The organism is Photobacterium rosenbergii (genome assembly GCF_033022775.1).
Taxonomy (GTDB): Bacteria; Pseudomonadota; Gammaproteobacteria; order Enterobacterales; family Vibrionaceae; genus Photobacterium; species Photobacterium rosenbergii_A.
Window position 1 is genome coordinate 601,501 of record NZ_JAWJZI010000003.1, and the last position, 57,671, is coordinate 659,171.

The window sequence follows — 57,671 nt, forward strand, 5'->3', positions numbered from 1 at the left end:
GATAGGCGATAGGCGATAGGCGATAGGCGATAGGCGATAGGCGATAGGCGATAGGCGATAGGCGATAGGCGATAGGCGATTAGATTTTTACAGAAGCTGCCTTCAGGTCCAATAATTATTGAAGCCCCAGTCTATGCTTTTCCACTAGTCGTGCTTCTTCGCTCTTCCAATAGCCAATGGCCGCTTTAGCCCATAGCCGTTGATTAGAAAACAAAAAACCGCCTTTCGGCGGTTTTTCTTTATTTCTCAGCTTTCTCTTTCTTTGGCTTTTTGCGCTTGTCGGTAATTTCCCACTTACCGTCAATGTAAAGCCCAGTCCAGCCTGATGGTTTACCCTCGATTTCCGAACGAACATAGTTCTCTTTGGTCTTACGGCTAAAGCGAACCACTGTCGGACGACCATCCGGGTCTTCTGTCGGTGCCTCGGTCAGGTACATGAACTTCGGCGACAGGCGATCTTTAAAGCGAACAAGCTCTTCGACCAACGGCGCACGGGTTTCGCGCGATTTCGGGAAGGTGCTTGCCGCCATAAACAGGCCTGAAGCGCCATCACGCAGTACGAAGTAGGCATCTGGATCTTGAGTACAAGGCAGCTCAGGTAGATGAACCGGATCTTCCTTCGGTGGTGCAATTTCACCGTTCTTCAAAATCTTACGAGTATTCTTACACGTCTCGTTGGTACAACCCATGTACTTACCGAAGCGACCGTTCTTGAGCTCCATATCCGAGCCACACTTGTCACATTCGATAACCGGACCGTCATAGCCTTTTAGCTTGAACTCGCCTTTCTCGACCACGTAACCGTCACAGCTTGGGTTATTACCACAAACGTGCAGTTTACGCTCCGCATCGATCAGGTAAGCGTCCATTGCGGTGCTACATTTCGGACAACGCTTCTTGGCACGCAGGGCCGCGGTTTCAACATCTTCTTCCAAGACATTGACGATACCTTCCTCGTCACCCAAGTTGATCGTTGTCTTACAGCGCTCCTTCGGTGGCAGGGCATAGCCAGAACAACCAAGGAATACACCAGTCGAAGCGGTACGGATCCCCATTGGACGACCACAAGTCGGACATTCGATATCGGTCAGCACGATCTTGTTCGGCTCCATGCCGCCTTCGCCTTCGTCCAGCTCGGCCTTCTCGAGCTCAGTGGTAAAATCACTGAAGAACTTGTCCAGTACCGATTTCCAGCTCGCCTCGCCTTCGGCGATTTTATCGAGGTTGCCTTCCATGCGGGCGGTAAAATCGTAGTCCATCAGATCGGCAAAGCTCTGGTCAAGACGGTCCGAGACAATCTCACCCATCTTCTCAGCATAGAAACGACGCTGGTCAACACGCACATAGCCACGATCCTGAATGGTCGAAATGATCGATGCGTATGTTGAAGGACGACCGATACCTCGTTTTTCCAGCTCTTTAACCAATGCCGCTTCGGTAAAGCGTGCAGGAGGCTTGGTAAAGTGCTGTTTCGGCTCCAACGATTCCAGCTTGAGCGTGTCGCCCACATGAACCATAGGCAACGTGGTATCTTCGTTCTTGCCCGATGGGCGCTGAACCTGGGTCCAACCGGCAAAGCGCAAGGTACGGCCTTTCGCTTTCAGGGTGAACTCACCCGCTTCAACAGTAATCGTGGTTGAATCGTACTTAGCCGGTACCATTTGACAAGCAACGAACTGACGCCAGATCAAGTCATAGAGCTTGATGGCATCCTGCTCCATGCCTTCTAGGTTTTCCGCTTTGACGTCAACACTGGAAGGACGAATCGCTTCGTGCGCTTCCTGGGCATTGCCCTTGCTACCGTAGACATTTGGCGAAGACGGTAGGTAGTTATCGCCATACTCACCGGCAATAAACTCACGCGCCGCTTCAACCGCTTCCTTCGACAGGTTGGTCGAGTCGGTACGCATATAGGTAATGTAACCCGCCTCATACAAGCGCTGCGCCAAACCCATGGTGCGCTTTACACCGTAGCCTAGGCGAGTACTTGCCGCCTGCTGAAGCGTCGAAGTAATGTACGGAGCCGAAGGCTTGCTGCTGGTCGGACGGTCTTCACGGTCTTTGACCTGGAAAGCCGCCTTTTCCAATAGCGCTTTCGCCGCCATAGTGTCAGCTTCGTTTTCCGGACGGAATGTCTTGCCGGCTTGCTGTGCCACCATCAAACGCAGGGCATCGCTGCCAGCGGTTTGAGTATTGGCATGCATGTCCCAGTACTCTTCTGGGTCGAATGCTTTGATTTCGCGTTCACGCTCAACAATCAGCTTAACCGCAACCGACTGTACACGGCCCGCAGAAAGGCCACGTGCGACTTTCTTCCACAATAGAGGGGAAACCATAAAGCCAACCACGCGGTCGAGAAAACGGCGTGCCTGCTGCGCATTCACACCATCCATGTTCAGCTCACCCGGCTGCTCGAAAGCCTGCTGGATAGCATTCTTGGTGATCTCGTTGAAAACTACTCGCTTGTAGCGCTCATCATCGCCGCCGATGATCTCACGAAGGTGCCACGCAATAGCCTCCCCTTCGCGGTCCAAATCGGTTGCGAGATAAACATAGTCAGCATCTTCAGCCAGCTTTTGCAGCTCGTTGACCACTTTTTCTTTGCCAGGAAGCACTTCGTATTGGGCAGCCCAGTCATTGTATGGGTCGACACCCATTTTGTTGATCAGCGCTTTGCGTTCTTTTTCTTTTTTGATGCGCGCTTTCTCTTCGGCGCTCAAGCCCTTGGTTGAAGTAGGCGTCGCCTTCTTTCCGGTGCTACGTGCACCCGTCGGCAAATCACGAACGTGACCGACGCTTGACTTAACAACGAAGTCCTTACCCAAGTACTTATTGATCGTCTTCGCCTTGGCTGGGGACTCCACAATAACGAGTGATTTACCCATAATAATTCTATTACGTCCTCGTGCTCACAAAACTTAAAATTAAAACAACTAGTTGCACGCTAAAAAACTAGAGCTAGCACGGCAACGCTGGTACGCCAAACTGATTAAGTAACTATTTACATCGCGAAATCCAACCGGTTGAGGACAGCTCCGGATAACTAGTTACGTAATGTGATTGGTATTTACATATTGGGCTACAATCGGAGAAGGTCAACTGCTTTTTAACAAATCGAGACCGTTTGGTTGTCCCTTCCCCACTTGTTAACAGCTAGTTACGCTAACCAATGCACAGGAAAAATGTATACCGACAGAGCAAGTGGCAACGCGATTTTCCTCTCTTTTATTTCGTAAAACTGAAAACAACTCCCACAATGGGCGCTAATCATTACCACCTCAGCAACGCTTTGACTATAAAAAACCACTATTTTTTGCCATCGCTCACAGATTTTCGACAATTCAAAGGGTTAATGCCTATTCTTTATACCCTGATGTTTTGACCTTTGGGTGACAAAATACCGACTTGTTAAAACGCGCCTTTTTTCAAGATATAACCAGTTCCCAATAAAAATCAACAACGCCAAGAAAATGACTCAATCCGGTTTGGTGCAAAATTTGTCATCGCCCACCAACTCAAATACACTAGTCGGCCTCTGCCGGAGAACTTCCCGGCAATCTGCTGTGAGATGAGAGAGATACCATGAGCACCAAAGAAACCATTTCAACTGATGACCTGCTAATGATTGCCAACCAGCAAATTCAAGATCATGAAGCCTACATCGACGGGATGCGTGCCACCTCCGTAGAAGAGCGTGGCGGGGTACTGATTTTCAAAGGCGAGTTCTTCCTTGATGACAAGGGCCTGCCAACCGAAAAAACCACGGCAGTGTTCAACATGTTCAAATACCTGGCCCACCAGCTATCGCCGAAGTTTACCCTAGGCAAATAAGCTTCCTTTATCGGGTCATACAGAACAAAAACAGCCCCGCTTTTTGCGGGGCTGATTTATTTCAAGGCGACATTTTACAAGGCTATGATCTTCTTGGGCTAATGCCCTAAGGCCATGTCGATATAGTTACATATCGATAGTCATTGTGTCTTTGCCATTATCCTTAGGCTCGCTGTTTGGCGAAGTTCCTGGCGCTGAAGGCGGCGCACCGCGCCCCTTAGGATCGGCACCGAACTGGTTCGGCCCCGGTGTACCATCCAAGATCCCCAGTTCGACGATCACGAAGATCGGACCAATCAATGGCAAGAAGGTCAGGATGATCCACCACGCACTTTTGTTGCGGTCGTGCAGGCGTTTGACATTCAGCGCTGCCGAGGCCCAGAACACAAACAGCAAGACCACAATCGACAGGATATTGAGCATTGGGTTGCCCGCATTCTCCGGTGTGGTATAGAGGAATACCGGCAGCGATACCAATAATACAGGTATGCTGTATAGCCAGTAATCCCGGCGGCGCATCCGCCCTTGAAATGAGAACAAGGCCCACTTTTGATCCATCGTAACCTCTCTATACTAATGGACGTTTAGACAATCGGACGCTGGCCGCGGCTGATCCATTTGAGCAGCAAATTATCGGCCGCATCGCCCGTCGCGCCAGCCAGTTTTTCAGCCAGCTTCTTGCGCTGGACATAACGCACCTGAAGCACTTCGCGATCTTTGCACGATGTGCTGATGTAATCATCGCTGGTGCCAATTTCGTCAACCAAGCCAAGTTCCAGCGCCTGCTTACCAAACCAGTGCTCACCGGTCGCTACTTTGGCCAAGTCCAACTCAGGGCGGTGCTCAGACACGAAAGCCTTGAACAAACCGTGGGTTTCTTCAATTTCACTCTGGAATTTCTCGCGTGCCTTGTCAGTGTTTTCGCCGAACATCGTCAGGGTACGCTTGAATTCACCTGCAGTAATTTGCTCAAACTCAATATCGTTTTTCTTCAGTACCTTATTGAAATTTGGCAGCTGGGCAATCACGCCGATAGAACCAACAACCGCAAACGGTGCCGAGATGATCTTGTCACCGACACAGGCCATCATGTAGCCACCGCTGGCCGCGACTTTGTCAACAGAAATGGTTAGCTTGATACCGGCAGCTTTCAAGCGGTCAAGTTGTGAAGACGCCAGGCCGTAGCCATGCACCATACCGCCGCCGGTTTCGAGGCGCAGCAGTACTTCATCGCCTTCCATTGCCACAGCCAGGATCGCCGTCACCTCTTCACGCAGCGAGGTCACTTCACGGGCATCGAGACTGCCATGAAAGTCCAACACAAACAGGCGAGGCTCGCGCGAATGGGACAAGTCACCTTCTTTGGCCGCTTTTTTCACTTCGTTTTGTCGTGCCTTGTGCTTTTCCTTGTCTGCTTTTTTTTCAGCCTTGTCGCGCGCTTTGAGCAATGGCTTATCAAACAAGTGAGACTCCAATTGATGCACGGTGTGCTTGTACTGCTCAGTCAGGTCAGTGACTTCCAGCTCACCTTTCTGGCTGCCATGATGGCCTTTCACACTTTTCGCCACCACCAGAATCGCGATGAAGGCAATAACCACCGTGGCAATCTTGGCTAGGAACAATCCATAATCAAACAAAAAATCCAATGTCGAGTCCTCATTTTTTGACATTCAGTCATTGTAACCAAGTTGTCACCCATACCGCTATCGCAATACAATAGGAAAACGAAAAAACCAATAAGGAAGTACGCAGTGGATTATCAAATCGCTGAAAACTCACTGAAAGATAGAGTTATTCTGGTAACCGGAGCGGGTGATGGAATTGGCCGCCAGGCAGCCATTAGCTATGCCGCCCACGGCGCGACCGTTATCTTGCTCGGCCGTACGGTTGCCAAGCTAGAAGCCGTTTATGACCAGATTGAGTCCCTTGGCTACCCACAGCCAGCGATTATCCCAATGGATATGATGGGCGCAACCAAGCAAAACTACCTGGATATGGTCGAAACCATCGAAGGCCAGTTCGGCCGCTTGGACGGGGTACTGCACAACGCTTCGCTACTGGGTGTGCTCAGCCCGTTCGACCAGCTGGGTGAAGATACCTATGACGATGTCATGCAGGTCAATGTCAAAGCCCAATTCCTGCTGACCCAGGCAATTATGCCATTGGTCAAGAAAGCCGAAGACGGCCGCATTGTGTTTACCTCTTCGACGGTTGGCCACCAAGGTCGCTCGTTCTGGGGCGCTTATTCGATATCGAAGTTTGCGACCGAGGGCATGATGCAGATCCTGGCCGATGAAATGGCCAACACCAATGTCCGCGTCAACGCCATCAATCCAGGCGGTACCCGTACCGGTATGCGTGCCAAGGCCTTCCCGGCAGAAGACCCGTCACTGCTGAAAACGCCGGAAGAGATCATGCCATTGTATCTTTACCTGATGGGTCCGGAGAGCAAAGACGTCAACGGCCAATGCATTGACGCCCAGCCAAAGCGTAAGCCTGGCACGGCTAGCTAAGCGGCTTTCCCGCCCCAGATAACAAAAAAGCAGCCATTGGCTGCTTTTTTCATTCTTGATCCCAAGCGGGCTTCATTTCGTGCACGTGCTATTTGCGAGTACGCGCTATTTACGGGTACGAGGTTTGGCCGGCTTGTTCTTCAGTGGGTTACGACGGTTCGCAGCGTTGCCTGACGGCTTGCGACGAGAAGCGTTGTTACCCTCTTCACCTTGGTTACGGCGGTTCGAGGTGTTACCTGCAGGCTTACGACGCGGCGCTTGGTTGCTGTCTTCGCCTTGGTTGCGGCTCGATGAACGACGCTGATCCTGACGACCACGGCGACCACGGCCGGTATCTTCGTTCAGGCGCTCTTCGTGACGGCGCACGGCTCGGCGGATCTGACGAACACCGCGCTTACGCTTCTGGCCTTCAACCGTCAGCATAGTTTCGGTTTCAGCTGGCAGCTCAACTTTCTCACGTAGGTAGTTCACCTCGTTAAGTTCAAGCTCCATCCAACCACCACGAGGTAGATCTTTGGTCAGGAAGATATCACCGTAGCGAACACGCTTCAGGCGGCTTACCGTTACGCCCTGTGAATCCCACAAACGACGAACCTCACGGTTACGGCCTTCGGTGATCACCACGTAGAAGGTATGGTTCATACCTTCACCACCGGCGTAAACCACGTCTTCGAAACGTGCCATGCCGTCTTCCAGCTCAACACCCTTAACCAGGTTGCGAACCATGTCTTCGGTCACTTCACCGAATACACGCACCATGTACTCACGCTCAACGCAGCGGCTTGGGTGCATTAGGCGGTTCGCCAGCTCACCATCGGTGGTGAACAGCAGCAGACCCGCGGTGTTGGCGTCAAGACGACCAACCGATACCCAGCGACCACCGTTCAGGCGAGGCAGACGATCGAATACCGTGCGACGACCTTCTGGATCGTGACGGGTACATAGCTCACCTTCAGGTTTGTTGTACGCCAATACTCGGCAAACTTCTTCTGAAGACGACACCAACTGGATTTTGTGGCCATCAATGCGGACAGTGACTGACAAATCATCCAGGCGGTCACCAAGCTTGGCTACCTTACCGTCGATACTAACTCGACCGTTCTGGATCATTAATTCGATTTCTCGGCGAGAACCCTGGCCAGAACGTGCCAGTACCTTCTGTAATTTTTCACTCATTAGACAAACCTTTGTCGCCTTCACAGGCGTCGAAATATCATCATGCTTTAAGCCATCTTAAAGCGATGGCGGATTATGCCAAAAGCTTAGCTTAGATACCACAGAAAACACCTTGTTCGCCCGGTATTTCCTGTGATTTGTTACTCTGGTGAGCTTAATCTACTCACTCGCCAGCTCAGTAATCAACTGGAGGCATATTATTCAAACGGGGACGGATCACCGGCGCCGACGCGGGCGATTTCCATTTCATCATTGCTGAAATCAATCACCGTGGTCGGTTGCTCACCTAAATACCCACCGTTGATGATCAAATCCACTGCATGTTCAAGCTGGTCGCGGATCTCGTCCGGATCAGATTCAGTGGTTTCGTTGCCCGGCAAAATCAAAGAGGTCGACATCATCGGCTCACCCAGTGCTTCGAGCAAGGCCAGCGCAATGGCATTGTCCGGTACACGGATACCAATGGTCTTACGCTTCGGGTTCATCAGGCGGCGCGGTACTTCCTTAGTGCCTTTGAAAATAAAGGTGTAGGCACCCGGCGTATTGTTACGCAGCAGGCGGTATGCCGCATTATCAACACGGGCATACAGCGAAAGCTCAGACAGATCGCGGCACAGCAAGGTGAAATTGTGCTTGTCGTTCAAACGGCGGATCTGGCAGATACGCTCCAATGCCGATTTATTTTCCAACTGACAGCCCAGCGCATAGCCCGAATCGGTTGGGTAGACAATCACCCCACCATTGCGAATAATGGCTACCGCCTGATTAATCAAGCGAACCTGTGGTGTTTCAGGGTGAACATAAAAAAACTGACTCATTCTTCCTCCATAGGAAGTGCAACCTAGTCGTGCACTTCCTCTTCAATGCGTTTCTTCTCAACGCTCCAGTCCTGCCAGACTTCTGTCACGTCCTTGGGCAACCACAAGTTGCGGCCAAGTTCGGTCCATGGCGAGGCATAATGGAAATCAGAGCCCTGCGAAGCGAGTAATTTGTAATTAATTGAATAGTCGCCCAGCAATCGCCTTTCCTGAGGTGACTGCTGCGGTTGTGCCACTTCCATCGCGTCCCCGTCGGCTTCGACAAAAGCAGTCAGTAACCGTTTTTGCCATTTTGCGGTCATATTGTAACGGCCAGGGTGGGCAAGCACTGCTTGGCCGCCGCCTTGGTGTATGGCTTCTACCGCTTCCGCCATCGAGCACCAGTTGGGTGGCACATAGCCAGGGTTGTTGCGGGTCAGGAATTTCTTGAAAACGGCCTGCATGTTCTTGGCATAACCCTGCTCAACAATCCATTGGGCAAAGTGGGCACGGGTAAGCGTCGCCCCATTGGCAATGGCCTTGGCCCCTTCCAGCGCCCCCGGCATCCGGTTCTTATCCAGCCGCTCCCCAATCAAGGCGGCACGCTCGGCACGGCGCTGTGCCTGCGCTTCAATCATGCGGACGATCGCTGGATGCTCGGGATCGATATTCAAACCGACAATGTGAATATCAAAATTTCGCCAAAGTGTCGATATTTCAATGCCTTTGATGAGAGTTAAAGGCAGATTTTCTGCTTCTATCAATTGCTCGGCAGCCGCCAAACCAGCCACCGTATCGTGATCGGTAATCGCCAGCACATCGACTCGGCGCTCGACAGCGCGCAGCACAAGTTCTTCCGGTGACAGCCGCCCGTCTGATGCGGTGGTATGGCTGTGTAAATCAAACAACATAAATTATCTTCTTGACTTTACTCTCGCGAACTAGTTTACTAGTACGCAGTTACCCAGTACTACATTGGTGGTTCAGTGTGTTCACTGAAAGCCTGTATAACACTGAAAGGATAAATACATGGTACAGCAAATTCATCGTCAGCTCTGCGCTTTCTCATCTTGGTGGTGGCACTTCCCAACGCGGGTGGTGTGATTAGCTGTGCCTTAAACAGATTACACAAACCCGCCTCGACGCGGGTTTTTTTATAACCAAATTCAGCCAGACAAAGATTTTACCAGTGCGCCAACGACAAACAGCGCCCTGAAGAGGAAAAGAATATGATCATCGTACTCAAGCCAAATGCAACCGAACAACAAGCCAAAGAAATTCTTGCCCGCATCGAAGAAGCCGGCCTAAAACCCCTCTACATGCCGGGTGTTGAGCGTATTGTCCTGGGTGCGCTGGGCGATGAGCGTGTTCTGCAGCAACTTCATCTTGATGCCTACCCGTGTGTCGAGAACGTCAAACCTATCCTGACCAAGTACAAAATGGTTAGCCGTGAAGTGCAGGCCCACGATACCGTGGTGCGTTTCGGCAACGCCTCTGTCGGCGGTGACAAGTTCGCTGTGATTGCCGGTCCTTGCTCGGTTGAGTCTGAAGAGCAGCTGCTGAGCGTGGCCGAAGTGGTGAAAAAACATGGTGCCGTAGCCCTTCGCGGCGGCGCTTACAAACCACGTACCAGCCCGTATGATTTCCAGGGTATGGGTGTTGAAGGTTTGAAGCTACTGAAAAAAGCCAACCAGCAGCTGGGGATCCCGACGGTCTCGGAAGTGATGGAGGTCAGCCAGATGGATTCAATGTGTGAATACATCGACTGTCTTCAGATTGGCGCCCGCAATATGCAGAACTACGCCCTGCTAAAAGCAGTGGGTGAAAGCAAAAAACCGGTCTTGCTCAAACGCGGACTTTCAGCCACTATCGAGGAGCTGTTACTCGCGGCGGAATATATCTTTGATGCAGGCAACCCAAATATCATCCTGTGTGAGCGAGGGATCCGTACCTACGAGACAGCAACACGTAACACATTGGATTTGAACGCCGTGGCTTACCTTAAGCAACGTACCCACCTACCGGTGGTTGTTGACCCAAGCCATGGTACCGGCGTCCGTGAACTGGTTATCCCACTGTCACGTGCCGCTGCACCAGTTGGTGCCGACGGTATTATCGTCGAATCACACCTTAACCCGTGTGAAGCCTTGTCGGACGGCCACCAGGCACTGACCGGTCCAATGTTTGAACAGTTGATGCAAGAGTTGAAACCGTTTGTAGAAGCGGCAGGGAGAACGCTGTGAATACTACCCCACTAGGCGTCGGTGAGCTGGAACTGCTCAGCCTCGATGTACCCTATGTTGCGGATCCGACGGAGTTGTATTACTCCGTCTGTGGCGACCGCCCACACAACCTACTGCTGGAGTCGGCCGAGATCGACTCCAAGCAAGATCTCAAGAGCCTGATGCTCATCGACGCGGCAGTCCGTATTGTCTGCCGTGGCAAAGTGGTCACCCTCGAGGCCCTCACCGATAACGGCCTCAATGTACTGCAGACCCTGGAAGGCAAGATGCCTACCGATATCACTGCAGTACGCCAAGGACGCCAGCTAGAATTGACGTTCCCATCGGCAGAACGCGCGCTGGATGAAGACAGCCGCCTGCGCCAGACCTCCTCGTTCGATGCATTGCGCATGATCCAGCACGCCTTCAACATTGCTGGTCACCCGCGTGAAGCGCTATTTATTGGCGGCCTGTTCGCCTACGACGTGGTTGACGGTTTCGAGCCGCTGCCGGGCGTCAAACAGGACAACCGCTGCCCGGACTACCTGTTCTACATTGCCGAAACCCTGTTGGTGATTGACCACCAGCGCCGCAAAGGCAAATTGCAAGCGACCCTGTTCGGGGGCGACGAGTACACCTCGAGCTACTTCGAGCTCAGCCGCCGCCTGCAGCACATCAAGGAAGCCTGCTTGGAACCTATGCCGCTGCCAGCCGCCCAGCTGCTTGATGAGTGCGAGCCGGTAGCCAGCGTGAGCGATGAAGACTTCTGCCAGCAGGTGGTCGATCTCAAGCAGCACGTCATCAATGGTGATGTGTTCCAGGTGGTGCCGTCGCGCCAGTTTACCCTGCCGTGCCCGTCTCCGCTCAATGCTTACAAAGAGCTTAAAATCGGCAACCCGAGCCCGTACATGTTCTACCTGCAAGATGCCGACTTCACCCTGTTCGGCGCATCGCCGGAAAGTGCACTTAAATACTGCACCGAGAGCAACCAGATAGAGATCTACCCGATTGCCGGAACACGCCGTCGTGGTAAGAACCCAGACGGCTCAATCAACCTAGACCTTGATGGCCGAATCGAACTTGAACTGCGCTGTGACATGAAGGAAAACGCCGAGCACATGATGCTGGTTGATTTGGCCCGTAACGATGTTGCCCGTATCAGCGAGCCGGGTAGCCGCTATGTCGCAGATTTACTTGCCGTCGACCGCTACAGCCATGTGATGCACCTGGTATCCCGTGTTGTCGGCCAGCTACGCGGCGATCTGGATGCCCTGCACGCTTACCAGGCCTGTATGAACATGGGTACCCTGACTGGCGCGCCGAAAATCCGAGCCATGCAGCTTATCCGTGAGGTCGAGCAGCGCCGCCGAGGCAGTTATGGCGGTGCAGTCGGCTACCTGACTGGCCACGGTGATATGGATACCTGTATCGTGATCCGCTCGGCCTATGTCGAAGATGATGTTGCCAGCGTACAAGCCGGTGCCGGTGTGGTTTACGACTCTGTCCCTCAGGCAGAAGCCGATGAAACCCGCGGTAAGGCGCAAGCGGTGATCACCGCTATCCGCAAGGCACACAGTGCCCCTGAACGTCAATCGCACTAAGGAGCCACTGATGTCCCTACCCCATATTGTATTGCTTGATAACTTTGACTCCTTTACCTACAACTTGGTTGACCAGTTCCGCTCGCTGGGCTGCGAGGTAACGATTTACCGCAACAGCCTGACCGTCGAGCAAATGGAACAAGCACTAGCTGAGAAAAACAATCCGGTACTGGTGCTGTCACCGGGCCCGGGTGCCCCTGCCGATGCGGGCTGTATGCCTGAGCTCATCAAGCAGGTGCGCGGCAAGGTTCCGATGATCGGGATCTGCCTAGGCCACCAGGCTATTGTTGAAGCCTATGGCGGCAAGGTCTCTGGCGCAGGTGAAATCGTCCATGGCAAATCAGCCATGATGACACATACCGGCCATGACGTGTTTGGTGAATTGCCAAGCCCATTATCGATTGCCCGTTACCACTCGCTGGTTGCCGAAACGGTACCAGATAGCCTGAATATCATTGCCGATGTTGACGGCCTGGTCATGGCGGTGACCAATGATGAGGATCGCGTGTGCGGTTACCAGTTCCACCCGGAATCTATCCTCACGACCCAAGGTGCCCAGCTGCTGACCAATACGCTGGCGTGGGTCACGTCGCCAACGACCGACCAATAATGAGCCGAACCAATAATCAGCCGGTATAGACAACAAGGATTTTTATTATGGATGCGACCATCTACACCATTGCCAACAAGCTTTACGACCAGCAGGCACTGAGCCAAGAAGAGAGCCAGACCCTGTTCGACGCCATCATCAAGGGCGAAGTCGAGCCAGTACTGCTGTCTGCGGTACTGACAGCATTGAAAATCAAAGGCGAGACCCCAGCAGAAATCGCCGGTGCCGCCAAAGCCCTGCTGGCCAATGCCAACCCGTTCCCGAGCCCAGAGTACGACTTTGCCGACATCGTCGGCACCGGTGGCGACGGTGCCAACACCATCAATATATCGACCACCGCAGCTTTCGTTGCTGCCGCCTGTGGCGTTAAAGTCGCCAAGCACGGTAACCGCGGCGTCTCAAGCAAGTCAGGCTCTTCAGACTTGCTAGATAAATTCGGTATCAACCTGGCAATGAAGCCGGAAACAGCCCGTGAAGCCCTTGACGATCTAGGTGTCTGCTTCCTGTTTGCTCCGGAATACCACGGCGGCGTGCGCCATGCGATGCCGGTTCGCCAAACCCTGAAAACCCGTACCATCTTCAATGTACTGGGTCCTTTGATTAACCCGGCTCGCCCTAATATCGAGCTAATGGGTGTCTACGATGCTTCGCTGGTTCGCCCAATTGCCGAGACCATGGCAGCGATGGGCATGAAACGTGCGGCAGTTGTCCACGGCAGTGGCCTCGACGAAGTGGCGATCCATGGCGAAACCACGGTGGCTGAAATCATCAATGGTGAAATCACCGAGTACACCTTAACCCCTGCTGACTTTGGTCTTGAAAGCCACCCGCTTGAAGCAATCAAGGGTGGAGAGCCGGAAGAGAACCGTGCCATTATTACCAATATCCTAACGGGCAAAGGTACTGATGCCCAAATGGGTGCCGTCGCCGTCAACGTGGCTCTGCTTCTTCGCCTGTTCGGCCAGGAAGATCTCAAAGCCAATGCCGAGAAGGCCATCAATATCATGAAGTCTGGCAAAGCCTTTGAGCTTGTCGGGCAACTTGCAGCACGAGGTTAAGCATGGAAACAGTTCTAGCCAAAATTGTCGCAGACAAACGTATTTGGGTTGAAGCACGCAAAGCCGAGCAGCCATTGGCATCGTTCAAAGACAGCCTAGTGCCCAGCGATCGCAATTTCTACGAGGCCCTGTCCGGTGATCAGGCAGCCTTTATTCTGGAATGCAAAAAGGCATCGCCATCCAAGGGGCTGATCCGCCAAGATTTCGACCTCGATATGATTGCCCAGGTGTACAACGGCCATGCCAGCGCCATTTCGGTATTGACCGATGAAAAGTACTTCCAGGGTAACTTTGACTTCCTGCCAGTGGTGCGTAACCAAGTTCGCCAACCGGTGCTGTGCAAGGACTTCATGATTGACACCTATCAGGTCTACCTTGCTCGCCACTACAATGCCGATGCCATCTTGCTGATGCTGTCAGTATTGAACGATGACCAATACCGTGAACTGGCCGAGGTTGCCGAGCAGCTTAACCTGGGTATTCTGACCGAAGTCAGCAACGAGGAAGAGCTTGAGCGAGCCATCGCCCTAAAGGCCAGGGTTGTGGGTATCAACAACCGCAACCTGCGCGATCTCAGCATAGATCTGAACCGTACTAAAGAGCTAGCCCCCCGCCTGCCGCAAGACACTATTGTGATTTCCGAATCAGGGTTCTACAACAACCAGCAGGTACGCGACCTATCAGCTTATGCCAACGGCTTTTTGATCGGTAGCTCGCTGATGGCTGAAGACAACCTTGAGCTGGCCGTTCGCCGTGTATTGCTAGGCGACAACAAAGTCTGTGGCCTGACCCATGCTGATGATGCTGCCGCCGCCTACCAGAGCGGCGCGGTGTACGGTGGCCTGATCTTTGTGTCTGGCTCACCACGCCATGTCGACATCGAGCAAGCACGGATGATCATGAGCGGTGCGCCGCTGAAATACGTTGGTGTGTTCCGCAATGCTGACCCACAGGCCGTAGCCAAAGCTGCCGAAGCACTTTCACTCTCAGCGGTTCAGCTTCATGGCGATGAAGACCATGACTATATTGCCGCCCTGAAAGGCCAACTGCCTGCAGAGTGTGAAATTTGGAAAGCCCACGGCGTGACCGATACGGCACCGGAACTTGGCGCATGGCAAGTCGACCGCCACTTGCTCGACAGCAAGGTCGGCAACCTGTCGGGGGGCACAGGTGTTGCCTTTGACTGGAGCCTGATCCCTGACGAGCAAAAGCAAATCACCATGCTGGCCGGCGGCCTTAACCCGGACAATGTCTGTGAAGCAGCGCATCTTGGCTGCCGAGGACTGGATTTGAATTCCGGTGTAGAAAGCGAGCCCGGCAAAAAAGACCCAACAAAATTGAAAGCGGCTTTCGCGGCTATCAGAAAGTATTAAGGAAAATAAACCATGAGTAAAATTAGTGCCTACTTCGGCGAATTCGGCGGTCAGTACGTCCCGCAGATCCTCGTTCCAGCCCTAGACCAGCTTGAAGCGGCTTTTATCGAAGCCCAGCAGGATCCGAGCTTCCAGAAGGAGTTCATCGACCTACTAACAGAATATGCAGGTCGCCCGACTGCGCTGACCTTGTGCCAGAACTTGACCAAGGGCACCAAGACCAAACTTTACCTAAAGCGTGAAGACCTATTGCACGGCGGTGCCCACAAAACCAACCAGGTATTGGGCCAAGCCCTGCTTGCCAAGCGCATGGGCAAAGATGAAATCATCGCCGAAACCGGTGCAGGCCAGCACGGTGTCGCAACAGCATTGGCTTGTGCGCTACTGGGCCTCAAGTGCCGTGTCTACATGGGGGCCAAAGACGTTGAGCGCCAGAGCCCGAACGTATTTCGCATGAAGCTGATGGGCGCCGAAGTGATCCCGGTCCATTCAGGCTCGGCAACACTGAAAGATGCCTGTAATGAAGCCATGCGTGACTGGACGGCAACTTACGACAAAGCACACTACCTACTGGGTACGGCTGCGGGTCCTCACCCATTCCCAACTATCGTGCGTGAATTCCAGCACATCATCGGCGAAGAAACCAAAGCGCAGATCCTTGAAAAAGAAGGCCGTCTGCCAGATGCCGTTATCGCCTGTGTCGGCGGTGGCTCAAATGCCATCGGTATGTTCTCTGACTTCATCGAAGAAGAGAGTGTTGGTCTGATTGGGGTTGAGCCTGCTGGTAAAGGCTTGGATACTGACATGCACGGCGCGCCGCTGAAACACGGTAAGCTGGGTATCTTCTTTGGTATGAAAGCCCCGCTAATGCAAGACGAGCACGGCCAGGTTGAAGAGTCTTACTCGGTTTCTGCTGGCCTGGACTTCCCGTCTGTCGGTCCTCAGCACGCCCACCTTAATGCAATTGGCCGTGCTGAATACGAAGCGGTTACCGATGACGAAGCACTGGAAGCCTTCCAGGAGCTTGCCCGCAACGAAGGTATCATTCCCGCACTGGAGTCAGCCCACGCATTGGCCCACGCCTTGAAGATGATCAAAGCCAACCCAGAAAAAGAACAGCTACTGGTCGTTAACCTATCAGGCCGTGGCGACAAAGATATTTTCACTGTACACGATATTCTAGATGCAAAAGGAGTGCTGTAATGGATCGTTACCAAGCCCAATTTGACCGCCTGGCGGCGAAAAACGAAGGCGCATTTGTTCCTTTTGTTACTATCGGTGATCCGAACCCGGAGCAATCACTGAAGATCATTGAAACCTTGGTGGAAGCCGGTGCTGACGCCCTTGAGCTGGGGATCCCGTTCTCCGATCCGCTAGCGGACGGTCCAACTATCCAAGGTGCAACAATCCGTGCAATGGAATCTGGCACTACCCCAGCTGTCTGCTTTGACCTGCTGAGCCAGATCCGCGCCAAATACCCAGACATGCCAATTGGCCTGCTGATGTACGCCAACTTGGTGTTCACTAATGGTATCGAAAACTTCTACCAGCAGTGCGCCGAAGCCGGTGTTGATTCGGTACTGGTTGCCGATGTACCGCTGAAAGAGTCAGAAGAGTTCCGCGTAGCAGCGGCTAAGCACGGCATCCACCCAATCTTCATCGCACCGCCAAATGCCGATGAAGAAACGCTGAAAACCGTGTCTGAGTTTGGTGGCGGTTATACCTACCTGCTATCGCGTGCCGGTGTAACCGGTACTGAAACCAAAGCAGGTGCACCAATCAACCACCTGCTAGAGAGCCTGAAGACGCACAATGCACCACCAGCATTGCTTGGCTTTGGTATTTCTGAGCCTCAGCAGGTTGCCGAAGCGATTGAAGCCGGTGCTGCGGGTGCCATTTCAGGCTCTGCTGTGGTGAAAGTGATCGAGAACAACCTTGACGATCACGACGCCATGCTCAGCAATATGCATAGCTTTATCAGTAACATGAAGGCTGCAACCCGCAAAGGTTAACCTTTCCTGCGCTAACCTATAAACACAAAAGCCGCCCCAGGTCACTCTGTGGGCGGCTTTTTGCATCTCCCTGATATTTTCTGGTGCAAGATCAAAGATCTCTTCCTTCTTCCCCCATACAGTAACCAACTTGTTAATGCCTGGTGCAAACAAATTGCAAGTTTGAAAGGCAATAACACCAATCAAGTAAAAGAAAGATTGATAAAGATGATATTTCCGTGTAAAAACACACGCGCAAAATATTGGATTAACATTTGGTACAATTACAAAACATATAACCAATGATTTTTAACCAATAGCTTTGCGAACAATATCGAACACAACTGAGGTATCTAACCGTGTTAAAAGAAAAAGGACTGTTTGGCAATATCGGCGTTCAGGTCGTCATTGCCATGTGTGTGGGAACGCTCGTCGGTGCAATGATGGGCCAGTCAGCAAGTATGTTTGCCCCACTAGGCAGCATCTTCATCCACCTAATCAAAATGTTGGTGATCCCTTTGGTCGCCGTCGCCATTATCTCCGGTGCCGCCGGGCTTGGCAGTAGCCAATCTGCCGGTAAAGTCGGCCTATCGACGCTGGGCTTTTTCGGCCTGACATCAGCCGTTGCAGTTGCCTTGGCCCTGTTTATGGGTGTGGTGTTCCAACCGGGTGTCGGCGTCGACATGACAGGCGTCGAAGGTATGTTCTCCAATGCCTATGCCGATAAAGGTGATATGCCGACCTTCTGGGCTACCGTACTCGGCATGATCCCTACCAATGTTTTCCAATCACTGAACGAAGCAAATATCCTTCAAATTTTGGTTTTCTGCCTTTTCTTCGGTATTGCTGTTTCGAAACTGGAAAAAGAGCGCCGCGATCCGCTTATCAACGGTGTGAATGCCATTGTTGATGCCATGGTATGGATGATCAACGTTGTGATGAAGGTTGCGCCTCTGGGCGTATTCGGCCTGATGGCAGATGCCGTCGGCACCTTCGGCTTTGGCGCCCTGATGGTAGTGTTCAAGCTTTTCGTGGTCTACGTGGTTGCTATCTTGATCTACGGCTTCATCTTCTATCCAGCCATGATCAAGGTATTTAGCAAGACTTCGCCGCTGAAGTTCCTATCGGCCATGAAAAAGCCGCAGGCCGTTGCCCTGTCGACCGCCTCTTCGATGGCGACTTTGCCGGTAACCATGGAAGTGTGTGAAGAAGAGCTGGGTGTAAAAAACTCGACCGCTTCGTTCGTATTGCCGCTGGGCGCAACCATCAACATGAGTGGTAATGCCATTTACTACGGCCTGGTCGCTATCTTCTTTGCCCAGATGTTCAATATCGAGCTGGGGATGGGTGCCTATATTGCAATTATCGTGACGTCGACGCTGGGTGCCGTCGGCCAGGCTGGCGTGCCGGGGCCGTCCTTCCTTGTGGTGGCCGTATTGCTGGCCGCGGGTATCCCTATCGAAGGCCTACCGCTGCTGTTTGCCCTGGACCGTATCTTCGACATGATCCGTACCGCACTGAACATCACCGGTGATGCCGCCTGTGCCGTCATTGTCGATAACATGATCAATGATGCGCCGCAGGACACGCCGGAGCCGGAGTCTAGCCACCACGCCTGACACAACGCGTTATTGCTCAAATGAGAAAAAACACTAAAGGCTGCAGGGTTAAACCTGCAGCCTTTTGCTGACTGGTGTACTATGTAGCCAGAAACCCTATGTATTTATGGCGCTTAACATGAAGCAACTGATTGATTTTATTCCCCTGGTCATATTCTTTATTCTCTATAAGACCCACGACATCTATGTCGCGACCGGAGCCTTGATTATCGCCACTGCCATTCAAGTTGCTGTAACTTGGGTGCTGTATAAAAAAGTAGAAAAGATGCAGCTGGTCACCTTCGTGATGGTGGCTGTATTCGGTGGGCTGACGATCTTCCTGCACGATGACAACTTCATCAAATGGAAAGTCACTATTGTCTACGGGATTTTTGCTTCCGGATTGGCCATCAGCCAGTACTTGGGTAAGCCGCTGATAAAAGGCATGTTAGGCAATGAGCTGGACCTTCCGGACGCCGTCTGGAACCGGATCAATGGCGCTTGGGCACTGTTTTTCATTGTATGTGCCGTGGTGAATGTCTATATTGCCTTCCGTTTACCGCTGGATGTGTGGGTTAATTTCAAAGTATTCGGGCTATTGATCCTGACTTTGATCTTTACCCTTGCCACCGGCGGCTATATTTACCACCATATGCCCAAAGAACCCGATTCAGAGTAGTACAGAGTCGTATCATGACATCAGAAAATAATATTCCACGCGGACAATTGCTGCTTCGCACTCTTGCCATGCCAGCCGACACCAATGCCAACGGTGATATCTTCGGCGGTTGGATTATGTCTCAACTTGATCTCGCCGGCGCTATCTTAGCGAAAGAGATCTCAGGTGGCCGCGTTGTTACCGTATCCGTCGATAGCATCGCTTTCAAAGCCCCTGTCAGCGTTGGTGATGTGGTATGTTGCTACGGCGAATGCAAACGCATCGGTAACTCATCAATGAGCGTAGCGCTTGAAGTATGGGTAAAACCTGTGGCAATTGATGCTGTCGGAGAACGCTACCGCGTCTGTGAAGCAACATTTAACTATGTTGCCATTGACAGCAATGGCCGCCCGCGCCCAGTTAAAAAATAGTTTTATCGTGCCAATCTTTATAAGTCATTGAGCTATACCATTTGCGAGGTAAATGGCGCCCGCTGACTTATGCAGACGGGTACAGAACAGTGCAAAAACCCGCAAAAAAGCCCTAACCTGATGCTAGGGCTTTTTTTTTCATTTATGATAGGAAAAATTTGTCACACATTGCTGCCTCATCAAAAAATTTCACCAATATCTATGGAGAGCAGCAGTTACAAGGAGAGAGCTACATGTGGTACGTTATTTTTTCCCAAGATGTCGAAAACAGCCTTGAACGCCGCCTGAGTGTGCGTGAAAAGCACTTGGCTCGACTAAAAGATCTCCAAGAGCAAGGCCGTTTGCTTGTCGCTGGCCCAATGCCTGCAATTGATAGTGACAACCCGGGTCAAGCGGGCTTTACCGGTTCGACCGTGATCGCTGAATTTAACTCTCTTGACGATGCCCAAGCCTGGGCCGATGCCGACCCTTACATTGAAGCCGGCGTCTACGAAAAAGTTATCGTTAAGCCGTTCAAGAAAGTACTCCCGTAACCGATTTTGAGATAACAACGTTATGCTAAAACGCACCCTCGTTTTATTAGGCGCTGCCCTGCTGGTTGGCTGTGCATCAAACGCTGAGCAACAGGCCATCCTGGATTTGGCAAAAGCCCGCGCGATGGCGATTAACAACAAGGCACCTTACGAGAAAATCGACCAATACCAGATAATGAAAGCCCAAGCACGGGAAAACATCGTCGAAATCACTATTTTGTATGGTGGTGGTGGTAACACCCCACCGACGAAAGCGGCTAAAAGTGCTGCGCTCAACTACTGCAACAGTGCCGAGCTAAGCCCAATGGTAAGCGAGGGGGTGAACTACAATATCGTGATCATGGATATGCGTGGCCGCCCGATGGTGACCCAGCCGATCACTGCTGAGGTTTGTAGTCAGTTAGCAAATTGATAATAGGCTATGGGCTATGGGCTATGGGCTATGGGCTATGGGCTATGGGCTATGGGCTATTCTTCCGCCCGCAAATCTCCAAATCAACTCAAACTTCATCCAGATGATTTAAAGCCCTCGAAAAAACGCCAGCATTGCTGGCGTTTTTCTTTTGGAGGTCGGGAATTAGCCGCGCTCAAACAGCAGTACTTTCAGCCCGCCTTCCGGGTCGATATCTTTAAACTCCGGCGGATTTTCCAAACGGTGCTGATAAGCAAGCTCCGGCGCTTCGGCAGCCATTCCCTCAATCAAGAAAGATGATGACACACCAGGGTCATTCACGCAGGCGAGTACTTGGCCATTCTCGGTCAGCAGCTCCGGCAGGCGGCGGAGGATTTTCTGGTAGTCCTTGGTCAAGGCAAAGCTGCCTTTCTGGAACGATGGCGGATCAATGATGATCAGATCATAAGGGCCAAGCTTGCGAACCTTGCCCCACGACTTGAACAACTCATGGCCTAGGAAGCTGACTTTCGACAAATCGTGCTTGTTCAGATGGTGGTTATCCCGGCCACGGCTTAACGCCGCTTTGGCCATATCAAGGTTGACCACATGCTCCGCCCCACCGGCAATTGCTGCAACAGAGAAGCCACAGGTGTAAGCAAATAGATTCAACACACGTTTGCCCTCGGCATGGCTCATGACCCAATCACGGCCGTAGCGCATATCCAGGAACAGGCCGTTATTTTGCTTGCGGCCAAGATCCAGCTTAAACGTAAGGCCATTTTCGACCACATCCTGATACTCACGGCTTTCGCCCCACAGTACTTCCATCGGTGATCCTTGGCGATCACGGTGCTGCAGCAGCAGCGACGTCGCACCGGATTGTTGCCAAACTGGCGTATCGACCAAGTTATCAAGCAAATGGTGCAGCTGGGCCAAAAACTCTTCGGAAGGTTCTTTAAACAATGAAACCAACACCTGGCCACTTAGCCAATCCACAGTCAACTGCTCAAGCCCAGGCCAACAGCGTCCGCGGCCATGGAATAACCGGCGCACTTCCTTTGGCGGTGTCGCCAATTCGGCCATCAGGTGTTGCTCAAGGTTTATTAATGCACTCGGTTCCATAGTTCTACTGCGTTGGGAAATTCAGGGGCGCTAGTATAGCAAACCCGTTTAGAGCAGACACTACAGGAGCAAACACTACAGGAGCAAACACTACAGGTACAAAGATAATATTAAGCCACGAGCTTGAGGCTTTCTTGTTCTGGTTGACGGCAGCTGGCAAGGTGGACATATTCAGCCTGAAGGCGGACTTGGCGATGGCGGCGGGTGCGGTTTTTGACAAGTTTACGTTGTCGACGAAATGACGCCAGCCCCCAAAAACGTGATTGGTTCTTCTTTTTCTTCAATCGCATACGAAGCGATACGGAGCGGGTAAGGCGCATACTGTGTCTCGATCTAGGTAAATCCTAGACCGATATTATAAGTGAAACTTTACTGCAATGTAATTTGCAAAAGGTTAAATTAGCAGCAGTTGGTCGCGAATTAACAATGAAAAACAACTGACTTACACAACTTATTATCATTAAGCCCTATTTTTCTACATAACTTCGAGAATAAGTGGTCATTCTGCAACCAACAGCCTACCAAGCTACTTTTCGCCCATCAAATTACTTTCTCGCGAGTACAGGCCATGCCAACTCCCAAGGCCTAGACCATTCTTTGGCAATAACTTGATGTGTCTCATCAATAGTCCAAAGCTCCCCTTGTTCAGGGGCACACATAAACTGCCACTGCTGCTCCGCATAGGGAAAACGCAACGCATAGGCGTGAAGATAACCACGGTCCGCCTTTTCATTACCATAGATATCGTCACCGGTAATCCCCGAGCCAACGCTTCGCAGTGCCACCCTGATCTGATGGGTCTTACCAGTATGTGGCTTGCACAAAAACAAGCGTCGTCCCTGCCCGGCCGCTGTTGAGAAAAACTGGGTAACCGCAGGGTTCTCGCGGGTCGTCTCTAGTTTCCAGCTGCTACGGCGCGAACGGGTCATATCGCCAATTACCACGCCTTGCTTCTTCTTTGGTTTCTTGGTGCCTATTGCCAAATAGAATTTCTCTACCTCACGCTCGGCAAAAGCCTTTGATAACGCCGACGCCGCCTCACGGTTTCGGCCTAGCAGTAGCAGCCCGGAAGTCATCTTGTCCAAGCGGTGGATAAGGTAAAGCTGCTCATCGCCACTCTGCTTCGCCACTTCCTGCAGCAGCATCACATCGCCATCATCTTTATGAACAGACACACCAGGATGTTTGTTGATAACGAGGAAATCCGGATGGGTATGGAGAATATCGAACATATTGATTGGCTCTTGGCTAAAGGCTATGGCAAGTAAAGAGAGCGAAGTATACCGCTTGTAGGGAGTATTTCCATATGGGCATTCACTGGCACCGAGTCGTAATCAACACGAATCAAAAAGCGGGAGCCACTGGCTCCCGCTTTGATATATCAACTATGTTAACAATGCTTGTTAATTACAGCTTCTTGGAAACCAGGGCACCAAGGCCAATGATGGCAAGACCCATCACCATGATTTCACCTTTACCGCTGTCAAAGCCCGCTTTCACACCAGCGATAGCAACGATTGCGATAGCAAATGGGATCACGTATTTAACTAGGTTGTACCATAGGCCGAACAGCGGGAATTTGATTTCACCGTCGTTGGTGATTTCTTTTTCAAGTTCACTGCGGTTCAAACGCCAGCCTGCAAAGATACATACCAGCATACCGCCAACCGCAAGGAAGATCTTATCAGTTAGCAGGTCGAAGATATCAAATGCACCGGTTTCGAACAGTGTTGGACCCAAGCCGCCAAGCGATAGCGATGCGAACACGCATAGGAACGCCATCAGAGCACTTGCCGAGAACACTGCGGTTGAGCGCTTCATGCCTTTTTCGTCAATCAGGTATGACACAACCACTTCAAGTAGCGATACAGAAGAAGTCAGTGCTGCCACACTCAGGCCGATGAAGAACAGTAGCGCAAGCAATAGACCAACGATGCCACCCATTTCAGCAAACAGCTGAGGTACAACAACGAAGATCAGACCAGGACCCGCTGCTGGCTCCATGCTGAATGCGAACATTGCCGGGAACATTGCCACACCAGCAAGGATTGCAACAGCGGTATCCATCGCCGTTACCATTGCTGTGGTTTGTACTAGGTTCTCTTTCTTCTTCAGGTAACTACCGTATGTGATCATACAGCCCATACCCAAGCTTAGTGAGAAGAATGCCTGACCAAGCGCAGCCAGTACCACTGTGCTGTCTACTTTAGAGAAGTCAGGTTTGAACAGGAACTCAAGACCTGCTGTTGCACCTGGAAGGCTCAGACCTTTAACTGCTACCAGAATAAGGATGGCGAACAGTAGAGGCATCAGGATCTTACCGGCTTTCTCAATACCGCCAGAAATACCCTTGATAACCACCAGAATATTGAACAATAGGTACAGGCCCATCCAGAATAGTGGCTGGATTGGGTTAGAGATGAAGCCACCGAAACTATCACCAATCGCTTCTGGCGTACTCAGTAGACCTGTTGCAATTTTATAGATGTATGCAATTGCCCAGCCACCAACGACCGGGTAGAAGCCCATGATAAGTAGGCCACTGACCACACCGATAACACCGACGAACGACCAACGGCGATCAGTTGATTTGAAAGCACCTACAGCGGAAAGGCCCGTTTTACGGCCCACGGCAAATTCAGTCAGCATGACGCTGAAACCGATAAAGATAACGAACAATAGGTAAATTGCTACGAAAGCACCACCACCACTCTCACCAGCTGTGTATGGGAACTTCCAGATGTTACCAAGACCTACTGCGGATCCTGCCGCGGCCATTACGAAGCCTAATTTTGAACCCCAGCTATCGCGGGGTTGTGTGGTTGTATTACTAGTAGCCACGTTCTCTCCAAGGTTCTGTTGTGTTTGCTAGAGTTTGCTAGTAATAGGCGTCGAAAATATGTTGTGTAAACTTGTGTGCAAACTTATTTGTACACTTATAAGGTTGTCAATGACGCTCTATATATGGCAAGTAAAACAGGTTGCGATTAGAATGTGAAGCCCGCGTTTTTAAATTTTGATCATTTACTGTTTTTTTACATCAATTCTTTGTGTTTTGCTTATATTTTGCACTAACCCTGCGTGCAAATTTCACATTCCTCCTACAATTCAGTGATTTCCTCTTATCAAACATAGCACATAAATCCCAGTAAATTTCGCTGGTATTCCTCTAGTTTCAATGCAAAATAGAGTAATACAACCAACTCATAACAATTTCGAATGGAACAGTTTTATCAAGTTCTTGTCTGGGCTAGCGTCTTCTTCTATTGGCTGATGATTGCTGCCGTCACTATGCGCATCGTTTTCAAACGCAGGGTGGTTGGTGTTTCGCTTGCCTGGCTCATGATCATCTTTATCATCCCCATCGGCGGGGTGATTGCCTACCTGTTGTTCGGCGAGCTCAACCTGGGCAAAAAGCGCGCCCAACGCGCCAAGGAGATGTTCGAACCCTTTGCCGACTGGTTCCAGCGCCTAAATGACTGTCCCGGCCACCAGCCTGAGCTCATGAGCGAGCATGCTCGCCCTATCAGTGACCTGTGTGAAAACCGCCTTGGTATCCCTGCTTTAAGCGGCAATACCCTCTCGCTGCAAGACTCCCCGCAAACCATCCTGCGCTCTCTGATCGAAGACATTCACCAAGCCGAAGCCTCGGTGAATATGGAATTCTATATCTGGCATCCGGGAGGTTTAGCCGATGAGGTGGCAACGGCATTAATCATGGCCGCCAAGCGTGGGGTAAAAGTAAAAGTACTGTTAGATGCTGCAGGCAGTATGCGGTTCTTCCGCTCTCATTGGCCGAAACTCATGCGCCATTCTGGTATTGAGATTGTCGAGGCATTGTCGGTAACCCCGTTCAGGATGTTCCTGCGTAGAATGGACTTACGCCAGCACCGTAAAATCGTGGTTATCGATGAGAAAATTGGCTACACAGGTTCAATGAACTTGGTTGATCCCGCCTACTTCAAAACCGATGCGGGCGTCGGCCAGTGGATCGACGTTATGGTGAGGGTGACCGGCCCTTCTGTTGCCGTACTCAACGGTATTCAGGCCTGGGACTGGGAAGTGGAAACCGGCGATCGCTATTTACCGCAACTGCCGGAGTGCGCGTTGCCGAGCTCGATCGAAGCAACTGATATGGTTCAAGTGATCCCGTCAGGTCCGGGAATGCCAGACGAAATCATCCATCAAGCCTTGCTGCTGAGTATCTATCAAGCCAAAGAAAATGTGGTGATCACCACCCCGTACTTTGTACCAAGTGAAAACTTGCTGCACGCAATGAAAGGGGCAGCCCATCGCGGGGTAACGGTAGATATCATCATCCCGGACAAGAATGACTCTATTATGGTGGAATGGGCGAGCCGCTCTTTCTTCTCAGAGCTTCTGGCTGCCGGGGTACGTATCCACCGCTTCCATGGCGGTTTGCTGCACACCAAATCAGTAGTGATCGACAAGACCCACTGCTTGATTGGTACGGTTAACGTGGATATGCGCAGCCTGGGGCTGAATTTCGAAGTGACACTGGCGGTGGATAACGCCGAGTTCACCCAGCAGCTAAATTGGCTACAGAAAGAGTATATGAGTGATTCCAGCTTGGTCGACAGAGCCAAGTGGGAAGAGCGGCATATTAGCAACAAGCTGATTGAACAGTTCTTTTATATGTTCAGCCCGCTACTTTGATGTAGAAATGTAGCAGGTTGAAATTTCAAAACTTACTCGCCATGGATGGCCCGGGCTGGCGATCCAGAGTCTGAGCTACATGGATGTATATATGCGTTTTTGAAATTTTCAGCCTACTACATTGAATGTAGGGAAAAGCTTTAGATGTTAATGTTTTCCTAAATTACTTACCCACCCGCTTTGCCAGCAACTCCATTACCAAACGGCTGTCTGCATCTCGGATAGTCGGTAGCTGGAATCGTGCCTCACGGGTATCTTTCAAAGAAACTTCTGCGCTAATCAAGGCTTCCTCACCGCCGGCTTCTGCCAAACAATTACCGAAGGCATCCAAAATACGCGAGCCACCCCAGAAACGACTGTTGCCTTCAAGGGCGCAGCTGTTTGCCATCAGCACAGGCACACCGTAGGTCATCGAGATAAAGTCAGTATTGGTTTTCCAACCCTGAGGGTTAGAGAACTCATCAGAGACGATATCTGCCGCCGAGTTAACCGGGGCCAACATCAAGGCTGGCTTGTCCAGCATCGCCAAGTGCGGCAAGGCCGGGTTCCATAAGTCGGCACAGATCAAGGTATGCATTGGCCAGCCAGCAATAGGTTCGCACGGCTCAAGCTCTTGACCTTTGCTGTACCACTTCGCTTCTTCCAAACCGCCGTAGTTCGGCAGGTTCAGCTTGCGGTGGGCATGGACAAGCTGACCATTTTTCACCATCGCCTGGGCATTGTAGAACTCACCCGCGTGATCTTCTTCGATGAAGCCAGCACTCACGACCATGTCGCCTGCTGCCGCAGCCAGTTCACCCAATAGAGGGTGGTTTACCGGCATAGCAACATCCAGCGTCTTTTCACGCAGGCTGTAGCCTGTTAGCGAAAGCTCCGGAAACAGCAGCACCTCAATGCCCTGCTCACGAGCTTGCTCGATATAGTGGAGGTGCTTTTGCAGGTTAGCCTCAACATCACCCAGCACAGGGGCTATCTGGGCAATACCGACATGTAATACTTGTTTTGTCATGATAAAACCTTAAAAGGCCAGCTGACGCTGGCCTTTGAATTAATTTCGGCGCGATAACACTGTACCGTGTAATCACAGCAAGCCGTTTTGCTCCAAGAATTGGCGAGACACACGCTCGATGGACAAACCATCAACATCTACCAGAGCGTTCAAGGTAGACATGGTTTCGTCGTTCATCAATGCAGACAGCTTGTTCAGCTGATTGGCTAGCTCAGGGTTCGCATCCAGTGCGTCGGTACGCACAACCGGCGTCAGGGCGTAGTTCGGGAAGTGCTGACGATCATCTTTCAAGACATAGAAGTCAAACGCCTTCACACGGCCATCGGTGGCAAACACCATGGTGACGTCAACCACTTCCTGAGCCAAAGCCTGGTATACCAAACCTGAGTTCATCTTGCGCAGGTTACGGCGTGGCATCTCAAACTCATAGGCTTCTAGCAGTGACTTCAAGCCATCCGGTCGGGCCGAGAACTCAACGTTACTTGCCATCTGAGCATCTTTGCCATCTTCAGACTGCAGCCAGTCCATCATGTCGGTGATCGACTCGATGCCCTTTTCCTTCGCGAAATCTTTGCGCATTGCCAGCGCATAGGTGTTGTTCGCCTGGGACGGGTTGAGCCAAATCAGGCCGACTTTTTCGTCCAGTGCTTTGACGCGCTGGTAAGTCTGCTCAGGGTTCAGCTTTTCAACCACCTTATTAAAAGTGACCAAGCCGGTACCTGTGTACTCCCAGTAAAGGTCGATCTGACCGTTTAGCTGAGCGGTACGCAGCACCGTTGAACCCATGCCGTCACGCTGGTCGACATCATAGCCAAGACCGGCAAGGTACTGGGCCGTCATCGAAGACATGATCAGCTGCTCGGTATAGCCTTTACCGCCAACCACCAGCTTGCCCGCGGCCTGTGCCGACACCGATAAAGCCATTACCGAGAACACAGTGGCTACGGCAGTCAATAAAGAAATTACGCGTTTCATCTTTGTATTACTCCGAGCCATTACTTACGGTTAGGGTTTACACCCTTGCTCACGATCAGGAAGGTCACCACACCCAGTATCATATCCATGATAAGCGCCAGTACCGCTGTCGGGATCGCCCCTGCCAGCATCATCGGCGTATCATAAAGATCGATACCGGCGAAGATCAGCTCACCCAGACCGGTACCACCAATCTGGAACGCCAGTGGCACGGTACCAATGTTGATAGCAAAAGCAGTGCGGATACCCGCCATGATGACGTACATCGCGTTTGGCAACTCAACCTTCACCAACTGCTGCGTTGGAGTCAGGCCAATACCGGTTGCCGCCTCTTTCAGATGTGCAGGCACCGAAAGCAGGCCGGTATAGGTATTGCGCAGAATTGGCAGTACCGAGGCAAAGGCCAAGGCAAAGATTGCCGGTTTGTCACCGATACCCAAGAAGCTCATCGACAACGCCAATACTGCCAGCGTCGGGACCGTGGTACCGATGTTGAAGATCTGCATCACCAAGTCAGCAGCCTTACGGCAAGCAGGACGGCTCAAGATGATCCCCACCGGCACACCAATTAAAATCGCAATCGAGCCCGAGATCAGGGTCAGCTTAATGTGATGGCCTGACAGGTAGATGATTTCATCCCAGTAATAGATGAACTGCTCGACAAAACCCGACGACTGAGCCCAGATCCCGATGAGGAATACGGTTACCAGCAATAGCGCATTGAAATAAGGGCTTAAGTTAATCGACTTCATCCCTTACCCCTTTTTACGGAAACTGGCTCCCAGGTGGTGTGTAATACCACGCTGTGAAATTTCACCACACAATTGACCCTGCTGGTCGACTACCGCCAACCAACTGATGTCATGGGCAAACATCTTGGAAACTACGGCACGCAAGTCCTGCTCCTGGTTCATCAGGATAGGCAGGCCATCGTAATGATCGCTACACAGGCCGCGCTGGCTCATGGCGACCGATTTGGTGATCATACCGATTGGCTGATTCTGGTTGTTCACCATTACAATCATGCCGTGGCCGTAATCGTTCATGCGCTGCAGGGCAATCTCCAGCGTATCATTCGGTGATACGGTCGGTACCTGGCGTTCCATCACTTCGCCAGCAGTTGATAGCTGCAGGCGCTTCAAGGTACGGTCTGTACCGACGAAATCTGCCACAAAGTCAGTCGCAGGGTGAGCCAGAAGCTGATCTGGGCTTGAGTATTGTTCAAGTTGGCCATCACGGAAGATAGCGACCTTGTCTGCCATCTTCACTGCTTCATCAATGTCGTGTGAGACGAACATGATAGTTTTCTTAAGCTCTTTGTTCATCTTCAGGAACTCTTCCTGAATCACTTCACGGTTGATTGGGTCGATTGCACCAAAAGGTTCATCCATCAAAAGTACCGGTGCATCGGCCGCCAACGCGCGGATCACGCCGACACGCTGCTGCTGGCCACCTGAAAGCTCATTCGGGAAGCGCTTCATGAAAGTGTTCGGATCCAGTGCCACCATATCCAGCAGGTCTTTGGCACGCTGGGTACAACGCTTGGCATCCCAGCCCATCAGTTTCGGGATCAGGCTGATATTCTCTTCGATGGTCATGTTCGGGAACAGACCAATCTGCTGAATGACGTAACCGATGTTACGGCGCAAGGTGACGGTATCGATACCCGTAGTATCTTCACCGTTGATCAGCACACGACCAGAGGTTGGTGTTACCAGGCGGTTGATCATTTTTAGCGTGGTGGTTTTACCACAGCCAGATGGGCCCAGCAGGACACAAATTTCGCCGGTCGGTACTTCCATGTTGATATGATCGGCTGCTGTCACCACACCCTGTGGTGTTTCAAAAACTTTTGTCAGGTTCTCAAGTTGAATCATGAAAACGCCCTCTTATATTCGTAAAACTTAGCCGTGAACGACGACACCTTTCGGTGTGAATCTCTTTTGGATCTTCGCCAATACCGTGTCGGCAAAAATGGCCAACAGGCTCACAGCTACAGCACCAACAATCAGCTGGCGCGGATCAGACTGGCTGATCCCTCGAGCAATAAACGTCCCCAAGCCACCGGCACCGATATAGGTGGCGATCGCCATAACGCCGATGTTCATCACCACGGCGGTACGCACACCAGCCATGATCACCGGGATTGCCAGTGGGATTTCCACCAGGCGCAGGCGCTGCATATTGGTCAGGCCGATACCCCTTGCCGCTTCGCGCAGGGCCGGGTCAACGTTGTTAATTGCGGTGTAGGTATTACGAATAATTGGCAACTGCGAATACAGCAAAACCGCAATCACTGCAGGCAGATAACCAATACCCTGGCCGATAATCGACAGCACAGGGATCATGATCCCGAACAAGGCAATAGAAGGGATCGTAATGATAATGGACGCAACGTATAGCACCACATTGGCGACACGCTGATTCTGGGTAATTGCGATACCAATAGGTACCCCTGTCATCATGGCTAGGCCAACGGCCAGGCTCACCAAAGACAGATGCTCTACAGTACGAGAGACAATCACATCCCAGTTGTCCAGAACGAAATTGAAAATTTCCAATTTGCACTCCTGGATTTACGAGTTGAACACAGATTGTTTTATGAGTGTTTCCGCTAGGCGCCGGAAACATTGATACAACCACAAGGTTGTCAAAACAGGGGCTCCGCCCTGATAGACATGGTTTACACCATCAGCATCGCTTGTCAGGCCACAAGTCTTACAAGCGAAAAAGGAAGGGGGGATTCTAGTGAGTAAGCCTGATTAGCTCAAGTTTTTTCAGGATTTATTTTGATCTCACTACTTAATTACGTTCAAAAAACAACCATAAACACGATAACCACATGATTATTAATGTAGCCTGAAATAAAAAATTACAACGAACTCATTCTATTTTGTTTTGATTTCTTTGCCTCACTTGTAACAGAAGCAGCTACAATTATATCCAAGCCACTTAAGTGTACTCTACCGCAAGAAGCGCTTTGGAGTCGTGGTATTAAGTTAAGGATGAAAATTGGGGGAAGTTCCAATGCAGCTTGCTAGCCCGAAGTTAACAATACTGTGCCTTTTATATTGTTTTGGCCTTTTCACTGCATTTTCGGCATGGAGCCAGAGTGTGCCACTGGTTTTGTCGGGCAAGAAACTATCGGGGGAGGAACTTTCTCTCGTACTCGAGCGCAACCAGCTTGAGAAGCTCCCCCAAACGTCATTCTCAACCAACCTTCCCTGGCTGGAACAGAGTGCCACCTTCGAAGGGGTACGCCTACTAACACTTCTCGAGCATTTTGACCTCTCTGTGTCCAAGCTGAAGCTACTTGCCCTCAATGATTATTCCGTCGAGGTCAGTCATGATTACATCAAGCAATACAACCCTTTGGTCGCCATAAAGCAAGACGGCCGGTATTTGAAAGTACGAGATTACGGCCCGTATTGGGTCATCATTTCCCTCAATGAACACCCTGAAGCTGCTGAAACCAAGCACCTTGCCAACATGGTCTGGCAGCTCACTGTTATCGAAGCCCTGTAAGTGAGCTTCGATATGGGAAACAGCCGTCGCATAACCTCCCTGCTCATTTATATTACGCCATTGCTGATTATCAGTGTTTTGGTTGCTGTCACTGCCCTTAAACGCAATTCAGATATCATTGCCAATAGCCAAAACGAGGCCGCATGGTACGTCCTCCAACTACAAAAGGAGTATGCTGAGTTCCATCTCCAGTTACATCGCTATGCTGTGGGAACCAGTGATCATAACGACATGATGCTGCAGTACGAAATCCTGTGGAGCCGATTCAAAACTATCCTGACCAATACCCATATCAGCCATATTTACCACTTTGACGGGGCTTACCACCAAATCAGCAAGCAGTTCTCCTACATCCAATCGATAGAGCCCCAGCTGCTTGCGCTCAAGCCCGGTGATCCCAATTCGCTGCTGGTCAGGCAGGTAAAAGATAACTATGAAGATCTGACAATCTTCCTGAGCTACAAATTTCGTCTATCGAGCGGTGACCTGCTAAAAAAAGTAAAAGCCACCCAGGCCATGGAGATCCTAATTTACTTCCTGCTGTGTGCCATCACCCTGTTGGGCAGCATTTTGCTGTGGGCGCTATGGCGCGAGTCATCCGCTATGCGAAAATTAGCGATGAGTGATACTTTAACTGGGATCCACAGTCGCTTGTGGCTCAATCAGCATCTCAAGGAGCAGGTCAAGAACAAACAGCCATTTCGCTTCTATCTCGTTGATTTAGATGGTTTCAAAGCAATCAACGATACACTAGGGCATCATGCCGGCGATGAGCTACTTAAAACGGTAGCAGCCCGTTTGGCCGCACTAAGTGGCGAGCACTATCATGTTGCCCGTATGGGTGGAGATGAGTTTGCCGTGATCGAGTCCCTAGCAGTACAGCACGAAATTAACATCAGCCAGAAACTACTCAACAGTTTTCAGCAACCAGTCATTCTGAATGGTAAAAACTACCCTATCTCGGCCAGTATCGGTAGCAGCGAGTATCCACTCAACGCCTCCAACGTCAGTGAAGTGTTACAACAAGCCGATTTTGCGATGTATGAAGTCAAGCTACAGGGTAAAAACGGCGTTGTACATTTCCAAGGCCCAACTGCGCCGAATGTGGCTTTACCCAATGACAGAGCATCGACTGCGGAGCGCTTCACCAACAGCCTATAAATTTTTTTGAAGTACAGAGTTAGCGATCGGAAACAAAAAAGCGCCCACCAAATGGTGGGCGCAAAAAATATCAATCGTGCAGTGGTATTGGCTTACTTACATTGCCGCAGCAAAGATAGCCGAGATTTCTTCGTGGCTGGCTTGTTTCGGGTTAGTGAAACCACACGCATCTTTCAGTGCGTTGTCAGCCAATACCGCAATATCTTCTTCCTTCGCGCCTAGCTCCTGAAGACCTGCTGGAATACCTACATCCTGAGACAGTGCCTGAATTGCTTCCAAGGCTGCTTCTGCGCCCTGCTCTGCCGTCATGCCTTCAACATTGACGCCCATCGCTTTTGCGACATCTTTCAGGCGCTGCGGGCAAACCTGTGCGTTGTAGCGCTGAACGTGCGGCAGCAATACCGCATTACATACACCGTGCGGCAGATCGTAGAAACCACCTAGCTGGTGCGCCATCGCATGAACATAGCCCAGTGACGCATTGTTGAATGCCATACCGGCCATGAACTGCGCATAAGCCATTTGCTCGCGAGCTTCGATGTTCTGCCCGTCTTTCACTGCCGTACGCAAGTGTGCTTGAATAAGCTCGATGGCCTTGATAGCCACCGCATCGGTAATTGGTGTAGCAGCAATAGAAACATAGGCTTCAATTGCGTGTGTCAGGGCATCCATACCTGTCGCGGCAGTCAGAGAAGCAGGCTTGGCCAGCATCAGCTCAGGATCGTTTACCGACATCAGCGGCGTGGTGTTCTTGTCAACGATGGCCATTTTGATGTGGCGCGCTTCATCGGTAATGATACAGAAACGGGTCATCTCACTCGCCGTACCGGCAGTGGTGTTAATCGCCACCAAAGGCAACTGAGGTTTTGCTGACAGATCAACACCTTCATAGTCAGCAATTTTTCCGCCGTTAGAGGCAACAAGGGCAATACCCTTGGCACAGTCGTGCGGTGACCCCCCTCCCAGTGAAATCACGAAGTCACACTCACCGTCTTTAAGTAGCGCAAGGCCTGCTTCTACATTACCAATGGTTGGGTTTGGTTGTGTACCATCGAAAACAACAGAATCAATATCACGCTGTGCCAAAAGGTCCGCAACCTGCTTGACCATACCGATTTGGCTTAGCACTTTATCAGTCACAATCAGGGCTTTTTTAAAGCCGTGGGCCTTCACTGCATCTGCAGCTTCCGTCAAACAACCAGCACCCATCAAGTTTACCGTTGGGATGAAAAATGCGCTACTCATGATAAAATCTCCATAATTATCAAAAACTAATTACCATAAACTGCTATTAGTGAACGTTTTTCACTTCACCTAAACGGGCTATCCGTAATCAGTCTCGTCTCTACGAGTAAAAAGCTACCACCAAAAAAGCGTGCAACAAATTGATCTGGAACAAGTTATAAATCCTCAAGAAAAATTCATACCATGTAGTTTGAGTCAGATCACCAAATCAACAAGTTAAATATTAATATTGTTCACACAGGGAAACACTTATTTTCGTTTTATCACTACGGTTGGAGATATTTTGTGATCTGTAACCCATAAAAAAACGCTGGCTTATGCCAGCGTTTTTACTTCTTTTCAATATGACGATTTATTACTTTCGTCGTTTATTGCTTTATCCAGGCATCCTGCCACGCTGAGCCAAACCCAGGCTCATAGTGGTGCGCTGAATCAATGTTACACCAACCACCTTCAGGGAATGGACGGCACTGGTAGGTGTTACCGTCACGGCTAAGTACTACCGTCTCGCCCGGTACATAACTACCGATGCCATCAGGGTAGGCATAGTCGTAATCACCACCGCCTGAACTATCCTTGATGATAATCGACTTGTTTTCAACAACCTGATGGTCACTGCTGCCCTGCTCGGCTGCGGTTACCACAACACTGAATGAGCCTGTTTCGGTCGTGAGTACCGATAGGTCAATGTTACCGTTATCGACAATATCACTTGCCAGGGCCAACTGGTGTCCTGTGCTGTCCAGCAGCTTCATGTTGATCAGGTATCGACCCTCAGAGCTCACTGTTGCGTCGATGTGGGTTTTACCATCGCTGCCCTGGGTATATTCACTTTCCAGGCCTTGAACAGTTACCGGAGCGGGTTCAATGACATCCCCATCACGCACATCCAGTGCGTAGTTGTAATCAGGGTTAGTGACAAATACTTGATTGGTATACAGATCCGATGGCTGATAAACGATATCACCCGATGCTTCTTCCACACCCACCTGGGTAACAGTTGGGTAATTCTCGTTGATCAGTTGGGCAAGATCATAAGACCAAGTATTGATGTTCTCGTTAGCCCCTGTAATTGGCAGCTTCTCGAATACAATTTCAGAGCCTTGTTTGTTGAAAATACGGAACCAAACGCTATCGCCATCTTGCGCTTCAACACCTGGCTTGACGTACTGGCCCTTAGTTGTCCACTCTGGCGGTAGCACTTCACCGTCAAAACGGATATCACTACAGTTATAGAAACCTTCGCCAGCAGGGTCATCACGCTGCCAACGTGATACCAGTGTTGCCGCTCCCGAACGGCCGCTTGGCAGAGTCACATCAATCAAGTAGTACTGACCGTTGCCTTCCTGGGTCACTTCTACATTGCCTGCAGTATCAATTAGCTCCAGATCATCCCAGCCAATACGACTATGCGCAGCATTGTAGCCCGGCTTGGTCAGGTAGAACTGCCAGAAACTCGGGTTATGCGGTGCCGTTGCACGGTAGCGCAGAGTGAAAGTCTCACCGGCTTTCATGTCGGTACGCTGCCAATGCTCAGAAGCGACACTCATACCGCTCTTACGCGGATCACCACCGGAACAGATAGTACCGTCCGGCACTGCTGCCTTAACCGCATCCATATTGTGGTAATCCTTTACCAATGCGGCAAACTCATTCTTCTGCACCAATGGATAGGTTCCCGACTCCATGAATGCGGCACGGCACGCTTCATTCGGGATCTGGGAGCCATCAGATGGCCCCCAGTGACCACCATCAGATTCACAGATCACCTGGCGAGCAGCAGGGAAGTCGGCCCAACCATGGGCACTAGCGTGTAATGGCGAAAGGGCCGCCATGACAGACATAGCACCCAAAGAAAAGTTAATTACTGTTTTCATGTTTAGCTTCCATTATGATTATTTTGGGAAGCCAGCTAATGGGAAGAAGCCACTGCTTTGATCTTGCTTATTCCTATCAGGTAACTCCGCTACCCTAGAGCAAATGTTTTAAGAGACAGTGCTTTAAAAAATATTGCTCCGTAGGCCGGAAGTTTTGCGCCCTACCCTTTCGGATAATTAGCCTTTAGCTGACGATATTAAAAACGAGCCACTTCAAAGTTTAGATTGAAGGAGATCCGATATATTTTTAGTGTTTTTTTAAATATCAGCAAAAAGTAGCTACTGGCAATGGAAGGACGATCTCATTTAATTATCATTCATTAAGATTAATAAATTAATTTGACAATAATGAAATAATCAATCCTATAGGGTTATTTGCACCACGAATAATTTTCTTATGGTGATTCACCATTGTTATACTAACTTACCATGATGGCAGCTTGAGCAATCACGATAAAAAATAAGCATAATGAGATAATTTTCCAAAATTGTACCGGATTCTTGCTTTTCAACGAGCGCTTACCTGCCTGCTTTAATACTTGTGAGGACGGCTGGAATAAATCATTCTTCAGTTCCGAAAGGGCTTCATAGCGTTGATTGGCCTGTGCAAAACATCCCTTACGAATGACCACATCAAGCCATGCCGGCAAATCATTCCGATAATTATCCAAAGGTATATAATCCGGCCACTGGCTATTTGCCTGCGCTGGTTTAAAGGTATTGGGGAACGGGTAAGGAAAATGGCCTGTCAGCATCTCGTAAATAATGATAGATATTGAATACATGTCAGACCTCATAGATACTTTCCCGCCTAACAAACACTCTGGAGATAAATACTTAATATCACCAACAGGCACCGTTTCGGTAATCGGTGTTTGTACTTCATCAAAATGCTCTGAATAAACAGAACCAAAATCAATAATGACGATTTGGTCAAATTGATCGACAATTAAATTCTCCGGCTTAATATCACGATGAATAAGTCGATGGCGCTGCATCACACGAATTGACTTAATTATCTCCTCTGCCATTAAACGCACTTTTTCTATATCCGGTTTAGGATTGTCGTCCATCCATTGGCGCAATGACTTACCCTCTACCCATTGGCACACATGGTACAGGAAAGGAGAGTGGCGAGAAAAAGGGTGGATTTTCATTATTCTCTGGTGGGATATCTGCTCCCCGACCCAGCCTTCGCGCACAAAAGCCTGCAGGTACTGGTAATCCTCCGCAAAGTTGAGTGAGGGCATCTTTAACACATAACGTTGATTATCAAATTCACTCACCGCCAGATAAATATGGCTGCGCGGGCCACTGTGCAAAACTCGTAATATTCGGTACTGGTCGATTCGGTTCCCTTCTTCCATCACTGGCGGGATCACTCTTTTTGTCAGCTCCTCAATGTACTCATTCATGGTCAAAGTCGGCAGGGCTTGCACATCAATCAGTAAGCTCGACGCATTATCCTGACTCCCTGCTGCCAGCGCCTCTTCAACCAACTTTACAGACAGGGGGTCGGCTAGCGCATTCGAAGACAGCGCCTGCTGCAGCTTTGAATCATCCAGCCATTCGTGAATACCATCAGTCGCCAGTAACAAGCGGTCTCCTTTTTCCAGCCGTATTTGTTGGAAATCCACCTCGATATGACTGTCCATCCCCAATGAGCGGGTAAGAAAGTATTGCTGGCCATATTGATGACGGCGGTGATCCTGGGTGAGCTGAATTAACGCCTGGTTGCGATAAAGGTAGGCACGGGTATCACCGACATGCATGATGTACGCTGTATTGGATTTGATGATCACCGCGCAGAAGGTGGTCACCATCCCATTGTGCTGAAGTTCACTCTGGCGGCCTTGGTGAAAAAGCCATTGGTTAAGGGCATGCAGCACTTTTCCAGCCGACTGCTTCACCCCCCAAGTTTTCGGTGTTGCGTAGTATTCTTCAATAAATTGGGTGACACAAATTTGGCTCGCCTGCTGGGCTTGCGCGCTACAACTCACCCCGTCGGCCAAGCAAGCAACCACGCCTTTGTGCAGCAGTTCTTCACGCCGCTCAGGTTGGTAAACCGCAAAAGCATCTTGGTTACTTGGCTTGCACCCCGCCACCGAATAACCCCCGATAGCAAGTTCGAGGCCATGTTCAAGGCTTGCCGCTTGCCGGAGACGCTTTCGATTAACAGACATTTGGTTAGAGGCTGATCCAGGCTGAATTGTTTCGCTCATTCACGCTTCACCCTATTATTCCTGACAACAATGACTTGCAGTTGCAGTCAATGTATCGGCCTGCTTGGCTAGCTGTTCGCTTTGCCTCACAGGCCGGAAATCACCTAACGATTAGCCACATCAATCATCATGATGCTACCGTCTTCATTGACCTCGGCAATCTGTCCATTTGGCTCTTCCATCATTAACAAAGTAATAAAACCAATCACCGCCGTGGCCGCAATGACGTAGAAGAAGGTGCTGTAATCCACCACGGACAAGATAGTGAGGTAACACACTGCACCGACATTGCCGTAGGCCCCGGTCATCCCAGCGATCTGACCTGTCATCCGACGCTTGATCAGCGGTACTGTGGCAAATACCGCGCCCTCACCCGACTGAACGAAGAACGAACAGGCCATCGCAGCAACCACGGCAAGCCATACTGGCCAACTGCTATCCACCTGCCCCATCAGGAAGTAACCAGCAGCCAAGCCTGCAGTCAAAATCAATAAGGTGGGCTTGCGGCCGAACTTATCAGAAATCCAACCGCCCCCCGGACGGGACATCAGGTTCATAAAAGCATAGGCCGACGCCACCATACCGGCCATTACCGGGGTTAGCTCAAAGGTTTCCGAGAAGAACAATGGCAACATCGAGACCACAGCCAATTCCGAGCCAAAGGTGGCGAAGTACAAGACATTCAAAATCGCGACCTGCTTGAACTTGTATTGATGTACTTCAGGCACCGGCTTCTCAAAGACGGTTTTGTTGACACGCCATACCTGCAGAACTTCATAGCAATAGATCACCGCCAGTACGACATAAATAGCCATCACTGCACCGTCACCGAGCATACCGATCCCGGTTGGTGACAGCTTCCAGGCCAACAGGGCCAAAGCGCCATACATCGGCAACTTCATAAACAGTAGCAGGAAGAAGTCCCCTTTCGATGTCACTTCCATTGCACCCAGTTGCTTGGGCTTGAAGTAAGTCGCGCCTTTGGGTGTGTCGGTTACGTTTTTATAAAAAACGAAAGAAAACAGCAGGCTCATCACCCCGGTAATGGCCATGGCATAACGCCAGCCGTCTTCACCGCCAAACATGACAGCGACCGTTGGCAGGGTAAAAGCGGCCGCCGCAGAGCCAAAATTACCCCAGCCGCCATAAATCCCTTCTGCCGTCCCCAGCTCATTGTGCGGGAACCACTCGGAGACTAGACGGATCCCGACCACGAAGCCTGCACCAATAAAGCCAAGGGCAAAACGGGCAATGGCGGCCTGAACGAAGCTGTCGGCAAAAGCAAAGACAAAACAAGGGATGGAGCAAACAGCTAACAACGCAGAATAAACCAGCCTAGGCCCATATTTATCGGTGAGCATACCGATGAGTACCCGGGCAGGTATGGTAAAAGCGACATTGAGGATCAATAAGGTCTTTATCTCCGCAGTCGTTAATCCCAACGAAGCTTTAACCGATTGGAGGAGTGGGGCAAAGTTGAACCACACAAAAAAGGTAATGAAAAATGCAAACCAGCTGAGGTGGAGAATTTTCATTTTCCCCGTAAATGAAAAGATATTGAACTTGCCTGTTTCTAACATCTTGGTGTTTCCTTTTTTATACTGACTTATCATTAATATTGCATTGTTTATGCCAACTTTATAATCATTAACTATCAACAAGTTACAACCTAAAAATCACCAAAAACCAAACAAAAGCACCAAAACAAATCAAACCCTTCAACTTAAGCACCATATTGAGTCAATTGACAATTTTAAAGACAATTTTGTCTTGATTTATATTCAACTATTATCCATCAAAAATAAATAGTTATATGATATAAATAAAAAATCACAGCACATGCTGTGATTTTTTCATTAAAACATTAAATATCCTATAAATTAAGTTGCACATCCTCACCTTGGCATCGTACCGCGAACGTTTTCAATTTTACGTCTGGCAGTTCGATGCATTGGCCTGTTTGCAAGTTAAAGTGTTGTTTGTACAAGGGAGAGGCAACAACGACTTCATCACCTATCGAGCCTATGATCCCCCGTGACATTACATTGGCCTCCCCGATCGGGTCATAGTTCTCAACAGCATAAAGAGAATCTGAGCGGTGGCAGTAAAAAATAGCCACTTGCTCATGGCCCCAAAGGACACAAACGCCTGAGTTTTTAATTAGTGCATCGCGGTGGCAAACGGTATACCACTCTGCTTGTTTTTGCTCCATGCTAGCCTCACTCTTTATTTAGTAATATCAATAACATTGATTGATTCACCAACGAATCCACGGGATGACATTCCAGCTGCCAAGGTGGCCTTTGTTTGTTCCTGGGCCTTTTCTTCCTTGGTCATCGGCCGGCGCTGCCCGCGCTCGGTGACATAGGCCAGTTGGCTATCTTGCTGCTCGCTGTTGATAAAATGCCTAAAGCGCTGAAGTTTCTCAGGTGACTCAAGGGTTGTTTTCCACTCACATTGATATTGACCCAAGGTGCGTGCCATCTCCTGCTCTAGCTCTTCACCAAGGCCTAAGTGATCGTCAATCACCACTTTCTTCAGGTACTCCAAACCACCTTCGAGGTTCTCCACCCACACCGATGTGCGCTGCAGCCTGTCAGCCGTGCGAATATAGAACATCAGAAAGCGATCGACATAGTGGACTAATGTATCTGCATCCAGATCGCTGGCCAGCAAATCTGCATGGCGTGGGCGCATGCCACCGTTACCACACACATAGAGATTCCAACCATTTTCAGTCGCAATAACACCGATATCTTTGGACTGAGCCTCGGCACACTCTCGGGTACAGCCCGAAACAGCAAACTTAAGTTTATGCGGTGCCCGCAAGCCTTTGTAACGGTGCTCGAGATCGATGGCAAAACCGACGCTGTCATCTACCCCATACCGGCACCAGGTACTCCCAACACAAGACTTCACCGTTCGAACCGACTTGCCGTAAGCATGGCCGGTCTCAAATCCAGCATCGACTAAAATCCGCCAGATCTCAGGTAGTTCATGCAGTTGGGCACCGAACAAATCGACCCGCTGGCCACCAGTGATCTTGGTGTAGAGATCAAACTGCTTAGCGACCTCGCCCAGCACGATCAGTTTGTCCGGGGTGATCTCTCCGCCCGGGATACGCGGTACGACGGAGTAAGTACCGTCTTTTTGCATGTTGCCGAGGAAAATATCATTGGTATCTTGTAGCTCGAGGTGTGGCTCTGCCAGTACATAGTCATTCCAGTAAGATGCCAGCATCGAGCCCACGGCAGGCTTACAGATATCACAGCCAAGGCCGCTGCCATATTCTTTGAGCAGGGCATCAAACGTGGTGATCTTCTTCACCCGCACCAAATCAGCCAGCTCCTGGCGGGAATAGGCAAAGTGCTCACAAATATGGTTGCTGATCTCTACTCCCATCGCGGCCAATTCTGCATCCATCACCTGCTTGGCCAGTGCTGAACAGCCCCCACAGCCAGTCGATGCTTTCGTTGCGACCTTGAGGTCTGCCATCGAGCTACTGCCATTAGCCACCGCTTGCTTGATCTGGCCTTTTGTCACGTCATAACAAGAACAGATTGAAGCAGAATCAGGTAAGGCTTCTACCCCCAAACCTGAAGAAGTGCCTTCCCCTTCTAACTGGGGCAGGATCAATACCGCCGGGTTCTCGGGCAACGGCATGTCATTGAGCTTGAGTTGCAGCAGTGACTGGTAGTTACTGACATCGCCTACCAGCACTGCACCCAATATCTTGTCACCTTCCGGGGATAGGATGAGCCGCTTGTAGACCTGCTCCAAATCGTCGCTGTAGGTATAAGACAAAGCCCCCGGTGTCGACCCACTCACATCGCCGATGCTGGCCACATCCACGCCCAGCAGTTTGAGCTTGGTACTCATATCCGCTCCGACAAAAGACAAGCCAGATTCCGGCTGGCAGAGATGCCCCGCCAGCACTTTTGCCATCTGATAGCCGGGCGCGACCAAACCGAAAATCCGCTGCTGCCACAAGGCACACTCGCCAATAGCATAAACATCCTCGGCGCTGGTCTGGCAATGATCATCAATGACAATTCCGCCACGCTCTCCCACCTCAAGCCCACACTGGCGGGCTAGGGTATCCTGCGGCCGGATCCCTGCCGAAAGCACGATCATATCGGTTTCCAGATACGAACCATCAGCAAAGTTCATTCGATAGCGGCAGGACTCCCCTGCAACAATCTCGGTCGTGGCCTTCTCTGTATGGACCGACACCCCCAAAGACGAGATCTGGCGTGCCAGCAAATCGCCACCGCCTTGGTCGAGCTGAACCGCCATCAGGCGAGGGGCAAACTCCACCACATGGGTATCGATCCCCAACTGCTTGAGGGCATTGGCTGCTTCTAGGCCAAGCAAACCGCCCCCGACCACTACGCCCACCTGGCTCTGTGTGCCTGACTCGGCAATTGCATCTAGATCTTCGATTGTCCTATACACATGGCAGTGCGGTTGGTCATTGCCCGGGATCGGCGGGACAAAAGGATATGATCCGGTTGCCAGCACCAGTTTGTCATATTCCTCAGTCCGGCCACTCTGAGTCACTATCAACTTATTATTCAGATCTATCTCGCTGACCTGCTCGTTAAGCAGGTACTCGACCCCGTTATCTTGATACTCGGCCTCGTTGGCCAAAGCCAAATCCTGTGCGCTTTTCCCACTAAAATAGCTACTTAGCTGTACTCGGTCATAGGCTAATCTCGGCTCTTCGGAAAAAGTCAGGAGACTAAACTGTGCCTGTTTATCCTGAGCCTGCACATCTTCAATAAACTTGTGCCCGACCATACCGTTGCCGACCACTATAATTCTTTTCTTATCCATTACTGCTCTCCCCTGAGCGGATGACTTCACTACTGATTTCTCTTACTCACAAGTCAATTGCTCTTATGCTGAAAGCTGGAGCGGTTTCTGTTGCTGTAGTTCGGCAACCTGACTGACCCATTGCAGTTGCTCCGACAGGGCAACGACCTCACCGACCACAATCAATGCCGTCGAGACCACCCTGTGCCTCTCCACCAGCTCAGGCAAATGCTGCAACTGTCCTGTGACTGTACGTTGATCCGGGCAACACCCTTTCTCAACCAAGGCTACCGGTGTTGTAGGAGCCGCTCCGCCGGACAGCAGCTTGTCGCGGATCATGCCCGACTTAGTGGCACCCATATAAAACACCAAGGTGTGTTCAAGCTGTGCCAGCGCTTGCCAATTGAGATCAAGTGACTGCTCTGCATGCCCGGTCACAAAGGTACAGCCTTGCGAGTAACCCCTGTGTGTTAAGGGGATCCCGGCATAACTGGTACACCCAGCTGCCGCCGTAATACCCGGCACCACCTCGACAGGCACGCCTGCTGCTTTAAGTTCCAACATCTCTTCACTGCCCCGGCCGAAGATAAAGGCATCGCCCCCTTTTAATCGGCATACTGTTTTTCCCTGCCAAGCCAGCTCCACCAGCAGCTCGTTAATCGTTTGTTGGCTGGCACTGTGTTCCCCCTTGGCCTTTCCAACGTACAAGGCCGTCGTTGTCGCCGGAAAACGAGCCCGTATCTCCTTGCTCACCAGTCGGTCATAAACAATCACATCTGCCTGCTCTATGCTTTCCATCGCTTTTAGGGTCAGCAACATAGGATCGCCAGGGCCAGCGCCGACCAACTCGACCTTTCCAACCTTGCACCCAGATGGCCTATTGGCACTGCTAAGATAGCGCCTTGGCGGGTTGTCGCCTGTCCGTTCTCTTATCGTTGGCATACATCTCCTACTCGTTCATATCCTTGAAATCTCTCATCAGGTTAGAGCAAAGACGATGCCAGCCTGTGCTTTTCGCCACCTGAAAAACACATAAGCCACTGTTATATATCAACAAAAAACAGCCTTCAGGAAATAAGCAGATGAAGCAGATCCCTACATGTTTCCATCGGATGCCCAGCTGCCGTGCAGAAAAAGCCCAAACCTGCACCAAAATAGTTAGCCAAACAGCATTTCATATAACCACAACTACCACTTTAGGGTTACATGAAGAACAAAGCACCAGAAAAGCGCAAGATTTAAGCCTTTTGATTCAAAGTAACGTGTAAAAAAAGCACTTAGAAAGCTGGCCTAGTTATTGCTCAATCACCAGATAAGAGATTTCAACGCCAAGGAGAACAACAGGTGAGCCCAAAAGACAGTACTTGGATAAAATCAACCTGTGCCTACTGCGGAGTGGGTTGTGGCATTGAAGCCAAGGTAAATAGCCTCGGAACATTGGAAGTCCGTGGGGATAAAGCGCACCCTGCCAATTTTGGCAGGCTATGCTCAAAGGGACTGGCACTAGGGGAAACGGTAGGCATCGAAGGGCGATTGCTAACACCGAAAATCAAACAGCAGCGTAAACACCAATCCAAACTTGAAACTGTTTGCTGGGAAGACGCAATAGACGATGTTGCAAGCAACTTCAACAATGTAATCGAACAACACGGTAAAGACGCTGTGGCCTTCTACGTATCGGGGCAGTTACTGACCGAGGATTACTATGTCGCCAACAAGCTAATGAAAGGCTTTATCGGTAGCGCCAATATCGATACCAATTCTCGACTGTGCATGTCATCAAGTGTTGCCGGGCACAAACGGGCATTCGGCGCCGACATCGTACCGGGATGCTATGACGATCTCGAACTGGCTGAGTTGATCATCTTGACCGGCTCGAATTTAGCTTGGTGTCATCCCGTGCTGTTCCAGCGCATTAGAGAGGCCAAGGTAAAGAACAATTGCAAGATCATCGTCATCGACCCCCGCCGCACAGCCACCTGTGACATTGCCGACTTGCACCTTCCACTTCAACCGGGCAGTGACATCGCCCTGTTCAATGGCTTGCTCGCCTTTTTGAGTGAAAACAACGCCGTTGATCACGACTATATCGAATCGGCGACCGAAGGATTGGAGCTCGCCTTGGCATCGGCATTCCGTTTTGGTGATATTGAGTCAGTGCAAGCGGTAACCGGACTTGAGAGAGCGCAAATCCTCGCCTTTTACCAACTCTTTGCCGCTACTGAAAAAACCGTCACCGTATACTCACAGGGCGTCAACCAGTCAACATCAGGCACCAACAAGGTCAACAGCATCCTCAACTGCCATTTGGCAACAGGCAGAGTCGGCAAACCCGGCAGTACGCCGTTCTCGGTTACCGGGCAGCCCAATGCCATGGGAGGGCGGGAAGTCGGTGGGTTGGCCAATATGCTTGCCGCCCATATGGATTTCGATAACCCTGACCACATCCGGCAAATCAGCGATTTCTGGCATACAGGCAACCTTGCCACCGCACCGGGCCTCAAAGCCATCGATATGTTCAATGCCATCGAGAGTGGGAAAATTAAGGCTATTTGGATCATGGCAACTAACCCTGCGGTCAGTTTGCCCGAGAGTAAACGTATCAACTCCATTTTGGCCAACTGCCCCTATGTGGTGGTATCCGATTGTATGGCAGATACTGATACGCTGCGCCACGCTGATGTCGTATTGCCGGCGCAAGGTTGGAGCGAAAAGTCAGGTACAGTCACCAACTCAGAGCGACGGGTTTCACGCCAGCGACGCCTGCTCCCCTCACCGGGAGAGGCTAAACCCGACTGGTGGATCATCAGCGAGGTCGCCAAGAAGATGGGCTTTGGTGATGCCTTTGATTACCGCAACGAGGCTGATATTTTCCGTGAATATGCCCAAATGACCACTCTTTGCCAAGAAGGGAATACATCTCTCAGTGATATGACCGCACCAGCCCGGCCACTTAACCTATCAGGGCTTGCCCACCTCAATACCAGGCAGTATCACCACATGACACCTCAGCAATGGCCGGTGATTGAGCACAATCAGCCCACAGCCCGTCTGTTTGCCAACGGTGAGTTTGCCACGCCTTCGGGTAAAGCACAGTTTATTGCGACAGACTATCGACCAACCGCCTCAACACTATCTCCCCAGTATCCATTGCTGCTCAATACCGGGCGGGTACGCGATCATTGGCACACTATGACTCGCACCGGGCTCTCTGCGCGGCTCAGCGAGCATATCAGTGAGCCCTACCTTGCCCTGTCGGCGCAAGATGCCGATCAATTTGCTGTCAAAGATAAAGGCTTGGTAACCGTTTCCAGCGAACTCGGCACTCTCCTGCTGCGGGCGCACATCAGCAAAGAGTGCCGCCAAGGCCAAGTGTTTGCCCCGTTTCACTGGAATGATTGCACCACCAGCATGGGTAAGGTTGATACTTTGATTGCCGGGAGCCGTGATCCTCTATCCGGACAGCCTGAGTTCAAGGCAACTCCGGTCAATATCAAGCCAGTTTCACATGCCAGCGAAGCCTTGTTGATTTGCACAAGAAAAGACATTGCTAGCTTACTCAGTGACCAAGAGCATTGGACATGCCAGCGTACCCACAATGGCTACCTATTGCGGATAACATCCCAACAATCTCTAAAACAACTGCGTGAATGGCTGGCTAATTGCCTTGCCGAAAATGAAACAAACGGCCTTGTAGAAGACCAAACCAAGGGCCAACAACGCATTAAGGTTGAAACTGAAAATGAATGCCGCTTTGCGATGTTTAAAGGCGGCCTGATTGACATTGCCTTTGTCGTCAGCGACAAATTGCAAGGCAGCATCGACACAGACAGTAAGTCAGACAGCAGCAATGATAGGGATTATGACTATTTGTATACCCTAATCGGCAGACCACTATCGGACCCGCTGGTGCAGGCCTTGTTCACCGGTAAAACCCCGCCAGAGCACCAAAATGGCAGACTCATCTGTGCGTGCAAGCAGGTCGGCGTGAAGACCATAGAAAAAGCGATTTGTACTCAGTCTTGCAACTCAGTGAAAGACATCAGCGATGCTACGCAAGCAGGTACTGGCTGCGGAAGTTGTGTGCCCGAACTGCAGTTGATGTTGGATGAGATCCAGGTTAAGCAGGTGTAGAGATCCTAGATCCTGGATGCGAGTTCCTAGTCCTAGAACCTTCTAGTAACTAGGTTCTAGGATCTGCTCTTCCTAGCTCAAAACGCAAAAAGGGCCAGCAATACTGCTGGCCCTTCGAATGTGGCGGAGAGATAGGGATTTGAACCCTAGATACGCTATTAACGTATGCCGGTTTTCAAGACCGGTGCTTTCAACCACTCAGCCATCTCTCCGAATTGTATCACCGCAAAGGATGATGGCGGTGAGGGAGGGATTCGAACCCTCGATACGTTGCCGTATACACACTTTCCAGGCGTGCTCCTTCAGCCACTCGGACACCTCACCACATTGTCGTTTTGACGCCTTGCGTCTCAACGGCGGATAATGTAATCACTTAGCGTATCAGGGTCAAGTGTTTTACCGAATTCTTTTGCCGACTGGTGAGGATTAGATCAAATTGTTCCAATGTCCAGCAAAACACTCATCCAGATATCTATCAGCTATGTTATACACTACAATTTAACACGTATTATCAATCTATTATCTCTCAGGCCAATTTTACCTAACGAGCTCATTGGCACTTGAGTGTCTTGCATTTTGGAGTGTTATGATCTTCCGGCTATTTTCCGCTTTCACCTTTCTCGTGCTCAGCCTTCTATCCTCCGTCAGCCATGCGTTCGAGGGGCATTATGATGTCTGGAACCAAACCCTGGATGAGCAGATCCAGCAACTCACGGCACAAGAAAACACACCTGAAACCGTCAAAGAGCTAGATACCCTGCAAAACGCCAAGGCGATGATCGAAAAAGCTATCGCTTTTGATGACAAGACCCAGAGTTACCGCCAATTGATTGAAGAGTTTCCCGAGCTCACTGACAAACTCCGCCAGCAAGTTGATAACTTTGCAACCACCAAGTTCCCAAACTTCAGCAATATGTCCCAGCAAGAGCTGAGCGATACCATCAAAGCGCAGGATATTCAGATCAAGCAGCTGGAACAAAGCCGCAACAACAGCAAGGACGAGCTGGGTTCGATTGAGAAAGGGATCGATGAGTTCTCTGTTCGCTCAACCCAACTGCGTGACTTAATCAAACAAGAAGAGCAAGCACTGCGGCAAATCGAGAGCCAGCCCGATGCTAAAAACCAGCAGCTCGTTCATCAAATCTCCCACCAGTACTACGTCAGCGAGCTATATATGCTCGAGGCAGAGCAGCTCAGTGCCGGTAACCGCCGCACGCTGGTCAAACAGCGTATCCAGCTGCAAAACCTTCAAATAGATGCAAGACAGGCATACCGTAATAACTTGCAGCGGGAGCTATCTCGTCAGCAGCGTCTTGATACCGATTTATCCTCCGAGCAAAGTGACCAGTTCGATCTGGATCTCGACGGGCAGCCTGACGCCCTCCGCCAACTGACCATCAACAACAAACGCTATATTGCAGCATTAGAGGCCACTGCTTCGCAAAGCGAGCAGATACAACAGAGCCTGGCCGAAACCCGCAAGCAAATCGGCGATGTCGAAAGCACTGCAGATGATCTAGAAACCATGGCAGAGTGGCTCAAACTCAGCCCGGCGTTCAGTGAAAACCTCCGCACCCGAATCAGTCGCTTGCCAGCCAATCCGCCTATCGAGCAGCTCGACAAGGACATTGCCCAGAACCAGATAAAAAAGTATGAATACCAGCAGCTGGCAGATTCACTGCGTAATAAAGCTTCTGCTCCGGATACAGACGGTCTGACCGAAGAGCAGTTGCTGCAGGAAACGGCGCTCATCGAGGCCAACCAAATCCTGCTTGAAAAGCTCATCAACCAGACCGATACCCTGATCTACCAGCAGGCAACGCTCAAGGTGTCCTACGAACAGCTCAATAGCAACCTCAACGAGTTGCAAACCTCGGCGAACAAACAACTGTTCTGGGCACCGGATACCAATCAGGTGAGTGCCAGAACCGTCGTTGCCACCTGGGAAAAGCTCAAATGGTTCTTCTCCCCCTACCAATGGGTTGGCTTTGTCAAATTCCCCGCCACCGCGGACAAGCTCAAACTGGTATTCGCCCTAACCATCATTGCCGTTCTGATCCTTGGCCTCAGTTGGTGCCGCAAGCACTGGAAGCGCTTTCTTGCCGATACCCGCAAGAAAATCGGTAAAGTGACCCAAGATAAGTTTCGCTACAGCTACAGCAATGTCTTTTTCTCTTTTTTGATAGCATGGCCAGTCCCGATCATTGTTGGTCTGGTAGGGCAGATCTTTTCCAGTGGCTGGCAGTACCCGTTTGTCCACCACCTAGGGCAGGCGCTCACCGTGCCGATGGCCCTTGTCATGTTCTGCTTCATGCGTGAACTGGTCCGCCCAAACGGCTTGCTGGTCGGTCATTTCGGGTGGGAAGAAGATCTCATTGACCGGTGCTTTGTCCATTACAAGCGCCTGCTGTGGGTTTACCTGCCGATGATGGTGATCCAGCAGTTTGCCCATCTCTACAGCGATATTGATGTCAATGCGACCCTGGGCCGGCTAGCCTTTATCATCAGCAATATCTCCATTAGCTATTTCTTGTGGCGGATGTGTCAAGAGAAATTACCAATGACCTATGGGGACCTCCCCGAAGGCAAAGCCCATATCGGTCATCACCTATTTTGGTGGACGCTTATTTTGATCCCGCAAGGGCTCAACTACACCGCCCTCAATGGCTACCTCTCCTCTTCACAAGATGTGATGCACAAGCTCGAGTATTCTGCCGCTCTCGGGGTGGTCACTATCTTGATCTACTATCTCGTCAAGCGCTTGATGCTGATCCAGAAACGTCGCCTGGCATTCGAGCGTGCCAAGGCCAAACGTCAGGAAATCATCGCCCAGCGTATCGCCGAGATGGAGGAAGATAGAGATGAGCACCATGGCAGCAATGAAATGCAAATCGAGATTGAAGAGCCGGAAGTCGATCTGGATAAAATCAGCGCCCAGTCGCTGCGCTTACTGCGCACCTTGCTGTTGCTGATTTACCTGGCTTTCCTCTCGACGGTATGGGCCGATTTCTATCAGGCCATCTCCTATCTGGGCGACCTCACCTTGTGGGATGTCACCAATACCATTGATGGTATCGACGAGCTCAGCTCGATATCGGTTAGCAGCGTATTACTGGGGGTGTTGGCTTTCTGGCTTACGGGAATTTTTGCCCGCGACTTGCCCGGTGCGATGGAACTGTTGATCCTCCAGCACCTCGATCTGTCTCCGGGGACAGGCTATGCCATCACCTCGCTGACACGTTATATCGCCATCATCATGGGGATCTTGATTGGTTCGAGCCTGGTGGGCTTTGATTGGTCGAAAATGCAATGGCTGGTTGCGGCACTGGGTGTCGGCCTGGGGTTCGGCCTCCAGGAGATCTTTGCCAACTTTATCTCTGGCCTGATCATTTTGTTCGAGAGGCCGATACGGATCGGGGATACGGTGACCATCCGCAACTTGACCGGGGTGATCGCAAAAATCAATACCCGTGCGACAACCATCGTCGACTTCGACCGGAAAGAGGTGATCGTACCGAACAAGGCCTTCGTAACCGAGCAGTTCATTAACTGGTCGCTATCGGACCCAATCACCCGTGTCACCTTATCGATCAGCGTAAATTACTCGGCCAATACCGATTTGGTCACCAAACTATTGTTCGAAGCGGCCGAAGAATGCGAGCTGGTACTGGATAACCCAGCCCCGGAAGTGTTTTTCCTGACCCTGACAGCCGACAGCCAGAACTTCGAGGTCAGGGCCTATGCGGCAGAAACAGCCCACCGCCTGAGCTTGACCCACGACCTACACAACCGTATCAAGCACAAGTTCAATCACCACGGCATCCAGATTGCCAACCCACAGCTGGAAATCCAGATGAAGCGCCGCCGGACAGCGAAAATTTAAGCCGAAGCAGCCACCTATCAGTTAGTTATATAAAAGCCCCTTTCGGGGCTTTTTTTAATTCTTTCTTGCTGCTCGCTCATTCTGCATTTGGATATAGCTTCCCAGATGCATCGAGGCGGGCTTGCCTCGGAGGATGTATGGCAGCTCTGTTGGCTGCATTGTTGCTTTGCTGGTTGGGCGCATTCTTACGTACAGAACGCGGAACATATTTTTGGCAACACCTTGGCAACAGCGGTCTACCCAAGAGAAGAAGCGACCGAAAAGCCCAATTTTCACCCACAGGACAAACTGACTCACGCCTAACATTGCTGCTAGCGACCAATGTACCTCAATCATTTCACTTCCCCGTTCATTTATTTTATGTATTAGCTTTTGCTTGTAGGACTGACTGAGGTAACTATGCCAATAAAATCATGAACAATATCCCTATGGCTGTAACTGAATTTAACCTGAACTGGCCATTCCCAACTGCTAAAAACCATTTTTGAAATCAAAGATCCCAACCATGAAAACAAAACATTACATTAACACCGCGTAATACTACAAATTTAAGTATTTGATTTTAAGGGGTAAAAAACAACCCAACCGATAAGCAAAGAAACAACAGCTTAACAACCCAGCTGGTGACTGATCTTTTCTTTGATATATATCAATCTCACAACCTTTCTCAACCATCACAACCTGAGATATGTTCTTACAAACAGAAACAGCTTGTTCAAAGCTTATCCGAGCATTTTCGTGCAATTTAGAAGCGGATAAATGCAAATAAACACAAAAAGCTTGATGCTTAGTGAAGTGTCTTGGGGATATCCAGACATGAGGAAAGGCCGTTGTCGCGCAAAAAAGAACAGCAAACGGGTATAAATAGAAAAAAGCCCCAAAGGCAAAAACCTTTGGGGCTATAGAATTAGATTTTTAGTTGGCTTCGCGGAAACGTGTCTTTTTACGCTTGCTGGTAATATCCAGGTACGCGGAACATACGACGACACATTTCTAGGAACTGGCCATAAACCACACCCAAGGCACCCGAGACAAAAGCGTTACTTGTTACCGCAGTAATGATCTGATCAAAATCAGCACCGACAACTAGCAAGATACACGCATACACCGGTGACTGGAACAATACATAAGCCAGCATATCAGATACGCCTTTCATCCAACCGGTCGCTGACAACTTCATACCTTGGCGGATCATCATGTCGCGGAAAACACCATACGGCCAAGCAATCGCAATATTAACCGGAATAGACAGAGTTCTTGATGCGAGTGACTGCTCAAATGTCATACCCGATATAAACACTTCTATCATCATGCCTGTAATAAAACTAAAAATTACCATTGCAAAAGTATCAGCAGCAGCACTTCTTACGTTAAATGGCCCTTTAACAGACATAACCAAACCTCAAAATATAGTGAATAAGACCAATAAATTAGAACTAGATAGTTGGATGAGCTGGAATAGGAACACAAAACCAGTCAATGCGCGTATTAAAACAGAGAATTGGTAGAATTACCCACCAAAGATCCAGTTTGTTTGTAAGTTTACAACTACTTTCAGTTCAGTATTTGGCATTATCCGCTACGTTGGCACCAACCCCGTGCTACAAAGAGTAAATATCATTCCGCTAACGCTCAAAATCACCACTTTACTGAGCCAACAACTCGCCAATTGCACAAATTAGGTATGAGTTTTAAGCGTTAAAGAGAAGATGGGGCAGAAAGAGCACTCAGCAACAGTATTGCCAATATCATCACACAGATCCCTACAGCATTCACAAACAGATCATAAGATATTGTTTTTAAATGATTTTAATGATATTAAAAATTACCACTCATGCAGCATTTATCGAACCATCACTTAGGTACAACTTTAACTAGCAAAGTCAGGCTGAAATTTCACAAAAGATAGAAAATTATTCAATGCTAACGATATTATCTAAGTAAAACTGCAATAAACGCCATTAAACATCACTCATCAAGTTACAGAGGTTGCCCAGAGAGATAAAAAAGAAAACCCCAGCGCAAGCCAGGGTTTGATAACGAGTCAAAGTTAATGCGTTTCCTCTGCACTAAACAGAGAAACGAAAGCGGTTATTAATTGTTGGGAAGACGCTTCAACGCATCAACAATCGGATAGTCAGCCGGGCACAAGGTGTAGCCATTGATCTCATCACGCCCAACCCACCTAGCATCTTGGTGGCTGTGCAGGACAAGCTCACCCGAGACCCAATGTGACAGGTAACCTTTGAGGTGAATAACCTTGTCGCCATAATCGAACACACTGTCAGCCAGAAACTGTCCGGTGGTGGTTTCGATAGCCAACTCTTCCTGAAGCTCACGCTCCAAGGCCTGTTCATCGGTCTCACCAGCTTCTACCTTGCCGCCGGGAAACTCCCACAAGCCGCCCTGGCTGGCATGCTCGAAACGCTGGGTCAGCAGGTACCTTCCCTGCTTTACAATCACGCCTGCAACCACCAAAATTACTGATTTGGGTTTATCTAGCTTGGCTTTGTCTTGCTTAGCAGTCACCGTATGGCTTCCCGCAGCACTGCTTGAACTTTTTGCCGCTTCCGCAAGGGCATTGATCATTTCGACCTGTTTCCTTGAATGGGTTAACAGCCTGCGCCGCATTGCCTTGCTGTAGATCGTCGGCAGCCATTACCACTTCGGTCAGCATCAGTGGTAGCTGAGCGTAGAGCGCTTCTGGTGCGGGCATACCAGTAACCCCAGCTTCTTGCATCTGCGCCAAGGTATTTTCCTCGTCTAGCATCAGCATCAAAGTCGTGATTAAAGCCGATAGCATACGCATGGTGCCATCATTTAATGGCTGCTCGGCCCAGCTTGGCTCAATGTGTGGCCATACCGCCAGGAAACCCTCGGCAAATTGCTGCATCGCCTCGGTTAGCTCACCTGCCTGCTCAAAACTCAGTTCCTTCGGCAGCTCGAATTCACCGGCCTTAATATGGCGGTACTGCAACTCAAAGTGGTTCAACACCGCCATTTTGTCCTCTTGCTGTAGCGCTACTGTCTCACCTTCATCAACACCGCCGGTGATCAGCACAGGTAGCCAGATCTCTGGTGCCAATGGTTTTGGGTTTGCATTGGCTGCCAATAGTGCACCTTCTATAAAAGTGGCAGGCATGCCATCCCAAGCCTCGGGTAACGTCATTAGTTGTGTCATGGTCGGTTCTCATAAATCTGTTTCGTCGGCTGATTATAACGGTTTTTGCGCCAGAACAGGAAAATGGTGACAAAAAGACAAACCTATTGAACTTTGCGGCAAATGGTGGCAAAAAAGATGGAGTTATCATCAGGATGGTGGAAATTAATGACAGGTAGCAGTGCAATAATCGCTGGCGGTAGTGGATTGGTCGGTGATGAGCTTTTACATCTTCTTCTCAACCAGCCCGAACTGGAGGCTGTCTATGCTCTTTCTCGGCGTGAGCTCCCCCTGCATGGCAGCAGGCTGCACCAGATCATCCATCCTGAACTCCGTGTCACCGAATGGGAGGATTCTTCCCCTACCCCGACCATCGGCTTTATTTGCCTAGGTACCACCAAGAAACAAGCCGGCAGCAAGAAAGCCCTAGAAGCAGTGGACTACCAATTGGTCAAAGACGTCGCCAAAACCATGAAGATGCTGGGTGTCCGGCATATTGTTGTTATCTCCAGTTTGTTTGCCAGCCCCTGGTCTCCCTCCCATTACCTGCGCTGTAAAGGGAAAATGGAGCAAGCATTGGTGAAAATGGGCTTTGAGCACTGCATCTTTGTCCGTCCCGGCCCACTCAAAGGCGAGCGCAGCAAACCAAGAAAAGACGAGCTGATGGTCCAAGGGATCTTCGATGTCTTCCATCCGCTGGTCATTGGCCCCCTCGCCAACCTTGATCCTATTCCGGCAGAGCAAGTGGCAAAGAAAATGCTGGCACTCGCTCAAGAGGCCCAGCGGCACGAATTGCCGAAGGTATTTACCCTCTCTGGCCGGATGCTATTAGACAAGCCCGCCATTACCCACTAAAATCTCGCACCCAAGCGGCATGGCGCTGATCTGCGGGATCAGCCCTCGCCTATACTTTTGCACATTGGCACTAAGAGAAATCACATGCGAGTAATTCTAGGCCCGATGGAAGGTGTCCTTGACCACCTGATGCGGGAAATGCTGACAGATATCAATGATTATGATCTGTGTGTCACGGAGTTTGTCCGTGTGGTTGACCAGCTCTTGCCAAACAGTGTGTTCTACCGTCTGTGCCCAGAACTGCGTCAAGGTGGTAAAACGGCCTCCGGCACGCCTGTTCGTGTCCAATTACTTGGTCAAGATCCTGACTGGTTGGCAGAAAATGCCCACCGAGCTGTTTCACTGGGCTCTCCAGGTATTGATATCAACTTCGGCTGCCCGGCCAAATCAGTAAACAAAAGTCGTGGCGGTGCAGTACTGCTGCAAGACCCAGGCTTGATGTATGACATCGTCAAGGCAGTACGTGGTGCGACCGATCCCCGTTTGCCGGTCACAGCCAAAGTGCGCCTCGGCTGGGATGAGCCAAGCCATTGCTACGAAATAGCCGATGCTGTTGCCCAAGCAGGTGCCGATGAAGTCGTGGTGCATGCTCGTACCAAGGTCGATGGCTACAAGGCTGATACCATCAAGTGGGACTATATCCGCAAGCTAAAAGCAAAGGTCAAAACACCAATTATTGCCAACGGTGAGATCTGGAATTACCAAGATGGCCAGCGCTGCATGGAAGTCACCGGCAGCGACGCGTTGATGGTATGCCGCGGCGCCATCAACCTGCCAAACCTCGGCAATGTGGTCAAGCACAATGAAACTCACATGCGCTGGGAAGAGGTACTGCAACTTCTGTTGAAGTACTCGACCTATGAAATCAAAGGCGACAAGGGCCTGTATTACCCGAACCGGATCAAACAGTGGTTTGCCTACCTGCGCCATGAATACCCGCAAGCCAAAGAGCTGTTTGCCGATATCCGCAAGCACAACAAAGCGGCACCTATCGTCGAGATCCTACAGTGTAGCTATGCAAACTTAGCGGCATAAAGCAAAGCTTCTAATAACGACTATTCAAACACAAAAAGCCAGCAACATGTTCATTTGCTGGCTTTTCTATTTCAAGGCATTATACCAACAGCGTATACAAGTATTACGCCCTGCGCTCACGCCGAATTTGATCCAATGCATCCTGCACCGTATCGAGCTCTTCATCGCTTAGCTCACTGAACGCAGCAAGATACGCCAGCCGAGTCATTTCATTTTTGCGCCGGCGCTCTTCATGCTCGTGAACCTTGTAAGCCCGATTGGCCTGGAAATGCTGGAAGAATCGTTCGATATCCTCTACTGCCAAGCTTGACTCAGGCTTAAGGTAATCAGTCATGATTTTCACGAAGTTGTCCGGCAGATGGATATTGAACTTGGGATCCATCGAATAGATGAACGACAACTCCATCGCCTGTCGGTTTTCTTCCCGGCAACGCCAAAACTGTACCGTGCAGCCATGGGTAATTTGCACATCTCCGACCTTGTGGAGGGACTGCAAAGCTTGTCCGACATCCGGCGCACTACCGACCAGCAGACATTCAAAACCCTGAGAGATAGCATACACGCCACACTCCCGTGGCAATGTCTCGCGATTGACCATTGAGCACTGGTGGCTTGGCATTGGAATTCTTGGCTTATACGCCCGCCTTAGAGCACTCATTCAACCTACCCAATATAATCATTTTGAGTCAGTATCCATATGCAGGCATTTTTTTCAAGATCTAGAAGAAAAAACGTATAAGACCAATAACCTAAGAGGCGTAGGGAAAGGCGTGAGGCTGCTTAAGGGAAGGTAACTTAGCTTCCCTCTTCATTACACATCGTAACTAAAGAAGGAAGCTGAAAATCGAGTCAGGACTAGCGGTTCGGGTGGTTCAAAATGTGGTCTTCCCAGTCGATCACATCTATCTCGTAAACCACGCTGTCGCGCACCGATCCGCCAGCTGCATGCATGGCCTCTTTCGAGCCGGTCAGCAGCGGGTGCCACTCTGGCAGCTCCTTGCCTTCTGCAAGCAGGCGGTAGGCACAGGTGTCCGGCAGCCAGACAAACTCGTCGATACGATCACGGGTTAGCTTTAGGCACTCTTCGCCTGATTCGAAGCGGTTCGGGTAGTCTTTGCAAGAGCAGGTCTTGTTGTCCAACAAGCTACAGGCAACATTGGTGTAGTAGATTTCATCGGTATCATCATCGA

The 57,671-nt window shown here is 50.4% G+C and carries 49 protein-coding genes, 2 tRNA genes, 1 riboswitch and 1 other annotated feature (1 of these 53 running past the window's edge); of the genes, 21 read left to right on the plus strand and 30 right to left on the minus strand.

Annotated features, from left to right (window positions below; all coding sequences use genetic code 11):
• Positions 1–239 precede the first annotated feature (239 nt).
• Positions 240–2,885, minus strand: a complete 2,646-nt coding sequence (gene topA / locus R2X38_RS10580) for a type I DNA topoisomerase (RefSeq protein ID WP_317522181.1) — start codon at positions 2,883–2,885, stop codon at positions 240–242.
• Positions 2,886–3,582: 697 nt separating this feature from the next.
• On the opposite strand from topA, the gene R2X38_RS10585 reads away from it, so the two are divergent.
• The gene (locus R2X38_RS10585) at positions 3,583–3,831 is read left to right on the plus strand and encodes a YciN family protein (protein ID WP_281025279.1); all 249 of its coding nucleotides are present in this window, start codon (positions 3,583–3,585) and stop codon (positions 3,829–3,831) included.
• A gap of 126 nt (positions 3,832–3,957) precedes the next feature.
• Here R2X38_RS10585 and R2X38_RS10590 read toward each other — a convergent pair whose 3' ends face one another.
• Positions 3,958–4,389: a DUF805 domain-containing protein gene (locus R2X38_RS10590; protein WP_317522182.1), complete on the minus strand. Its 432-nt coding sequence runs from the start codon at positions 4,387–4,389 to the stop codon at positions 3,958–3,960.
• A 26-nt stretch (positions 4,390–4,415) separates the two neighbouring features.
• Positions 4,416–5,477 (minus strand): protease SohB, encoded by a 1,062-nt coding sequence (gene sohB / locus R2X38_RS10595; protein WP_317522265.1) that lies wholly within the window; start codon positions 5,475–5,477, stop codon positions 4,416–4,418.
• 105 nt (positions 5,478–5,582) lie between these two features.
• On the opposite strand from sohB, the gene R2X38_RS10600 reads away from it, so the two are divergent.
• The gene (locus R2X38_RS10600; RefSeq protein WP_317522183.1) at positions 5,583–6,344 is read left to right on the plus strand and encodes a YciK family oxidoreductase; all 762 of its coding nucleotides are present in this window, start codon (positions 5,583–5,585) and stop codon (positions 6,342–6,344) included.
• Between the two features lie 105 nt (positions 6,345–6,449).
• Here the strand turns inward: R2X38_RS10600 and rluB are convergent, their stop codons facing one another.
• The 3 genes from rluB to rnm form a co-directional block, all read right to left on the minus strand.
• A complete protein-coding gene (gene rluB / locus R2X38_RS10605; protein WP_317522184.1) occupies positions 6,450–7,520 on the minus strand; it encodes a 23S rRNA pseudouridine(2605) synthase RluB in 1,071 nt (356 codons plus the stop codon).
• A 197-nt stretch (positions 7,521–7,717) separates the two neighbouring features.
• Complete coding sequence (locus R2X38_RS10610; RefSeq protein WP_317522185.1) at positions 7,718–8,338, minus strand: L-threonylcarbamoyladenylate synthase; 621 nt, start codon at positions 8,336–8,338, stop codon at positions 7,718–7,720.
• A gap of 23 nt (positions 8,339–8,361) precedes the next feature.
• The gene (gene rnm, locus R2X38_RS10615) at positions 8,362–9,228 is read right to left on the minus strand and encodes an RNase RNM (RefSeq protein ID WP_317522186.1); all 867 of its coding nucleotides are present in this window, start codon (positions 9,226–9,228) and stop codon (positions 8,362–8,364) included.
• A gap of 154 nt (positions 9,229–9,382) precedes the next feature.
• Positions 9,383–9,475, plus strand: a sequence feature (Trp leader region).
• Between the two features lie 71 nt (positions 9,476–9,546).
• On the opposite strand from rnm, the gene R2X38_RS10620 reads away from it, so the two are divergent.
• The 12 genes from R2X38_RS10620 to gspS2 all read left to right on the plus strand — a co-directional run bounded on the left by R2X38_RS10620 (position 9,547) and on the right by gspS2 (position 20,804).
• The gene (locus R2X38_RS10620) at positions 9,547–10,560 is read left to right on the plus strand and encodes a bifunctional 3-deoxy-7-phosphoheptulonate synthase/chorismate mutase (protein WP_317522187.1); all 1,014 of its coding nucleotides are present in this window, start codon (positions 9,547–9,549) and stop codon (positions 10,558–10,560) included.
• The gene (locus tag R2X38_RS10625) at positions 10,557–12,140 is read left to right on the plus strand and encodes an anthranilate synthase component 1 (RefSeq protein ID WP_317522188.1); all 1,584 of its coding nucleotides are present in this window, start codon (positions 10,557–10,559) and stop codon (positions 12,138–12,140) included. The genes R2X38_RS10620 and R2X38_RS10625 overlap by 4 nt, the downstream gene beginning before the upstream one ends.
• A gap of 10 nt (positions 12,141–12,150) precedes the next feature.
• Positions 12,151–12,750 (plus strand): aminodeoxychorismate/anthranilate synthase component II, encoded by a 600-nt coding sequence (locus R2X38_RS10630; RefSeq protein WP_317522189.1) that lies wholly within the window; start codon positions 12,151–12,153, stop codon positions 12,748–12,750.
• 47 nt (positions 12,751–12,797) lie between these two features.
• Complete coding sequence (gene trpD, locus R2X38_RS10635; RefSeq protein WP_317522190.1) at positions 12,798–13,808, plus strand: anthranilate phosphoribosyltransferase; 1,011 nt, start codon at positions 12,798–12,800, stop codon at positions 13,806–13,808.
• Between the two features lie 2 nt (positions 13,809–13,810).
• The gene (gene trpCF, locus R2X38_RS10640; protein WP_317522191.1) at positions 13,811–15,181 is read left to right on the plus strand and encodes a bifunctional indole-3-glycerol-phosphate synthase TrpC/phosphoribosylanthranilate isomerase TrpF; all 1,371 of its coding nucleotides are present in this window, start codon (positions 13,811–13,813) and stop codon (positions 15,179–15,181) included.
• A 12-nt stretch (positions 15,182–15,193) separates the two neighbouring features.
• Entirely contained in the window at positions 15,194–16,384 is a 1,191-nt protein-coding gene (gene trpB / locus R2X38_RS10645) for a tryptophan synthase subunit beta (protein ID WP_317522192.1), read from the plus strand.
• Positions 16,384–17,193 (plus strand): tryptophan synthase subunit alpha, encoded by an 810-nt coding sequence (gene trpA, locus R2X38_RS10650; protein ID WP_317522193.1) that lies wholly within the window; start codon positions 16,384–16,386, stop codon positions 17,191–17,193. The genes trpB and trpA overlap by 1 nt, the downstream gene beginning before the upstream one ends.
• A gap of 323 nt (positions 17,194–17,516) precedes the next feature.
• Entirely contained in the window at positions 17,517–18,791 is a 1,275-nt protein-coding gene (locus tag R2X38_RS10655; protein WP_317522266.1) for a dicarboxylate/amino acid:cation symporter, read from the plus strand.
• Positions 18,792–18,909: 118 nt separating this feature from the next.
• Positions 18,910–19,449 carry a septation protein A gene (locus tag R2X38_RS10660; protein WP_317522194.1) on the plus strand — a complete coding sequence of 180 codons (540 nt, stop codon included), beginning with the start codon at positions 18,910–18,912 and terminating at the stop codon, positions 19,447–19,449.
• Between the two features lie 14 nt (positions 19,450–19,463).
• Positions 19,464–19,859: an acyl-CoA thioester hydrolase YciA gene (gene yciA / locus R2X38_RS10665; RefSeq protein ID WP_317522195.1), complete on the plus strand. Its 396-nt coding sequence runs from the start codon at positions 19,464–19,466 to the stop codon at positions 19,857–19,859.
• A gap of 233 nt (positions 19,860–20,092) precedes the next feature.
• On the plus strand, positions 20,093–20,392 hold the full coding sequence (locus R2X38_RS10670) for a YciI family protein (RefSeq protein ID WP_317522196.1): 300 nt from the start codon (positions 20,093–20,095) through the stop codon (positions 20,390–20,392).
• Between the two features lie 22 nt (positions 20,393–20,414).
• On the plus strand, positions 20,415–20,804 hold the full coding sequence (gene gspS2, locus R2X38_RS10675; RefSeq protein ID WP_317522197.1) for a type II secretion system pilot lipoprotein GspS-beta: 390 nt from the start codon (positions 20,415–20,417) through the stop codon (positions 20,802–20,804).
• 165 nt (positions 20,805–20,969) lie between these two features.
• On the opposite strand, the gene R2X38_RS10680 is transcribed toward gspS2, so the two are convergent.
• From R2X38_RS10680 to R2X38_RS10695, 4 genes are all read right to left on the minus strand, one after another.
• Positions 20,970–21,908 carry a class I SAM-dependent methyltransferase gene (locus tag R2X38_RS10680; RefSeq protein WP_317522198.1) on the minus strand — a complete coding sequence of 313 codons (939 nt, stop codon included), beginning with the start codon at positions 21,906–21,908 and terminating at the stop codon, positions 20,970–20,972.
• 110 nt (positions 21,909–22,018) lie between these two features.
• Entirely contained in the window at positions 22,019–22,228 is a 210-nt protein-coding gene (locus R2X38_RS10685) for a hypothetical protein (RefSeq protein ID WP_317522199.1), read from the minus strand.
• A 225-nt stretch (positions 22,229–22,453) separates the two neighbouring features.
• A complete protein-coding gene (locus tag R2X38_RS10690) occupies positions 22,454–23,140 on the minus strand; it encodes a TIGR01621 family pseudouridine synthase (protein ID WP_317522200.1) in 687 nt (228 codons plus the stop codon).
• Positions 23,141–23,315: 175 nt separating this feature from the next.
• Entirely contained in the window at positions 23,316–24,749 is a 1,434-nt protein-coding gene (locus R2X38_RS10695; protein ID WP_317522201.1) for a sodium-dependent transporter, read from the minus strand.
• Between the two features lie 378 nt (positions 24,750–25,127).
• Between R2X38_RS10695 and cls the strand changes: the two genes are divergently transcribed.
• Complete coding sequence (cls, locus tag R2X38_RS10700) at positions 25,128–26,585, plus strand: cardiolipin synthase (RefSeq protein WP_317522202.1); 1,458 nt, start codon at positions 25,128–25,130, stop codon at positions 26,583–26,585.
• Positions 26,586–26,748: 163 nt separating this feature from the next.
• Here the strand turns inward: cls and R2X38_RS10705 are convergent, their stop codons facing one another.
• From R2X38_RS10705 to R2X38_RS10725, 5 genes are all read right to left on the minus strand, one after another.
• Complete coding sequence (locus R2X38_RS10705) at positions 26,749–27,594, minus strand: nitrilase-related carbon-nitrogen hydrolase (protein ID WP_317522203.1); 846 nt, start codon at positions 27,592–27,594, stop codon at positions 26,749–26,751.
• A gap of 72 nt (positions 27,595–27,666) precedes the next feature.
• A complete protein-coding gene (locus R2X38_RS10710; RefSeq protein WP_317522204.1) occupies positions 27,667–28,569 on the minus strand; it encodes a glycine betaine ABC transporter substrate-binding protein in 903 nt (300 codons plus the stop codon).
• Positions 28,570–28,589: 20 nt separating this feature from the next.
• The gene (locus tag R2X38_RS10715; RefSeq protein WP_317522205.1) at positions 28,590–29,321 is read right to left on the minus strand and encodes an ABC transporter permease; all 732 of its coding nucleotides are present in this window, start codon (positions 29,319–29,321) and stop codon (positions 28,590–28,592) included.
• 3 nt (positions 29,322–29,324) lie between these two features.
• Positions 29,325–30,446: an ABC transporter ATP-binding protein gene (locus tag R2X38_RS10720; RefSeq protein ID WP_317522206.1), complete on the minus strand. Its 1,122-nt coding sequence runs from the start codon at positions 30,444–30,446 to the stop codon at positions 29,325–29,327.
• A 27-nt stretch (positions 30,447–30,473) separates the two neighbouring features.
• Positions 30,474–31,130, minus strand: a complete 657-nt coding sequence (locus R2X38_RS10725) for an ABC transporter permease (RefSeq protein WP_317522207.1) — start codon at positions 31,128–31,130, stop codon at positions 30,474–30,476.
• Positions 31,131–31,683: 553 nt separating this feature from the next.
• Between R2X38_RS10725 and R2X38_RS10730 the strand changes: the two genes are divergently transcribed.
• Positions 31,684–32,094, plus strand: a complete 411-nt coding sequence (locus tag R2X38_RS10730; protein ID WP_317522208.1) for an oxidoreductase — start codon at positions 31,684–31,686, stop codon at positions 32,092–32,094.
• Between the two features lie 12 nt (positions 32,095–32,106).
• Entirely contained in the window at positions 32,107–33,255 is a 1,149-nt protein-coding gene (locus R2X38_RS10735) for a GGDEF domain-containing protein (protein ID WP_317522209.1), read from the plus strand.
• Between the two features lie 96 nt (positions 33,256–33,351).
• Here the strand turns inward: R2X38_RS10735 and yiaY are convergent, their stop codons facing one another.
• The 7 genes from yiaY to cobA all read right to left on the minus strand — a co-directional run bounded on the left by yiaY (position 33,352) and on the right by cobA (position 44,356).
• Complete coding sequence (gene yiaY / locus R2X38_RS10740) at positions 33,352–34,500, minus strand: L-threonine dehydrogenase (RefSeq protein ID WP_317522210.1); 1,149 nt, start codon at positions 34,498–34,500, stop codon at positions 33,352–33,354.
• 368 nt (positions 34,501–34,868) lie between these two features.
• Entirely contained in the window at positions 34,869–36,377 is a 1,509-nt protein-coding gene (locus R2X38_RS10745; protein ID WP_317522211.1) for a lytic polysaccharide monooxygenase, read from the minus strand.
• A 76-nt stretch (positions 36,378–36,453) separates the two neighbouring features.
• Positions 36,454–36,570: riboswitch (cyclic di-GMP riboswitch) on the minus strand.
• Positions 36,571–36,796: 226 nt separating this feature from the next.
• Complete coding sequence (locus R2X38_RS10750; RefSeq protein WP_317522212.1) at positions 36,797–38,599, minus strand: protein kinase domain-containing protein; 1,803 nt, start codon at positions 38,597–38,599, stop codon at positions 36,797–36,799.
• A gap of 104 nt (positions 38,600–38,703) precedes the next feature.
• The gene (locus tag R2X38_RS10755; RefSeq protein WP_317522213.1) at positions 38,704–40,179 is read right to left on the minus strand and encodes a NarK family nitrate/nitrite MFS transporter; all 1,476 of its coding nucleotides are present in this window, start codon (positions 40,177–40,179) and stop codon (positions 38,704–38,706) included.
• A 293-nt stretch (positions 40,180–40,472) separates the two neighbouring features.
• A complete protein-coding gene (nirD, locus tag R2X38_RS10760) occupies positions 40,473–40,811 on the minus strand; it encodes a nitrite reductase small subunit NirD (protein ID WP_317522214.1) in 339 nt (112 codons plus the stop codon).
• 14 nt (positions 40,812–40,825) lie between these two features.
• Positions 40,826–43,435: a nitrite reductase large subunit NirB gene (gene nirB / locus R2X38_RS10765; protein ID WP_317522215.1), complete on the minus strand. Its 2,610-nt coding sequence runs from the start codon at positions 43,433–43,435 to the stop codon at positions 40,826–40,828.
• 63 nt (positions 43,436–43,498) lie between these two features.
• On the minus strand, positions 43,499–44,356 hold the full coding sequence (gene cobA / locus R2X38_RS10770) for a uroporphyrinogen-III C-methyltransferase (RefSeq protein WP_317522216.1): 858 nt from the start codon (positions 44,354–44,356) through the stop codon (positions 43,499–43,501).
• Positions 44,357–44,758: 402 nt separating this feature from the next.
• On the opposite strand from cobA, the gene R2X38_RS10775 reads away from it, so the two are divergent.
• The gene (locus R2X38_RS10775; protein WP_317522217.1) at positions 44,759–47,548 is read left to right on the plus strand and encodes a molybdopterin-dependent oxidoreductase; all 2,790 of its coding nucleotides are present in this window, start codon (positions 44,759–44,761) and stop codon (positions 47,546–47,548) included.
• A 121-nt stretch (positions 47,549–47,669) separates the two neighbouring features.
• Here the strand turns inward: R2X38_RS10775 and R2X38_RS10780 are convergent.
• Positions 47,670–47,760, minus strand: a tRNA-Ser gene (locus R2X38_RS10780).
• Positions 47,761–47,784: 24 nt separating this feature from the next.
• A tRNA-Ser gene (locus R2X38_RS10785) sits at positions 47,785–47,872 on the minus strand.
• Positions 47,873–48,134: 262 nt separating this feature from the next.
• Between R2X38_RS10785 and mscM the strand changes: the two genes are divergently transcribed.
• The gene (mscM, locus tag R2X38_RS10790; RefSeq protein WP_317522218.1) at positions 48,135–51,431 is read left to right on the plus strand and encodes a miniconductance mechanosensitive channel MscM; all 3,297 of its coding nucleotides are present in this window, start codon (positions 48,135–48,137) and stop codon (positions 51,429–51,431) included.
• Positions 51,432–51,485: 54 nt separating this feature from the next.
• Here the strand turns inward: mscM and R2X38_RS10795 are convergent, their stop codons facing one another.
• The 4 genes from R2X38_RS10795 to R2X38_RS10810 all read right to left on the minus strand — a co-directional run bounded on the left by R2X38_RS10795 (position 51,486) and on the right by R2X38_RS10810 (position 54,612).
• Complete coding sequence (locus R2X38_RS10795; protein ID WP_107299152.1) at positions 51,486–51,767, minus strand: hypothetical protein; 282 nt, start codon at positions 51,765–51,767, stop codon at positions 51,486–51,488.
• A 607-nt stretch (positions 51,768–52,374) separates the two neighbouring features.
• The gene (locus tag R2X38_RS10800; protein ID WP_107299151.1) at positions 52,375–52,824 is read right to left on the minus strand and encodes an L-alanine exporter AlaE; all 450 of its coding nucleotides are present in this window, start codon (positions 52,822–52,824) and stop codon (positions 52,375–52,377) included.
• 701 nt (positions 52,825–53,525) lie between these two features.
• Positions 53,526–53,960, minus strand: a complete 435-nt coding sequence (locus tag R2X38_RS10805) for a (deoxy)nucleoside triphosphate pyrophosphohydrolase (protein WP_317522219.1) — start codon at positions 53,958–53,960, stop codon at positions 53,526–53,528.
• On the minus strand, positions 53,950–54,612 hold the full coding sequence (locus R2X38_RS10810) for a YecA family protein (RefSeq protein WP_317522220.1): 663 nt from the start codon (positions 54,610–54,612) through the stop codon (positions 53,950–53,952). The genes R2X38_RS10805 and R2X38_RS10810 overlap by 11 nt, the downstream gene beginning before the upstream one ends.
• Before the next feature lie 147 nt (positions 54,613–54,759).
• Between R2X38_RS10810 and R2X38_RS10815 the strand changes: the two genes are divergently transcribed.
• On the plus strand, positions 54,760–55,446 hold the full coding sequence (locus tag R2X38_RS10815) for an NAD(P)H-binding protein (protein ID WP_317522221.1): 687 nt from the start codon (positions 54,760–54,762) through the stop codon (positions 55,444–55,446).
• Between the two features lie 84 nt (positions 55,447–55,530).
• A complete protein-coding gene (gene dusC / locus R2X38_RS10820) occupies positions 55,531–56,481 on the plus strand; it encodes a tRNA dihydrouridine(16) synthase DusC (protein WP_317522222.1) in 951 nt (316 codons plus the stop codon).
• Positions 56,482–56,584: 103 nt separating this feature from the next.
• Here the strand turns inward: dusC and R2X38_RS10825 are convergent, their stop codons facing one another.
• Positions 56,585–57,100 carry a hypothetical protein gene (locus R2X38_RS10825; protein ID WP_317522223.1) on the minus strand — a complete coding sequence of 172 codons (516 nt, stop codon included), beginning with the start codon at positions 57,098–57,100 and terminating at the stop codon, positions 56,585–56,587.
• A gap of 236 nt (positions 57,101–57,336) precedes the next feature.
• A protein-coding gene (locus R2X38_RS10830; protein ID WP_317522224.1) for a YcgN family cysteine cluster protein crosses the window boundary here: on the minus strand, positions 57,337–57,671 show its 3' portion. 100 nt of this gene lie beyond the right edge of the window; the window shows 335 of its 435 coding nt (coding positions 101–435); its start codon lies beyond the right edge, outside the window; the stop codon is at positions 57,337–57,339.

Excerpts from the sequence above, each read along its gene's own strand:
- topA (WP_317522181.1), bottom strand. The coding sequence starts at position 2,885 with ATGGGTAAATCACTCGTTATTGTGGAGTCCCCAGCCAAGGCGAAGACG.
- R2X38_RS10585 (WP_281025279.1), top strand. The coding sequence starts at position 3,583 with ATGAGCACCAAAGAAACCATTTCAACTGATGACCTGCTAATGATTGCC.
- R2X38_RS10590 (WP_317522182.1), bottom strand. The coding sequence starts at position 4,389 with ATGGATCAAAAGTGGGCCTTGTTCTCATTTCAAGGGCGGATGCGCCGC.
- rluB (WP_317522184.1), bottom strand. The coding sequence starts at position 7,520 with ATGAGTGAAAAATTACAGAAGGTACTGGCACGTTCTGGCCAGGGTTCT.
- R2X38_RS10610 (WP_317522185.1), bottom strand. The coding sequence starts at position 8,338 with ATGAGTCAGTTTTTTTATGTTCACCCTGAAACACCACAGGTTCGCTTG.
- rnm (WP_317522186.1), bottom strand. The coding sequence starts at position 9,228 with ATGTTGTTTGATTTACACAGCCATACCACCGCATCAGACGGGCGGCTG.
- R2X38_RS10620 (WP_317522187.1), top strand. The coding sequence starts at position 9,547 with ATGATCATCGTACTCAAGCCAAATGCAACCGAACAACAAGCCAAAGAA.
- R2X38_RS10630 (WP_317522189.1), top strand. The coding sequence starts at position 12,151 with ATGTCCCTACCCCATATTGTATTGCTTGATAACTTTGACTCCTTTACC.
- trpD (WP_317522190.1), top strand. The coding sequence starts at position 12,798 with ATGGATGCGACCATCTACACCATTGCCAACAAGCTTTACGACCAGCAG.
- trpCF (WP_317522191.1), top strand. The coding sequence starts at position 13,811 with ATGGAAACAGTTCTAGCCAAAATTGTCGCAGACAAACGTATTTGGGTT.
- trpB (WP_317522192.1), top strand. The coding sequence starts at position 15,194 with ATGAGTAAAATTAGTGCCTACTTCGGCGAATTCGGCGGTCAGTACGTC.
- trpA (WP_317522193.1), top strand. The coding sequence starts at position 16,384 with ATGGATCGTTACCAAGCCCAATTTGACCGCCTGGCGGCGAAAAACGAA.
- R2X38_RS10660 (WP_317522194.1), top strand. The coding sequence starts at position 18,910 with ATGAAGCAACTGATTGATTTTATTCCCCTGGTCATATTCTTTATTCTC.
- yciA (WP_317522195.1), top strand. The coding sequence starts at position 19,464 with ATGACATCAGAAAATAATATTCCACGCGGACAATTGCTGCTTCGCACT.
- R2X38_RS10670 (WP_317522196.1), top strand. The coding sequence starts at position 20,093 with ATGTGGTACGTTATTTTTTCCCAAGATGTCGAAAACAGCCTTGAACGC.
- gspS2 (WP_317522197.1), top strand. The coding sequence starts at position 20,415 with ATGCTAAAACGCACCCTCGTTTTATTAGGCGCTGCCCTGCTGGTTGGC.
- R2X38_RS10680 (WP_317522198.1), bottom strand. The coding sequence starts at position 21,908 with ATGGAACCGAGTGCATTAATAAACCTTGAGCAACACCTGATGGCCGAA.
- R2X38_RS10685 (WP_317522199.1), bottom strand. The coding sequence starts at position 22,228 with ATGCGCCTTACCCGCTCCGTATCGCTTCGTATGCGATTGAAGAAAAAG.
- R2X38_RS10690 (WP_317522200.1), bottom strand. The coding sequence starts at position 23,140 with ATGTTCGATATTCTCCATACCCATCCGGATTTCCTCGTTATCAACAAA.
- cls (WP_317522202.1), top strand. The coding sequence starts at position 25,128 with ATGGAACAGTTTTATCAAGTTCTTGTCTGGGCTAGCGTCTTCTTCTAT.
- R2X38_RS10705 (WP_317522203.1), bottom strand. The coding sequence starts at position 27,594 with ATGACAAAACAAGTATTACATGTCGGTATTGCCCAGATAGCCCCTGTG.
- R2X38_RS10710 (WP_317522204.1), bottom strand. The coding sequence starts at position 28,569 with ATGAAACGCGTAATTTCTTTATTGACTGCCGTAGCCACTGTGTTCTCG.
- R2X38_RS10715 (WP_317522205.1), bottom strand. The coding sequence starts at position 29,321 with ATGAAGTCGATTAACTTAAGCCCTTATTTCAATGCGCTATTGCTGGTA.
- R2X38_RS10720 (WP_317522206.1), bottom strand. The coding sequence starts at position 30,446 with ATGATTCAACTTGAGAACCTGACAAAAGTTTTTGAAACACCACAGGGT.
- R2X38_RS10735 (WP_317522209.1), top strand. The coding sequence starts at position 32,107 with ATGGGAAACAGCCGTCGCATAACCTCCCTGCTCATTTATATTACGCCA.
- yiaY (WP_317522210.1), bottom strand. The coding sequence starts at position 34,500 with ATGAGTAGCGCATTTTTCATCCCAACGGTAAACTTGATGGGTGCTGGT.
- R2X38_RS10745 (WP_317522211.1), bottom strand. The coding sequence starts at position 36,377 with ATGAAAACAGTAATTAACTTTTCTTTGGGTGCTATGTCTGTCATGGCG.
- R2X38_RS10750 (WP_317522212.1), bottom strand. The coding sequence starts at position 38,599 with ATGAGCGAAACAATTCAGCCTGGATCAGCCTCTAACCAAATGTCTGTT.
- R2X38_RS10755 (WP_317522213.1), bottom strand. The coding sequence starts at position 40,179 with ATGTTAGAAACAGGCAAGTTCAATATCTTTTCATTTACGGGGAAAATG.
- nirD (WP_317522214.1), bottom strand. The coding sequence starts at position 40,811 with ATGGAGCAAAAACAAGCAGAGTGGTATACCGTTTGCCACCGCGATGCA.
- nirB (WP_317522215.1), bottom strand. The coding sequence starts at position 43,435 with ATGGATAAGAAAAGAATTATAGTGGTCGGCAACGGTATGGTCGGGCAC.
- cobA (WP_317522216.1), bottom strand. The coding sequence starts at position 44,356 with ATGCCAACGATAAGAGAACGGACAGGCGACAACCCGCCAAGGCGCTAT.
- mscM (WP_317522218.1), top strand. The coding sequence starts at position 48,135 with ATGATCTTCCGGCTATTTTCCGCTTTCACCTTTCTCGTGCTCAGCCTT.
- R2X38_RS10795 (WP_107299152.1), bottom strand. The coding sequence starts at position 51,767 with ATGATTGAGGTACATTGGTCGCTAGCAGCAATGTTAGGCGTGAGTCAG.
- R2X38_RS10800 (WP_107299151.1), bottom strand. The coding sequence starts at position 52,824 with ATGTCTGTTAAAGGGCCATTTAACGTAAGAAGTGCTGCTGCTGATACT.
- R2X38_RS10810 (WP_317522220.1), bottom strand. The coding sequence starts at position 54,612 with ATGACACAACTAATGACGTTACCCGAGGCTTGGGATGGCATGCCTGCC.
- R2X38_RS10815 (WP_317522221.1), top strand. The coding sequence starts at position 54,760 with ATGACAGGTAGCAGTGCAATAATCGCTGGCGGTAGTGGATTGGTCGGT.
- dusC (WP_317522222.1), top strand. The coding sequence starts at position 55,531 with ATGCGAGTAATTCTAGGCCCGATGGAAGGTGTCCTTGACCACCTGATG.
- R2X38_RS10825 (WP_317522223.1), bottom strand. The coding sequence starts at position 57,100 with ATGCCAAGCCACCAGTGCTCAATGGTCAATCGCGAGACATTGCCACGG.